Here is a 55,211-nt window from a genome sequence, read left to right as displayed (position 1 = left end):
GCGCCGTGCTGCACGACGCCGAGTTGCTCACCGGTGCCTGGCTCTCGCTGAAAATCGCCTTGCTGACGGCATTTTCTTCGGTCGTGATCGGCACCTGGGCGGGCTATGTGCTGGCGCGCCTGGGCCGCTTCAGAGGCTTCACGTTCTTCACGGCGATGATCAACGCGCCGCTCGTGATTCCCGAAGTGATCATGGGCATCTCCATGCTGCTGCTGTTCGTGGCCATGGAGCAGGTGTTCGGCTGGCCGGCCGGACGCGGGTTCGTAACGATCTGGATCGGCCACGTGATGCTGTGCGTCTCGTACGTGGCGATCATCGTGCAGTCGCGGGTGAAGGAGCTGAACAAGTCGCTCGAGGAAGCCGCGCTCGATCTCGGCGCCACGCCGCTCAAGGTGTTCTTCGTGATCGTGCTGCCGTTGATCTCACAGGCACTGGTTTCGGGCTGGCTGCTTTCGTTCACGGTATCGATCGACGACCTGATTCTTTCGGCGTTCCTGTCCGGCCCCGGTTCGACCACGCTGCCGCTCGTCGTCTATTCGCGCGTGCGCCTGGGCCTGAATCCCGAAATGAACGCGCTCGCCACGATCTTCATCTGCCTCGTCACCACCGGGGTGGTCGGCGTGAACCTCTGGATGCAGGTGCGCGAAAAGAAGCGCTTGCTCGACATACACCATGCGTTCACGGCCGAGGTAGAGGAAACGGCCACGACGCCGACCGCAGGGCGCACGACGAAGGCGTTCGGTCCGCTCAAGGCTTAAAGGAAGTCCACTTCACTACGCGCTTCGCAATACGACCAATCAGGAGAACATAGAATGCGGAAAAAGCTTGTCTGTCTCATGGTGGCGGGGGCTCTGCCCGGCCTCGCTTTTGCCGACACCACCAGCGACGAGATCCAGTCTCTGGAGGCGCAGCTCCACGCGCTGCAAAAGGAAGTGAAGCAACTGCGTGCGCAGCAGACGGCCGCCGCGTCAGGCAAGAGCGCCGCTCCCGCTGCCGCGGCGCCGGCCGCGCAGCCGGCGGTCGCGGATGCGTCCTCGCCGGACTACGGCAACGCACCGGCCCATCTGACCAACGACGAAGTGGATCAGATGAAGCAGCAGATTTCCAACCAGCAACTCAAGGTGGACTCGCTTACCGACGCGGCCACCACGGGTCCGATTGCGGGTCTTTCGATCACCGGCTATCTGGACCCCACGTATCTCTACAATCGCGATCTCGGCAGCTCCTCGTTTCTGTTCGCGAACCACGAGAACCTCTACCAGTACTACAACAGCTCGTTCGGCGACCTGTATCTCGACATCAAGAAGACCTTCGGTGTTGGCCCGCTCGCGCCGTCCGCGGAAATCACGCTGATGCCGAACCGCGGCAACGGTATCACGCAGCTGATGACCGAGCATGGCAGCAGCAGTTCCAACATCCTGAACACCGCGGTCATCACCGTGCCGTTCTCGATGACGACCTCCGTGGTCGCCGGCCTCATGCCCAGCTTCGGCGGCTACGAGGTGCAGCAGTCCAGCCAGATGCTCACGCTCACGCACGGTCTGCTGTACGACTTCTCGGATCCGGGCAGTTACGTGGGTGTGGGTCTGAATTACATGGGCGAGGGCAGCAACTGGGCGTGGAAGTTCATGCTCGGCAACGAGCAGTTCCGCACGGCGGGCGCGCAGCTCCAGACCGGCACCAACGCGCTGGGCGATCCGGTCACCACCAGCAACAAGGTGCCGACCTTCACGGCGCGCGTGGATTACACGTGGTCGGGTGCGCTCGACATCGGCGGCTCGTTCAATATCGGGCGCCAGTCGCTCGTGCAGGGCGTCGACGGGAACGGCAGTCCGCTGCCGGGCGTCTACGGTCCGGGTGGCCAGGCATCGAATCCGTTCGGGACGTTCTTCTTCGGCGAAACCGACCTGACCTACCAGACCGCCGACCTCCAGTACAACGCGGAACTCGACTACGGCCAGCAGGGGCACGCGGCGTATAACGGCGGGACCGCGCAGTGGTACGGCCTGTCGCTGCTCGCGAACCGCAAGTTCCACCTGCCGGGCCTTGGCCGCATGGGCGTGACGGCGCGCTACGACGTGCTGGCCAACCAGAAGAACGGCGGCGGCGCGAGCAGCATCGTGCTGAACGGCAATGGCATGGATCCGTACAACGGCTGGGGTATCGGCGCGAGCTGCCTGGAAGCGTCGAAGGCGAACGGCGGTTACGGCTTCGAGTGCAAGGGCGCGGTGCGCCAGGACGTGGCGCTCGATCTGCTGTTCTATCCGACGCAGCAGCTCACCATCAAGATGGAATACCGTCACGACTGGTCGACGCAGGATACGTTCCTGCGCAGCGACGGCTCGTACAGCAAGTCCAACGATATCCTGGGTACGCAGCTCATCTATTCGTTCTGAGCGAAGGTGTGACGTTGGCGGGCCGGTCTGTACGACGGTCCGCCTTTTTTTGCGTTGGTCTTCTCTTTCAACACGCCCATCAGTCATCTGCCGGGCGCCGCACAAAAAAACATGCCCGGCGGCCCTCGTCAGGTCCGCCGGGCAAAACCGGCGGCTGAGCCGCCGGAGAGGAGATCCTCAGTCCGTCTTCAGCTTCGCCCAGAGACGGTTCTGCAGACGCATGAGCTCGGCCGGCATCGGCTTGCTCACGAACATCTTGCGGTAGACCTCGGGTGGCGGGAACACCGCCGGATCGGTCAGCACGTTAGCCTGCACGAGCGCCTTCGCCGACGGCACCGCGGAAGGATACGACGTGTAGTTCGTCAGATTGGCCGCTTCCTGTGCGGAGATGACGAAGTTGATGAACTTCATGGCATTCTCGGGATGCGGTGCGTCCTTCGGAATCGCCATCATGTCGAACCACAGCGCCGTGCCCTCGTCCGGAATCACGTACTTGATGTGGTAGGACTTGTTTGCCTTCTCTGCCGCGATGCGTGCCGAATTCACGTCGCCGGACCAACCGAGCGCAAGGCAGATGTCGCCGCCCGCGAGGTCGTTGATGTAGCTCCAGCTGTTGAACTGCGTGATGTACGGGCGGATGCCCTTGAGCAGTTCATAGGCGTCCTGATAGTCCTTGGGATTGGTCGTATTGGGATCTTTCTTCAGATAGAAGAGGGCCATGCCGAACGCGTCGAGCGGGGAGTCGAGCACGGAGATGCCGCAGCCCTTCAGTTTCTGCGCGTATTTCGGGTCGAACAGCAGCGCCCAGCTATTCAGCGGCGCGTCGTTGCCGAGCGCCGCCTTGACCTTCTCGACGTTGATGCCGAGGCCGTCGCTGCCCCACGACCACGGAATGCCGTACTGGTTGCCAGGGTCGTCCTGCCGGAGGATTTTCATGATCTCGGGATCGAGCAGGCCGTAGTTCGGAATCTTCGACTTGTCGATCTTCTGGAAGATGCCGGCCTGCATCTGGCGGGCCCAGTACATGTCGGAGGGCACCACGACGTCGTAGCCCGAGTTGCCGGACAGGAGTTTGGCCTGCAGCGTGTCGTTCGAATCGAACTCCTGATAAACCACCTTGATGCCCGTGGCCTTCTCGAAGTTGGCAATGGTGTCCTTGCCGATCGAGTTGCCCCAGTTGTAGACGTTGACGATCTGCTCGTCTGCCCGGGCTGCGGGCATGGTTTGCCAGGCAACGCCGGCGAGCGCCAGCGCAACGCAGATCGCCTTCATTCTCCCCTTGATGCTCCTCTTCACTTGCTGTTCCTCCGTAGTTTCATGGGCCATCCAGTCAGGACAGCCTGGTTTGGGTTACGAAAAATGTAGCTGGAGCAAAAAGGCCGGTCTGCCCCCCCGGTGGCAGGGCAGAGGTCATCGCGTTGCATCCTTGCGATTAGCCTGCGAGATAATGAACGATGGCTTCGAAGCAGGGCCCGGCGAACGAGGAGGAGCGGGAGGCGGGGAGAGGGGTGTGCTAAAAAGACATGCCCGGCAGCCCCGGGCAGCCTCCCCCCAGGTCTGCCGGGCATCAGTGGTTTCAGGCAGGCGCCAGCGCCGCCGGAGAAGCGTGCGTCAGTCGGTCTTCAGCTTCGCCCACAGACGGTTCTGCAGGCGCGTGATTTCCGTCGTCATCGGCTTGCTCACGAACATCTTGCGGTAGACCTCGGGCGGCGGGAACACCGCCGTATCGGCCATCACCTCAGGGCGCACCAGCGGCTTCGAGGTGGGCACTGCCGTGGGATACGACGTGTAGTTCGTCAGATTCGCGGCTTCCTGTGCGGAAATCACGAAGTTGATGAACTTCATGGCATTCTCGGGATGCGGCGCGTCCTTCGGAACGGCCATCATGTCGAACCACAGTGCCGTGCCTTCGTTCGGGATCACGTACTTGATGTGGTAGGGCCGCTTCGCCGCCTCTGCGGCCAGGCGTGCCGAGTTCACGTCCCCCGACCAGCCGAGTGCGATACAGATGTCGCCGCCCGCGAGGTCGTTGATGTAGCTGGCGCTGTTGAACTGCGTGATGTACGGGCGGATGTTCTTGAGCAGTTCATAAGCTGCCTGGTAGTCCGCAGGATTATTCGTGTTGGGGTCTTTCTTCAGGTAGAAGAGCGCCATGCCGAACGCGTCGACAGGCGAGTCGAGCATCGAAACGCCGCAGCTCTTGAGCTTCTGGGCGTACTTCGGATCGAACAGCAGGGACCAGCTGTCGAGCGGCACGTTGTTGCCGAGCGCGGCCTTGACCTTCTCGACGTTGATGCCGAGGCCGTCGCTGCCCCACGACCACGGAATGCCGTACTGATTACCCGGATCTTCCTGCGAGATGATCTTCATGATGGTCGGGTCGAGCAGCCCATAGTTCGGGATCTTCGACTTGTCGATCTTCTGGAAGATACCGGCCTGCATCTGGCGGGCCCAGTACATGTCGGAGGGCACTACGACGTCGTAGCCCGAGTTGCCGGACAAAAGCTTGGCCTGCAGCGTGTCGTTCGAATCGAACTCCTGATAAACCACCTTGATGCCCGTCGCTTTCTCGAAGTTGGCGATGGTGTCCTTGCCGATCGAGTTGCCCCAGTTGTAGACGTTGACCACCTGGTCTTCCGCCCGGGCCGCAGGCATGGTCTGCCATGCGACGCCCGCCAGCGCGAGCGCGGCGCAGACGGCCTTCATCCTGCTTGCGATATTCCTGTTCACTTGCCTTTCTCCATGGTTTTATGGGGCCGTCCTGTGCGGACGACATGATTCGTGTTGCGAAAATATAGCTTGAGAAAACGGTCGCGTTGCGTTCAATCTGCGAGATGCCGCACGATGGCCCGGTAGGCGGCGAGCGCCGCGGCGTCCGCTGCGTCGTCCACGGGCAGCGGCTGCGACGAGAGCCTGACGATGACGACGCCGGAGGCCGGATCGATGTAGATCCACTGCCCATGGATGCCGATGGCCATATACGGGCTGCCCGCCTCGCCGGTGACGTACCACTTGCTGCGATAGTGCGCGCCGGGCAGGAAATCGGCCCACGTCGAGCGTTTCCATGCGTCGCGGCTGCCGTTGCCGAGCACGTCGTCGATCCACCAGCCGGGCACCACCTGGCGGCCGTTCGCCACGCCGCGGCAGCGCATCATTTCCGCGAAGCGCGCAAGGTCGCCCAGCGTCGCGCACAGGCCTGCGGCGGCGCGCGGCGCGCCGAGGCGGTCGAGTGCCATCCATGCCTCGTGGTGCGCGCCGAGCGGCGCCCAGATGTATTGCGAGAGCAGTGCGTCGATCGGCTGCGATGCGGCGCGCTCCAGCACCCAGCCCAGGGCGTCGGTGGTCGGCGAGTTGTAGTGGAAGACCTCGCCGTGCGCGCGCTCGCCGCGCTGCAACTCCATGAGGAAACGCCTCAGGTCGATCGGGTCGCTTTCGATGGCCGGGTTCCAGCCCATTGCGCGGCGATAGCGCAGGAAATTGCCGCGCGTGTCGAGATAGTCCTCGGCGAAGTCGATGCTGACCGTCATGTCGAGCAGATGGCGCATGGTCGCACCGTCGAACGCGCTGCGGCGCAGTTCGGGCAGATAGTCCGTGACGGGCGCATCGACGTCCAGCATGCCCCGATCGGCGAGCACGCCCGCCAGCAGACCGACGACCGATTTCGTGACCGAGAAGATCAGATGCGGGCTATCCGGCGTGAGGCCGTGGTCGTAGCGTTCGGCGACAATCGTGCCGTGCTGCATGACGAGAAAGCCGTCCGTGCTCGTCTCCCGCAGCATTCGGTCGATGGACCAGGTCTCGCCGGCCGGCGTTTCGAACGGGAGCGTGCCGAGATCGATCATGCATCCTGGACGGGCCTGAACCGCGCGATCCGGGTAGGACGCACCCGGGATGGCCGCGGTGGGCAGCAGGCGGCGGACGTTGCGGAATGCCCACTGGCTGTGCGGGGCGGTGCGCCAGTTGGCGAGGGTGACCTGGTGTTCTGCGGGCACGGGCGCGCCGCACATGATGCGTGACATCGGCAATCTTCCTGTGGTTCGAAATGCGGCTCACTATAGAGACGCCCCAGGGGAACGGTCTGCCCCCCCGCGCAGGGGGCAAGGCTGCTTTGGCTCCCACGCGGCAAGGGGGTGCCGGTACCATGCGCACGGGTCGCTGAATACGGTGCGGCAACGCGTCGGGGCGGCCTTTTTGCCCGTAACTCGACGACATGGTGCCTTCGACGATGAATCCCGCCGCCATTGCGCTGAGCCGTGCCGGCGACCTGATCGCCGCGCTCGGCAGCGCGCAGTTTCCCGGCCGTCTGTGGTGTTGGCTATGTGACGCGCTCGAACCGCACTCGTGCCACACGGTGGCGACGCGCTACCGGCGCCGCGCGCCGTCGCGATGCGTGGACGGCGTCGATCTGCTGTTTTTCGCGGGCGAGATCGATCCCGACGACACGCGCCACGCGCTCGATCTGTATCTGGGCGGCGACTGGCGCGCCGATACGATCCTGCCTTACGTGGAGCGTCTTACCGACCCTCAGATCGTATTTTCGAGCAACCATCACGTGAGCGAGGCCACCGCATACGGGCGTTATTTCACACAAGGCGAGCTCGGCGAGGAATGCACGCTGCTCGGCAGCGACTACGGCGAATACGTGTATGCGCTTTCCCTGTTCAGGCGCCGTGGCGAGCCTTCATTCACGCTAGACGAATTGAGCCGGATGCGCCAGTTGGGCGACTTCCTGTTGCCGCTCCTCGTGCAACATGCGCGGCTTGCGAGCGTCGCGCACCATTCGGCGCAGGCAACGCTCGCGCAACGTTTCGAGCAGCGGCTCGCCGGCGATGGCGTGGCGCTGTCGCAGCGCGAGCGGCTGGTGTGCTGCGCGCTGCTGGAAGGACGCCAGGTGGCACAGATCGCGCAGACGCTCGAGGTCGAACCCTGCAGCGTGCGGACCTATCTTGGCCGTGCGCTCGCCAAGCTCGGGGTGGCGAACCGGGCCGGCCTGTTCGCGTGGACCGCGGGCGGCGCAATCGTTGCCGGCACCACCGGCCCCGCGTAGAGCGAAGCTTGATCTGCCGCTTTTGGGTTTGTCCTCAAAACGAGGGCAGACCAAACGATTAGTGATCCATAGCATTGAGTCAATCCGCTCGATACGCCGGAATTGGCGGGCGAGCAGCCGGTGCGCCGCACCCGAACCCATGATTCCCACGATTGGAGGAGAAAAATGCAACACGCCGATGTCGTGTACCTGAACGGCACACTCTATACCGCCGACGTCAGCCGACGCTTTGCGCAAGCGCTGGCCGTTCACAACGGCAAGATCCTGGCCGTTGGCCGGAACGAGGAAGTCGCCGCACTGGCCGGACCGCGTACGCAGCGCGTCGATCTGCGCGGCGCGATGATGCTGCCGGGGCTCATCGACGGCCACGCGCATCCGCTCGAGGGCCACCTGATCCTTGGCGATTTCGACCTGTCGGGTATCAACGACCCGCAGGCCATTATCGCGCGCATCCGTGCCTGCGCAGAAGCCACGCCGAACGAACCGTGGGTCTATCTGGGCGGCGCGAATCTACCCGCGTTCGGTGCCTATCCGACGCGCCAGTTGCTCGACGAGATCGTGCCGGACCGTCCGCTGCTGGTCGTGAATTTCGACGTCCACAGCGGCTGCCTCAATTCGAAGGCGCTGGAGGTGCTGGGAATCACGAAGGACACGCCGGAGATGCAAGGCGGCGTTCACGAGCGCGATGCCGATGGCGCGCCTACGGGTGTCGTGCACGAAGCCGCGTTCTATCGCATCTGTTCGCGCATTCCGCAACTGAGCCCCGCGGGTTATCCGAAGGCGCTCGGCAAGGCGCACCGCATGGCTCATGGCTACGGCATCACAGGCTGGTTCGACGCGCGCGTCGAAAGGCCGGAACTGGATGCCTATGCAACGGCCCAGCGCGAGGGTACGCTCAAGGCCTATATGAGCGCGGGCCTGATGGCTAGTCCGCGCGGCAACGCGCGCGAGCAGATCGAACGCTTCGCTGCGTGGCGCAAGGAATTCGAGTGCGACACGCTGCGCCTGCACACGGTCAAGATATTCATCGATGGCGTTCCCGAGTCGAAGACCGCTGCGCTGCTCGAACCGTACGCGGGCACCGACGATTGCGGTCTCGCGCTGTGGACCCAGGAGGCGCTGAACGAAATCTCGCAACTGGCCGACGCGGCCGGTTTCGACCTGCACTTCCACACGCTGGCCGATCGCGCAGTGCGCATGGCGCTCGACGCGCTCGAATACGCGCAGCAGTGCAACGGATCGCGCGACCGCCGCGCGCAGTTTGCCCACTTGCAACTGGTCGATCCGGCCGACATGGGGCGCTTCCATCAACTGGGTGCGATCGCTAGCGTGCAGGCGCTCTGGGGCGCCGCGCGGCCCGAGCAGCAGCAGCTCTATGTCGATCTGTTTGGCCCGGAGCGCGCCGCGTGCAACTACCCGTTCCGCAGCCTGCGCAATGCGGGTGCGCTGCTCGCGGCCGGTTCGGACTGGTCGGTGACGACGATGGACCCGCTGCAGATCATCCAGACCGGCGTGACGCGCGTGCTCGTCGACGAACCCGGCGGTGCGCCGTGGAATCCGGACGAACGTCTCGATCTGCTCACGATGCTCGAGGCCTATACGATCAACGCGGCGTATGCCCTGCGCTTCGACGATTGCACCGGGTCGCTCGAAGCAGGCAAGGATGCGAGCTTCACGATTCTCGACCGCAATCCGCTGCTGCATCCGGTGGAGCAGCTCACGCAGACCCGGATCGTTCAAACGTGCTTCCGGGGCGAAGTCGTTCATGCGGAGCCTGGCTGGGCTAACTGAAAAGACGCCGGGATAATCAATCGACGCGGATATTAAAGCCGGCGCGCAACATCATACTGGAACGCGCCTTTGGGCAAGGCCACGTGAGTAGTGGCCAACGTTCCGCCAACCCAACCAGGTCCATCCATGAAGATCGAAATCGTACAGTTGGCCGGCCGCGACGGCGACACGGCCTTTAACCTGAACCGCGCGAAGCAGGCCATTTCGGCATGCGCTGCCGATACCGACATTGTCCTGTTTCCCGAAGCGCATCTCACCGGCTTTCTCGAAGTCGGGCAGCTTGCATCGCATGCCGAGCCGATCGACGGCCCCAGCGTGAGCGCGATTCGTGCCGCGGCGCGCGAGCGCAATGTTGCCGTGGTCACGGGTCTCATCGAAAACGACGGGAGCAAGTTCTACAACACGACGGTGTTCGTCACGCCGGACGGCGTGGCGCTCAGCTATCGCAAGACGCATCTGTGGGTGGCGGAGCACGGTGTCGTGCTGCCCGGCGACCGGTTCGCCACGGTCGAATGGCGCGGTGTGCGCCTCGGCCTCCTGATCTGCTACGACATCGAATTTGCCGAGAGCGCCCGGGCAACGGTCGAGCTGGGCGCGCAATTGCTGCTGGTGACGAACGGCAACATGGAGCCGTTCGGCCAGGTGCATCGCACGGCGATCATGGCGCGTGCACAGGAGAACCAGGTTTTCGCGGTGATGGCGAACCGGGTGCGCGAAGGTGCCGGCGACCTGACATTCGCAGGCGGCAGCGCGGCAGTGGACCCGTTCGGGCGGCTGATTTTCGAAGCAGGGCGCGAAGAAAGCCACCACACCATCGAGCTGGATTTCGGCCAGATTCCAGCAGCGCGCACGCTCTACGACTATGGCCGCGATCAGCGTCTGTCGCTTTCGGGCCAACGCATCGAGCATGCGGATGGGCGCCGCGAGCTGCTGATTCCCTGAGCAGTTGTTCAGGTGGCCCGGCGCGGGCAGCCTGCCGCGCCGGACATCGCTCGGGTCGGCCGGTCTTGAGCTTGGCCCGGAGACGGTTTTCCAGACGCATCAGTTCCGCCGATGCCGGTTTGCTGACCAGGGCGATACGGGTGACACGGTTGCGTCGGGGTACGGCGGGTGATCGACTTAGCCGGCCAATATCACCGCCGATTGGGGCGTGCCGCTCACGACTGGAAGACAGCGATGAACCAATTCGCCATCCTCTACTCGGACCGATTCACTCGGCCATCCGTGTAAATCTCAACCCCGCCTTGAACACGGAAATTCCGACACCCCCTGAAAAACCATCAAAGCCTTATGGGGCAACGGTTCAAGTCCGGTCGCCACTTTGCGGCTTGGCTTGGGAGATCCGGGTTGTTCATGGGCGACTATTTGCTCGACCTGCTGGAAGGGCTGCCGTTGTCGAAAAACCGTCCATTCCCGATACCTGTGCGCTGGAATCCAGCCGGAAGAACGACACTGCCTGGTTCAACTGCCGCCCCTGGTTTTCGAGTGATTTCGACGCAGCGGCCGCTTCCTCCACCAGCGCGGCATTCTGCTGCGTGACTTCGTCCATCTGTGTGATCGCCTGATTGACCTGCTCGATACCCCGGCTCTGTTCGGTCGATGCGGAAGCGATTTCACCCATGATGTCAGTGACGCGAGCCACCGCCTGTGTGACCTCCGCCATCGTTTTTCCGGCCTCATTCGCAAGCGACGAACCTTCCTGGATTTTTTGCACGGAGGCGTCGATCAGATCCTTGATTTCCTTCGCAGCACTGGACGAACGCTGGGCGAGACTGCGCACCTCGCTTGCGACCACGGCAAATCCGCGCCCCTGCTCTCCAGCGCGGGCCGCTTCCACGGCAGCATTCAGCGCCAGGATATTCGTCTGGAAAGCAATACCTTCAATGATCCCGGTGATCTCGGCAATCTTGCTGGAACTTGCATTGATATCGCCCATCGTATCGACCACGCGACTGACGACCTGATTGCCCCTTCCTGCTACTTCGGACGCATTCGCGGAGAGTGAGCTTGCCTGCTGCGCGTTCTCGGCGTTCTGCCTTACCGTCGAGGTCAGTTCTTCCATGCTCGCGGCAGTTTCCTGCAGAGACGCAGCCTGCTGCTCCGTGCGCGAGGAAAGATCCACGTTGCCTGAAGCAATCTGGCTCGAACCAGTGGCGATGCCATCCGCGGAAGTGCGAACCTGACCAATCAGGCTAACGAGGCTCGCCTGCATTTCACTCATCGATGCGAGCACGCTGCCGGCAGGTGCGCTTTTGGCGCCCCGCACCGGGCTCAGATCTCCGCTCGCCACACGTTGGGTCACTTCTCCCAATTCGGCCGGCTCGGCGCCGAGTGCCCGCAACAGGCCTCGCGTAATGACGATGCCGGCCAGCACCGCGATCGCAACCGCGACAAGGCAGAAGGCAATCAACAGGTTCCGTTGAGCGGTAAACTGGTCGCGCGACTCCTGCACCATCTGCGCCGCATACTGACGGCTGAAATCCTGATAGTCGTTGGATGCCTTGATCAGCGTCGACAGTAGCGGCCTGCATTTCGTGTCAATTTCAGCAATCGCCGCATCGCGCTGATTGCTCAGGGCCAGCCGATCGATGTCCAGGGCCACTGGGCGGTAGAGTGCTTCGATTCGCGGAAGCTCAGCCGCCAGACTACGCCCCCTGTCGCTCATGTCGGACGCGCTGGCCACCATTGCATTGAACTTCTCGAGGTTGGACTCGACGCGTCGTTCCGCATCAGTGACCGCAGCCTTCTCCTGTTCGACATCGGCGGGTGTGCTGACGAGTACAAGGTTACGCACCGCCATCGCACGATCGTCGACCGCCGTACGCACTGCTTCAGCCATATCGGCACGTGCATTGATGCCACTGATATAGCCGGCAAATCGGTTGTGCGCTTCATTCAGTTCTATGAGCGACAGTCCGGAAACGACCAGCACGATAACCGCCAGTATTCCAAACGCTCCCGTGAGCTTTGCTTTCACCGGCAGTTGGCTCAGATTCATATTTTCTACTCCAGGGGATAATAAAGCCGGACAATAGGGAAAAATCCTCTTGACGTCCAGTAACCAAAAGACAATTGCGGCGATACAGACAGACTCGCCAGAACGTGCCTGGCGCGACACGTATACCCGACCGATGCGCGTTTCCGCCGCAGGGAACGGGCGCGTATCTCCGGTGACTGAGGGGTATGTCGCCGGGAACCGGGAGCTGCCGGGCTCAGGGACATGGAGCGTGGTTTGCCGCTACGGTATCGGCTCGGCTTACTGGACAGGCAGACCGCGCATTTTCTTGTAAAGCGTGGTACGGGAGATGCCAAGTTCGCGTGCGGTGGCGGAGATGTTTCCGTTGTTGGCATGCAGTGCCTTTGCGACTGCCTGTAATGTTTGTTCGCGCAATGCCGGGTGTTTGGGGGCAGGCCAGCAAAGCGGCCGTGTACCCTGTGCGACGCGGAGGAGATCCACGAATGCGGTTGTGCCGTCGCGCAACGGAACATATTGACCAGTTCCCGGCTTCAATAGCCGTCGGCGTTGAACCACGCGGGCCTCGGCAAACATCTCGTCAATGTGCAGGCCAGGCTCGATGCCCGAAGCTGGCAGTCCCAACATCCTCCTTGCAATGCGATTGGCCGCGCGTAGCTGACCTTCGGCGTTGATTGCCAGCAATCCCTGCATCGGTGATTCAGCCCAGCGCGGATCGTGGCGCAGGCGAAGCAGATGGCAATGTTGCAAGCCGGATATCAGTCTGTTTTCTGCGGCCAGCGCGGCCTGCCGGAAATGTGCCAGCAGGAGTCCAGGGTTCCGCTCTCCGACACCGGTAATATCCAATGCCCCGATCAGTTCGCCCTCCAGTCCATGCAGCGGGACAGACAGACAGAACACGGTGTCGAATTCGCTCAGGTAATGCTGACTACCATGCACCACGATCGGTCGCCCCTCGGCCAGCGCGCAACTCGGGGCTGTAGTGCCAATATCTGATTCCTGAATGCGACGGCCGACCTGAATCGGTTGCAGCAAGCCGCAGCGGCCGTCCTGGTTCCTGTACTGATGTACGATTACACGGTCGGGATTGACGCAGAATACGGTCCATTGCGGGCCACCGAAGGCCGTCCAGAGCTGTTCCATTTCGGCCCGAACGCATTGCACGAGCTGACGGTCATTCGGGTGTGCACGGGGATTGCCCGGTGGCTGCAAGGCCTCATAGTTCGGCGAACTCCACGGTTTGAGTCCCGCCGTGCGAGAGCGCTCCCAGGAGCGCGCCAGGCTACCCGGCAGAAGATGCTCTGGAAGCGTGTCACCTTCCGCAAAGCGCATGCGGGCATCGTCTAGTTGCTGCAGCTGCAGCTGCAGCTGCGGACGCGGCGCTTCCGTTGACATGCGAAATCCCTCTCGACGACGCTGCCGGGTGTGCTCGAAGCTGGGGTCAGCCAGCGATCCTGAGGATCGGTTTGAGCGTGATACCCTGGGCGCTATCCTCGGCGGCTTGGTTGATCTGTTCCAGCGTGTAAAATTTCACCAGCCTGTCGAACGGGAACCGGCCCTGCTGGTAGAGCTGTACCAGTTGTGGGATGAACACCTGTGGCACGCTGTCGCCTTCGACGATACCACGGATGCTGCGCCCGCCTAACAGCAGGTTGTTGACGTCGAATTCGGCCCTGGTGCCCAGTTTTGGGGCGCCAACCACGCCAATCGTGCCCAATCCGCCGAGGGCTTCAATCGCTGCCGACAGGACCTGCGGGAGGCCGGTCGATTCGAGCGCGAAGTCGGCACCGCCGCCCGTGACAGAGCGCACGGCCTCGGTCACATCCCCGTCGCGGCTGTTAATCGTGTGGGTCGCACCCAGTTCCCTGGCCAGTTCGAGCCGTGAGGGCACCACGTCGATGGCGACGATAGTCGTCGCTCCGGCCACACGGGCAGCCATGACCGCACTCAACCCGACAGCGCCTGCACCCCAGGCCACGAAGCTGCTGCCGGGGCGTACTTTCAGCGAGTTGATGACGGCGCCCGCACCTGTCTGGATACCGCAGCCCAGTGGCCCGAGCAGTTCCAGCGGGGCGTCGGCCGGAACCTTGATTGCATTGTTTTCCCGCGCAATCGCATAGGTCGCGAACGACGATTGGCAAAAAAAATGATCGTGCAGCGGCTTGCCCTCCGGGGTTTGCAGTGCGGTGTGGCCGTCTGTACCAACGCCGCCAAAGTTGAGTGGGTAAAAATGCTGGCAGTAGGCTTCGTGGCCACTGGCGCATGGGTTGCAGTGGCCACAGGCGCCGTAGGTCAGCACTACATGGTCACCCACCTTGAGGTTCTTCACGTCGGGACCGAGCGATTCGACCACGCCGGCACCCTCGTGACCGAGGACGGCGGGGAGCGGCACCGGGTAATACTGGTCGCGCACGATCAGGTCTGTGTGACACAGGCCGGTGGCAACGACGCGCACCAGCACCTCGTTCCCGCGCGGCCCGCGAATGCGTGCCGGTTCGATACGGAAGGGTTGCCCGGGGGCTTGCGCAACAGCCACAGTGACGTCACGCAATTCGGCGGTTGGGTTCATGTGTGTCTCCTGATTTGTCTAGATGGGATAGGCGGGTGCTTCTCCCTTGACGGTGAGCCATTGCCACTGGGTGAATTCTTCCCAGTTGGCAGGCCCTCCGATGCTGGAGCCATTGCCGGAGGCGCCGACGCCGCCGAACGGGTTGATCACTTCATCGTTGACGGTCTGATCGTTGATATGAAGCAGGCCGGTACGCAGACGTTCACCCAGCCGTAGCGCGCGGCCGACATTGCTGGAAATGATTGCCATCGACAGGCCGTACTCGGTGTCGTTGGCGAGACGGATTGCATCCTCGTCTGTATCGAATGGCACAACGACGGCGACAGGGCCGAATATCTCTTCGTGGAAGGCCGGGTTGTCCGGGCCGACGTGGCTGAGTACGGTCGGCTCGAAGAACAGGTCGCGGTAGCCGCCACCGGTTTCCACCGTTGCGCCGGCTGCTCTGGCCTGATCGACCACTCTGGCTGCGTGGTCACGCTGGGCTGCGTTGATCAGGGGCCCGATTGCGACGTTTTCGTTCGCAGGATTCCCAACTTCGAGGCTGCGGGCCTTGGCTGTAAGCTTTGCCAGGAACTGTTCATAGATGCCGCGCTGTACGAGCACCCGCCCGGATGACATGCAGATTTGACCCTGGTGCAGGTAGACGCCCCAGGCGGTGTTGGCGATCGCCAGGTCGAGATCGGCGTCGTCGAGCACGATGAGCGAGTTTTTACCGCCGAGTTCGAGGGAAACCTTCTTCAGATGCCGGCTCGCGGCTTCGCCGACCTTGCGTCCAGCACCAGTGGATCCCGTGAACTGGATCATTGCCACGTTCGGATCGGTGGTGAGCGCCGCGCCTGCTGCGCCATCGCCCGGTAATACCTGCAACACTCCGGCGGGTAGGCCAGCCAGCTCGAACAGGCGTGCAATCACGAAACCGCCGCAGACAGCCGTACGTGGGTCCGGCTTGAGTATTACGGCGTTACCGAGCGCCAAGGCCGGAGCGACCGCCCGCATTGCAAGGTACAGGGGGAAGTTGAACGGCGAAATCACGCCGACTACACCGAGCGGACGGCGTCGTGCGAGGCTCAGCCGGCCGGGGGATGATGGCAATACCTCGCCCTGGCTTCGGGATGGTAGCGTGGCGGCTTCGTGTAACGCCTTGGTGTTGACCGATGCCTCGAAGCCAGCTTTCAGCCGGGTCGAACCACTCTCGCGTATCAGCCAGTAGATGATCTCGTCGGCGTACTGCTCAGCGAGCCGTGCAGCTTCGCGTAGAACCTGGGCACGCTGTCCGTAAGGGGCTGCTGCCCACTCGCGTTGTGACTGGGCCGCGGCGGCCGCTGCGGCGCCAATCTGCTCGGGGCTGGCCATTCCCACGCAGCCGAGCGTCTGGCCAGTGGCGGGTTCAATCACGTCGGCGGTACGATCGGCAGGTGTCCAGCGACCGGTGAACAGCGCACCGTGCCAGAAATTGCCTTGCAGGAATGTGTTGTCACTCATCGTATTTCTCATTTCCCTCGAGTTGTGTTGTGGTGCCGTGGATGCTGACGACCTGTTCAGGCGAGGTGGTCACACAGGAACGCCCCTGCGTGCTCAATAGCTTGCGCCGCAGCAGGCAGGACGCCAGCCATCTCGATGAAGCCGTGGACCATACCTGGGACCTCGACATATTCGACAGGTACCCCCGCGGCCCGAAGCGCGTCGCGATAGAAACGGCTGTCATCGCGCAGTACGTCGCATTCGCCGGCGAAAATCAGGGCCGGTGGTAGTCCGTGCAAGTCGGATGCGCGCAATGGCGATAGTCTTGGGTCTGCGGCGTCGAAGCTGGCTACGAATGGATCAGCAAGCGCATGCATCAGTTCTAGTGTCAGAGGAGGGACCGCGCCGTTCTCGCGTCTCGAAGGAAAGTCCTGCGAGGCTGGCGAAAGGTCGGTGGATGGGTAGAACAGCACCTGCGCCCGCAACGTGACTTCGCTGCCACGCAACTGCTGACATGCCACCGCAGACAGGCTGCCTCCGGCGCTGTCGCCGGCCACGGCGATCCGCTCAGGGGCAAGGCGCAATTCCACAGCATGCGCGACTAGCCAGCGGATCGCGGCCAGCACGTCTTCCGGGCCGGCGGGCGCGGGATGTTCCGGTGCCAGCCGATATCCAACGCCGATTACCGCACAGCCCGCCGCGCGTGCCAGGCGGCGGCAGATCTTGTCGTGGGTGTCGAGGTCGCCCATCGACCAGCCGCCTCCATGAAGGTAGACGGTTGCGGCATGGGGGGCGACGCCGCTCTGACTGGGCACATACAGACGCAACGGAATCAACCCGTCAGGTCCGTCAGCCTGAAGTTCACGCACTTCGCTTACCGGGATCGTTTCCCCGCCAAATTGCGCGCCGATCTGTCCGTAGGCCTTGCGCATCTGCGGGAGCGGCAGTGACTCCAATGGTGGACTCCCGCTAGCGGACATGGCCGCAAGTAGCTCGCGCACATCGGGCGCGAGACGGGAGGGATCAAGAGGGGCTGTCCGCACAGGTTGTCTCCACTGGCAAATTGGATCGCTTCTTATTAGTCTAGGGCTAGCATGAGTGTTTGTGCCATCGGTCATGAGTAGTCATGCAGCAGTTTATTGTTTTCAAATGATTTATTTTTATAGCCATTGTTCAGTTACTGAACAGGTGGCGGATTATTTCGAATAGTGAGATGGTGTATATAAGGAATGCAGATGATTTAGCCGTTATGGCTGGCTTTACTTTCCGAAATTAGTGCGTCAAGATGAGCCTCTCGTTTCAAACCGGATGCCAGGTGTGCGGCCCTCTGAGGCACGTTGAATGCCGGTTGTTCTCGATACCGTATGGCAGCCGGGCGGACCATCGTCGGAAGTGAGCAACGGGGTCAATCTGTGCACCATGGTGTAGTGGGACACCGTTTCGGTCTAAGGGGACAAGGCTTGATCGTACGGATGCCTGCGGCGACGTAATATGCAAGATTTATCCATTTTTTCGAAAATCAAAAATCAATAATCAGGATTACTATGCAAGATAAATTCGACGTGATTGTGTTGGGCGGTGGAGCTGCGGGGTGCGTGGTTGCGAGTTACGTTGCAGAGCACACCAGCGCATCCATCGTATTGATAGAAGCCGGAGATATCGACAGCGACCCGTTCATCCATATTCCCGCCGGCTTTGCAAATATCCTTCAGCATGACCGGCATGTATGGAAAGATGACACGGTTCCCCAGCACGGCACGGTGCGCGCGTACCGCTCGGCAAAGGTCCTGGGCGGAGGCTCGTCGATCAATGCGATGTGCTACGTGCGCGGCCAGCCGCGCGATTATGCGCGGTGGCAGGAAGCAGTGGGGGACACCGGGCAGTGGTCCTTCGTGGATCTGCTTCCGCACTTCATCGCACAGGAGCACAACGATACTTTCCATAACGAATATCATGGTGTGGGTGGTGGCTTGTCGGTTCAGTTGCCGAAGGGTATTAACGAACTGAATCAATATTGCCTGAAGGCTTTCCAGGAATACGGACTCTCGTATAACCCTGACTACAACGGAAAGTATCAGCTTGGCGTCTCCCCGGTTCAGTCCACGGTCGGTAATCAGAGACGTTGCAGTGCTGCGGACGCGTATTTGCGCCCGCATCTGGAGTCAGGCCGCATTACCTTGATGGTGAACACGACTGCAACCCGGGTACTCATCGAGAACGGGAAGGCGGTTGGCGTTGAATATCTGAGTGGCAACTCCACCGGGCGTGTGCTTGCGGATCAGGTCATTGTCTCGGCCGGCGCGACGCATTCGCCGAAAATTCTGATGCACTCTGGTGTCGGTCCGGCGGCGCAGCTCGGCCAGCATGGGATCGATGTGAAGGTGGATTCGCCCGAGGTAGGCGAAAATCTGCAAGACCACCCGATCATCCCCGTTCGGGCCTTCGTGAAGGGCACGCTCGGCTATCAGGCCAGTGCACACGGTCTTGGCACAATCAAGGCCGGGGTCCGGTATTTCGTCACCAAGGACGGCCCGGCATCCGGGAACGGAATTGAGACCGTTTCGTACTGGGATCCGACTGATCTCACGGCCGAGCCAACCATCCAGTGCTACCACGTGCCGATAATATCCGAAGACGGCCTGAGTCCCACGGGTACCCGATCGGGTGTCACATTCGAGCTGGTCGTCCTGCAGCCGAGAAGCCGCGGCTGGGTGAGGCTCTCCGACGGCAATCCCACATCAATGCCGCAGATCCACCCGAATTTTGTCGGCGATCCTTGGGATCTTGAGACTGCCATTGGTTCGGTGAAGGCCATCCGTGAAGTAATGGCCCAGGAGTCACTGAGTCATGTCATCGAGGAAGAGGTTGAGCCGGGGTCCAGCAACAGCACCGACGAACAGTTGGCGGAATGGGTCAAGCGTGTGGCCACAACCATGTGGCACCCGGTTGGCACGTGCCGGATGGGCAGGGACGACAGGGCTGTTGTCGATGCCCGCCTGCGGGTCAATGGGGTTGATAACCTGAGGGTCATCGACGCCTCGATCATGCCGAATATCGTCAGCGGTAATACCAACGCCCCGACACAGGCACTCGCGCGCCACGGCGCTGCCATGTTTGTGGACGATCTCAAATAAGCCGAAGGTCAGCCGTCCGGTAGTTCGCTATCAAGCTGCGTACCAGAAGACAGCGATTGTTCAGCGGCGCAGTAGATTTCATGTTTCGCTGATCTTTCTCTGGACTACCGGATGCCACGGTATCTTGCAGCGCAGGCGGTTTCATCCGCACAGAAGGTGTCCGGGCAAGACGGCATCGTCACGCTGCTGTTGCAGCGCATCGCTTTGCGGGATTATGCCAGTCATTGCTCGCCAGAAGCGGTGATGCCTTGTCTCGCACGCAAGTTTTTGTGCCGATGTAAAAAACGGGCGGGCTGGCTTTTCATGGTCTGGCAACCCGGAGCAACGGGGAGGTGCAGAGACCGTCGACTCGCTGAAACAACACTTCGCCGCGACGCCGGGGCACGGTCCCTGGAGAGGGCGCGCGGCATGCTGATCAGGCAACGCAACATCACGAGGAGAGAATGGGAGAAGACCAGACATGTGTGAGCCATGGAAACCAGGTGGTGTGGCAGCACAGACGGCTCGAATCAGGAAGCCGGAGCAAACCACTGGTCGAAATTCGCGCGGGCCTCGCGGGAGCATTGTTCGTGGCGGTTCTCTGTATGTCCCCACGCCTTGCACACGCGATCAATGTGGATGCTGGCGACTATAATCCGTTGCCGCCGGGCGCTGACGTAGGGCTGCTCTATTATGAGCACTCTCGAGCGGACCAGATAAATTCGAGCGGAGAACGGGTCTCGGGAGGTGACATTGTCTCCGACGTGGGCATCGCGCGTTTCATTCATTTTATGGACGTCGACGGATTCACGGTAGACCCCCAGATTCTGCTTCCCTTTGGACGGGCGCAGGGGCGGTCCTCGTTGTCCTCGCTCGGGCAAACCACTGCGGTCGGGGATGCGATCTTTGCAGCCACCGTTTGGTTGATAAACCGGCCGGCTTCGCAGACGTACTTTGGGTTGACACCGTTTATTTACGCACCGACTGGAAACTATCACCCTGGCCGGGAGCTCGACTTTGGGGAGCACCGCTGGAAATTCGCATTGCAAGCAGGTTTTACTACGGCCCTGACACCCCACATTCTGGTTGATCTGACCGCCGACGCGACGGTGTTTACACCGAACAACGACTACGGAGTGTCAGGCGGGAGTCTGCGGGAGTCACCACTCTTTCAGACGCAGGCATGGTTGCGTTATCAACTGATCAGCACACTGGATATTCGCGCGGGCTTTTCATACGTATTGGGTGGCACGACAACGGTCAACGGCGTATCACAGTCAAACCGGCAATCTACGCCGTCGTGGCTGGTTGGTGCTGCATGGTTTCCGGCAAAGAACTGGCAACTGATGGCACTTTACGGGCGTCAGACATCCACTGAAAATGGGCCGCTCACCACTCAGCAAATTAATTTTCGGCTATTGAAAGTTTTTTAATCACGAATACGCGCCAAGAAGCAGCACCGTTCGCAATGTTCTGAAGCGCGCGTAGCCACGCGCTTGGGAGCCTTGCGAACAACGATTGATTGGGGAGCGCAGCAATGGAAGAGTCTGAAACCGACAAAGTGTGGGCCTATACCGTCGACTTGCTGCTGCAGATTTCATTTTGGGACCTTTGCCTTGATAAACCGGCCCGATCACTTCGCAAATCGGTCGGGGCCCGGTTGATTTCCGATCTTAAGGTGTCGCCACTTCCCGAGCAGGCCGCAAATCTTGAGATCGTTGAACGCTATTCCAGTTCTGCGATTGCGATTAGTTGGCGCGATGCGACTTCTGGCTCCTATGGCGAGCAGAAGTGGAAACTCACTATCGCACGTGGTCGCGCCATCTGCGCGTTAAGTGGCGCGCAGATCCGTCGGGGCGACCTGGTCTTCCGACCATCAGTGCGAGGCCGCAAGCCAGCAAATGCCGGCTGGGTGATCCTTGCTTCAACGATTGATCAAGCAAGCCAGAAGTGAACCTTCGTCCAGCCCCACAAGCTCACGAGATGGCGGCACGTCATGTTGTTGATGATCGGGTATAGCCCGCTTGACGGATTCATGTGCGCTCACACCCCGCACTGGACCTGTTCGAGTAATGCAGTGTTCGAGAATTGGGGTTGATAGTCCCGTTCCACCATGCCCCTTTCGCTGACGAAAGGTCGGAACAGCGCCTACGTTGCCAAGTAATGTTTCATAACGTGATCAGCGAACGAAAAGTCGCCAGGCCGCCAGCTTTTGATCTGGATCAACGCTGCTATTTTTCAGAAGATGCTTAATTGAAGAAACGATTTTTACTCTTTCAGAGGATTGAGCGATGGAATTCCCACTTGGCGGTATCAAGGTTATCGATTTCACAGGCGTACAGGCGGGGCCGGCCTGTACTCAAATGCTCGCGTGGTTCGGGGCCGATGTCCTGAAAATCGAACTCCCCGGAAAGGGCGATGTGACCCGTCAGCAACTGCGCGACATCCCGGATAAGGACGGCCTGTACTTCACGATGCTCAATTCGAACAAGCGTTCGCTGGAGCTCAATACCAAGACGCCTGAGGGCAAAGAGATCCTGACCAAACTGCTAAAGCAGGCGGACATCCTCGTTGAAAACTTCGCACCGGGCGCGCTTGAGCGCATGGGTTTTGGTTGGGAGCACGTGCACCAGTTGAACCCGCGGTTGATCTATGGGACCGTGAAGGGCTTTCCTGAAAACTCCCCCTACGGTGATCTGAAGACCTACGAAGATATTGCACAGGCAGCAGGAGGTGCGGCCTCAACGACCGGGCTGGTCGAAGGCTCGCCGCTCATGTCGGGCGCCGCACTGGGGGATTCCAATACGGGTATGCACCTGCTTATCGGTCTTCTTGCTGCGTTGCTACATCGCGAGAAGACGGGTGAAGGCCAGAAAGTCTACATGTCGATGCAGGACGCCGTACTGAACCTGTGCCGTGTGAAGATTCGCGACCAACAGCGGCTGGAGCGTAACGGCGAACTGACTGAATACCCGCAATATCCGCACAAGCCGTTCGGCGATACGGTCCCCCGGGGAGAAAACGCGTCGGGTTCGGGCGTTCCCGGCTGGATGCTCAAGTGCAAGAACTGGAAGACCGATCCTAACGACTACGTTTATGTGATTTTTCAGCCTTGGGGCTGGGAGAATGTATGTAACGTGATTGGAAAGCCGGAATGGATCACAGATCCAAAGTTCGCGACACCTGAGGCCCGCATTCCACATCTGTTTGATGTCTATGCGGCCGTTGAGGCCTGGACGATCGACAAGGACAAGCATGAGGTCGTCGAAATCATGCGCAAGTACGAGATCCCTTGCGGGCCTGTGTTGACGACCAAAGAGTTGCTGCATGACGAATCGCTGCGCGCCAACGGCTCCATAGTTGCCGTCGAGCATAAGGAGCGTGGAACCTATTACACCGTCGGGTGCCCGCCAAAGTTCTCGGCTTTCACGCCGACCATCACGGCATCACCGCTCCTGGGCGAGCACAACGAGGCAGTTCTGACTGAGCTGGGGTATTCGAAAGATCAGATCGCGGGTTTCAGGGAAAAAAAGGTGATCTGATCTTTCGCGGCATTGTCACTTAATCAGCAGAACGGGGATTCAATATGGCAGACAGTCCTGCACAGGCCGAACTGACCGATGGCTTTCATCTGGTCGTCGAGGCGCTGAAACTCAACCGCATCGACACCATCTATGGCGTCGCCGGTATTCCGGTCACGGACCTCGCACGCCTTGCCCAGGCCGAGGGAATCCGGTACCTCGGTTTCCGTCACGAACAGTCGGCGGGAAATGCTGCCGCGATTTCGGGTTATCTCAGTCAATGGCCAGGTGTGTGCCTGACCGTCTCGGCACCCGGTTTCCTCAACGGGTTGGTTGCACTTGCGAACGCGACAACGAACGGCTTTCCGATGATCCAGATCAGCGGATCCAGCGACCGTGCGATCATCGATTTGCAGCAGGGCGACTACGAAGAGCTTGACCAGATGAACGCCGCGAAGCCATTCGCCAAGGCGGCGTTCCGGATCAACCGGCCGGAAGACATCGGCATCGGTGTCGCCCGAGCGATCCGGGCGGCGGTGTCGGGCCGTCCGGGAGGCGTGTACCTGGATCTCACCGCTGCGGCTTTGGCGGCCACTACCGACGCGGTATCCGGGCGCGCATCGCTCATTAAGGTCGTCGACCCGGCTCCTGCGCGCACCCCGTCGCAGGAGTCGGTGTCACGCGCCCTTTCGCTTCTCGCAAGTGCGCAGCGTCCGCTGGTTATCCTTGGCAAGGGTGCCGCCTATGCGCAGGCCGATGAGGCGATCCGCGCGTTTCTTGAGGAGACCGGCATCCCTTATCTGCCCATGTCGATGGCTAAAGGTTTGCTGCCTGACGACCATATCCAGTCTGCCGCAGCGGCGCGTTCCTTCGTATTGGGTCAGGCCGACGTTGTCATGCTCGTTGGTGCGCGCCTGAACTGGTTGCTCGGACATGGCAAGGCGCCGCAATGGTCCGCGGACGCCAAGCTGATCCAGGTCGACATCGAGCCCACGGAGTTCGACAGTAACCGCGCGATTTCCGCGCCGGTGGCCGGCGACATCGCTTCGGCGATGGCCGCGTTCCGGCAGGCTCTGTCAAAGACGCCCGTGCGCACGCCGGACGCGTGGACGGAAGCGATCAGCCAGCGCCGCAAGCACAATGAAGAGAAGATGGCGGCGAATCTGCAGGCCAATCCGGACCCGATGACGTTCCAGAGCGGGCTGCGTGCAGTGCGGGATGTTCTGGCGAACAATCCCGACGTCTATCTTGTCAACGAAGGCGCGAACACGCTGGACTTCGCGCGCAACATCATCGACATGAAGCTCCCGCGCAAGCGGCTTGATGCGGGAACGTGGGGCGTCATGGGCATAGGCATGGGGTATTCGATCGGAGCCGCAGTAACCGGTGGACAACCGGTTGTGGCGATCGAGGGAGACAGCGCATTCGGCTTTAGCGGCATGGAGATCGAAACCATTTGCCGTTACCGCCTGCCGGTTGTCATTGTGGTGTTCAACAATGGCGGGATTTATCACGGTGATGATATCAACCGGAGTGGCGGGACCGACCCGGGGCCGACGGTTCTGATGGGTTCTGCGCGTTACGACAGGTTGATCGAAGCTTTTGGCGGCAAGGGCTATCACGTTACCCGACCGGAAGAACTGATCGCAGCGCTGACGACGGCCCTTGCAGCCAAGGCGCCAACATTGATCAACTGCGTGATTGACCCCCATGCGGGCACGGAAAGCGGACATCTGAAGAACCTCAATCCGAAAAGCGGGTTGGCGGCGACGAAATAGGCAGGCGTCGGGTCACGCCGCGCGTCATCTGGGTGAGCGGCATCGCTTGTGGTCGAAACTCAGCCACGTCAAATCATGACGGGAAGAATAATGGACTCTTCAATGGACTCTTCATCAGTAGCAAGGGCGCGCCCGGACGGCCCGTTTTCGGACGTGCTCGTCATCGACCTGACGCACGTGCTTAACGGCCCGTTCGGGACGAATATCCTGACCGATCTTGGAGCAAGGGTGATCAAGGTCGAGCAACCGGGTCATGGCGACGATACGCGGCTGCTTGGCCCTTTCGTGGGCGACCAGTCGCTTTATTTCAGCTTTGTGAACCGGGGCAAGGAAAGCATCGTCCTGGATCTGAAGTCGGACGGCGACCGCGATATCTTCCTGAACATGGTGCGCGAGGCCGACGTGCTGGCGGAGAACTATCGCCCTGGCACAATGCAGCGCCTCGGGTTCTCCTACGAGGAGCTTGCGCGCATCAATCCGCGACTGATATATGCGTCCTCATCGGGTTTTGGCCAGACCGGACCGATGGCCGCGTACCCCGCCTACGATACGATCGTCCAGGCGATGAGCGGCATCATCGACGCGACCGGTTTCCCGGACGGCCCGCCAACCCGGGTCGGTACATCGCTCTCCGATCTGTGCGGCGGCATCTTCATGTTCAGCGGCATCGCGAGCGCGCTTTACGATCGGACCAGGACAGGCAAGGGTGCGCATATCGACGTCGCCATGTTCGATGCGACACTCGCCTTCCTCGAGCACGGGTTCATGTCCTACGTGGCAACCGGGAAGGCGCCGGGTCGCATCGGCAATCGCCATCCCTACATGGCGCCTTTCGACATCTACGAAGCACGCGACCGGCAGTTCGTGATCTGTGCCGGTAACGATTCGCTGTTTCTTAAACTGTGCAATGCGATTGGGCGGTCAGAACTCGTGGCCGACGGGCGCTTCTCGGACAACCATCATCGCATGGAGCATGCCGCTGCCCTCAAGGAAGCGCTTGAAGTGACGTTGCGTGAGCAGGACGCGGCGCACTGGCTGAAGGTCATTCACGAGGCCGGCGTTCCCGTGGGGCCGTTACTCGATATTGCGGAGGCCGCGGCATTGCCGCAGACAGCCGCACGCAACATGGTGATCGAGGCCGGCGGAGTGAAAATGCCGGGCAATCCGATCAAGCTCAGCAGCTATGCCGACCCGGCGATACGACCCGGTGCGCCGTCGCTGGACCAGCACGGCGCCGCCCTGCGGGCCGAGTTCCGTACTGACCGCAGCAGTTCCTGAGCGCGGGGAGAATCGGAATGGACATGTCAGTTGCACCCGCGGCCGCGCTCCCGCTGCGCGTCAACGTACGCCGCGTCGTCGCGCTCACGACCGTTTGTGGTTTCGTGGAGGTGATCGGGTACAAGGACGCGGGCGGGATTTATCCGGCCATCATGACCGGCAATACGGTGCAGTTGGGCTGGAGTCTGGCGCAGGCCGCATGGTCCCGTTTTGCGCTGCTTGCGTTTGCCATCGGTGCGTTCTTTATCGGCTGCATGATCGCGAGCGTGATCCGGCGTCACCTGAAGCGGCCGCCGCTCGAACTGTGCATCATGGCCGTGCTGCTCGTCATCGCCGGTGTCGTGCGCGGATATCCCGCGTTGCGGGTGCCGGCCGAACTCCCGATTCTGGCACTGGCGCTCGGGATGCAGGGGGAGACCATCAGTCGCTTCGGCGCCGTCTCCCTGCAGACGCTGGTCGTGACCAATAACATGGTGAAGTTTTCCGACACGTTCATTGGCCGATATTTTGGCGGCAGGCGTGCGACGGAAAAGCGCCCGTCTCTCGCCGACGTGCTCCTGCCTGGCCTTGCGTGGCTCACCTACAGCCTTTCGGCAGCCGTCGGTGCCATCATGGCAGGCCTGACGTCGGAACCGCTCATCATCCCTGTGCTGATCCTTGTCTTTGTCACGTTCGATCTGATCCGCCTTCCGGATCGTTGAACCCTATTCACGATGAGGCCATCAGATTCTGGCGGCCCCCGATCCGAGGACTTAATCATGGCAGACACTATGCCTCTGGACGCACTGATCGTCGGGCAGGCCCCCGATGCGCTGATCTGCTCGGACCGGAACGGCGTGATCATCCCTGGCCTGCCGGGTCGTGATCAATGCCAGTTCCAGCACGGAGATGCTTGATGGGTCGCTTACCTCGTAACAGAACTCCGATTCCGCCACTTCCTTTCTTCTGGCCGATGATGGCCGCAACGGCGATGTTCGAGGCCGGTACGGCATTGACCACGAGAAACCTCGCATTTCTGGCCGAAGAAGAAAAGCTGCATTCGGGTCTCCAACTCCAACCTTCGCTCGCAACGGTCAACCAGCCTGTCCTTGACCTTCGAACGATGGTGCTGCGGGATTACTCGAGCCCGGATGCCCGGGGTCTGCCGACCATAGTGGACGCGCCTTATGCCGGTCACCACTCGATGATTGCCGATTACCAGCCCGGTCAGAGCCTGATGGAGACGTTGCGTGATAACGGCGTTTCGCGGCTCTATCTGACCGACTGGAAGTCGGCGACCGAAGATATGAAGGACCTTGAGGTTGACCAGTATCTCGCGGAACTCAATGTTTGCGTTGACGAGCTGGGCGGTCGGGTCAATCTCGTCGGTCTTTGCCAGGGCGGCTGGATGTCGGCCATGTATGCCGCCCGGTTCCCGGAAAAGGTAGCCAGTCTCGTCCTGGCCGGCTCGCCGATAGATACCGATGCGGGAGACGGTCCGATCAAACGGATGGCACACGCCTGGCCTGAATCGTTTTACGAGGAGCTCGTCCGGTTGGGGGGCGGCCTGATGCGAGGGAAGTTCATGCTTCGGGGATGGAAGAACATGCACCCGGACCAGCACTACGTCTCGGAACACATCGATCTGTATGAGCACATTGATGATCCGGCTTACCTGAAAAAGGAAGAGGCTTTCGAGAGCTGGTACGAAAACCCGCTCGACCTCCCGGGGCGATGGTATCTGCAGGTCATCCGGCAAATTTTCCGGGAAAACCGGTTGGCGAAGGGAACGTTCGTTGCCCTCGGCCGCGTGCTGAACCTCAAGTCGATTACGTGTCCAGCCTACCTCCTTGCAGGGGAGTCGGACGACATTACAACGCCGGAACAGGTGTTCGACGCGACGAAGTATCTAGGTACGTCAGCCGGGAACGTCGTGAAGAAACTTGTGCCGGGCGGCCATATCGGTCTTTTCATGGGCTCGCGTACGTTGAAAAACACCTGGCCCGGAATCGCTGCGTGGATTGCAGCGAGCACTTAAACGCAGGAGAGGTAGCCAGCAGCGTACTTCCCGGGTTGTTGAACGTAGTCGTTAAGACAGGAAGGTTCCGATGGCAAGCGTAACGCCCAGTTCTTCGTCGACCCTGACGGCTCGTGAGCCGATGCATATCGGCTTTGTGATCGCCTGGCTCTTCTGCATCATCTTCTACTTCGGGCAGTACGCGTTGCGATCGGCGCCAGGGGTGATGGTCCCGGAGCTGTCCGCAGCATTCGGCCGCGATGCGGTGGGTGTCAGTGCGCTTGTCGGCCTGTACTACTACACCTATTCACTGTTTTCGATTGTCGCGGGTGCGGCCCTCGACCGGCTTGGTGGGAAGAGCGTGATTCCGGTGGGGATCGTGCTCGTCGCCGTCGGGGCGGTCCTGTTCGGTCTGGGGAGCGTCCAGTCAGCAGGGATTGGCCGGCTTCTCCAGGGCGCCGGATCCGCCTGCGCGTTCACCGGGGCGGTCTATCTCGCGACGCATGGTTTTCCGCCACGCTACCTCGCAACTGCAGTCGGATTTACGCAGTGCTTCGGGATGCTCGGCGGCTCGGCAGGACAGTTTGCAGTAGGCCCCCTTATCCATGGCCTCGTCACCTGGCAACAGTTCTGGTGGCTGTCAGGAGCAGGCCTTCTCGTGATCGCTTTGCTGGTGTTTCTCGCCACACCGTCCGGCCACGACGCGGGACCGGCAAGCCGGGGTTCATGGGCAAAGATGTTCGCGCCGTACAGGACAGTGTTGACCAATCCGCAATCGTATCTGTGCGGTTTTTGCGCCGGTCTGCTCTTCCTTCCGACCACCATCGGCGACATGATCTGGGGCGTGCCGTTTCTGCGTAACGGGCTGGAAGTCGGTTACGCCGAGGCGGTAAACCGGGCGAGCATGGTCCCGCTTGGCTGGGTCATCGGTTGTCCGCTGCTGGGTTACCTGTCCGATCACATCGGCCGGCGCAAACCAGTGCTGTTCGCCGGGGCACTGCTGATGCTCGCGTCCGGCGCGGGCATCCTCTATCTGCCTGCCGGCGTGGCACCGCACTATGTGCTCGGCCTGCTGCTGGGTGTCGGTTCGGGCGCGGCGATGTTGCCGTATTCGGTGATCAAGGAAGTTAATCCGGATAACGTCAAGGGCAGTGCGACCGGGGCAATCAACTTCCTGGTGTTTACGTTCAGTGCATGGCTCACGCCTCTGTTCGGCCGGTTGCTGGCGCGTTACGCCGGCGGTGGCCCAATCAACCTGCCGGTATTCCGGGAAGCTGGAGGCTGGTTGCTTGGCGGCATTGTCGTCGCAATGTTGCTTGCGCTGTTTCTGAAGGAAACCGGGCCACAGGCAAGGACCACGAGATAGGTGCTCTTGTCCCTGGGACGGGTCGCGACATCCGGCATACAGAAACCGGAGCGCGAATCCACGGATACCCCACATACGAATGGAGGTTCGAATGAACATCCGCCTGCAAAACATGAGTCCTGCCGTGGACCTGACCCGTCGGCAGGCGACGGGGCCGGTGCGCACGCAGCATCCGGTCTGGCACGATCTGCTGCCACCCTGCAACGACGCGTGCCCCGCCGGCGAGGACATCCAGGGCTGGCTCGCGCTGGCGCAGGCCGGAAAGTACGAAGCCGCGTGGCGACGCCTGGTCACGGATAATCCATTTCCCGCCATCCACGGTCGGGTTTGCTATCACCCATGCGAGACGGCATGCAATCGGGGCTCGCTCGACAGCGCGGTTTCCGTGCACGCGGTAGAGCGCTTTCTCGGCGATCAGGCGCTTGAGCACGGCTGGCAGGTCACGCCAGCACCGCCCTCTGGCAGGCGCGTGCTGATCGTGGGCGCCGGGCCATGCGGTCTTTCCGCCGCATGGCATCTTGCCCTGCGCGGTCATTCGGTCGAGATCCATGAGGCGGGCCCGGTAGCCGGCGGCATGCTGCACTTCGGGATTCCGGCATACCGGTTGCCGCGCGATGTCCTGGACCATGAGATCGGTCGCCTCGAGTCGCTTGGCATCCGTATTGTGCTGAACCGGAAGGTGGAGGACGTGCTCTCGGAGAAGTCGACGGGCCGCTTTGATGCGGTGCTGCTTGCCATAGGTGCCCAGGTGGCCCGGCACATCGACATTCCGGCTCGCGATGCGGCGCGGGTGCTCGACGCGGTTACGTTGCTGCGCGCGGCCGGCACGGGGGAGCGGCCGCAACTGGGGCGGCGCGTGATGGTGTACGGCGGCGGGAATACCGCGATGGATGCGGCGCGCACCGCGCGTCGGCTGGGCGCGGAAGAAGCGGTGATCGTCTATTACCGTGACCGCGAGCACATGGGCGCGCTGCCGTTCGAAGCTGCAGAGGCGCTGGAAGAGGGCGTGCGCATCCAGTGGCTGTCGAGTATCCGGGACGTTGACGGGACGTCCGTCCGGGTGGAAAAGATGCGTCTGGATGGCAATGGCCGCGCGCAGCCGACCGGCGAGTACGAGACGCTGGAAGCCGATTCGCTGATTCTCGCACTCGGCCAGCAAACCGACACGGGATTCCTGCGCACTGTCCAGGGCATTGGCTTCGCAGCGGATGGCACAGTGATTGTCGGCGAGGATTTTCAGACGGGCTGCGCCGGCATTTTCGCGGGCGGCGACATGACGCCGGCAAACCGCACGGTGACCACGGCGACGGGCCACGGCAAACGCGCGGCCCGTCACATCGACGCGTGGCTTGGCGGCGCCTCGCTCATCAGGTCTGAGCGCCATGCAGTCGTCGGATTCGATGCGCTGCACCTGCCACTGTACAGCGATGCGATACCGTCCACCCAGCCCGCACTGCCTGTCGGCGAGCGCGGTGGTTTCGAGGAGGTGCTTGGCAGCCTTGACGAAGGCCAGGCGCTTCACGAGGCGCGTCGTTGCCTCTCCTGCGGCAACTGCTACGAGTGCGACAACTGCTACGCCGCGTGTCCGACCCAGGCCATCGAGCGGCTCGGGCCAACCAGGGGCTATCAGGTGAGACTCGAGCGTTGTACCGGTTGCGCGGTCTGTTTTGAACAGTGCCCTTGCCATGCGATCGACATGGTGCCGGAGACGGACGCGATTGCTGTCCCTGCCATGGAGGTCCCGCGATGACCCGGAGCACGATGGATGGCAATACGGCGGTTGCGACCGTTGCCTATAAACTGAACGAAGTGTGTGCGATCTTCCCGATCACGCCGTCCTCGCCGATGGCGGAGCTGGCGGATCAATGGACGGCAGAAGGCATTCAGAACCTGTGGGGCAATCTGCCGGTCGTGCAGGAGATGCAGGCAGAAGGAGGTGCCGCGGGCGCAGTGCACGGCGCGTTGCAATCGGGTGCGTTGACGACGACGTTCACCGCATCCCAGGGGCTGATGCTGATGCTGCCCAACATGTACAAGATCGCAGGCGAGCTGACTTCGACGGTCTTTCATGTGGCGGCCCGCTCACTCGCGACGTCAGCACTGTCAATCTTCGGCGATCACTCCGACGTGATGGCCGCGCGGATGACGGGCTTTGCACTGCTCAGCGCCGCTTCGGTGCAGGAGGCGCACGACAGCGCACTCATTGCACAGGCTGCAACCCTCGAATCGCGCGTGCCGTTCCTTCATTTCTTCGATGGATTTCGTACGTCTCACGAACTGAACACGCTCGAACTGCTCGACGATGACGTGCTGCGCGCGATGATTGACGACGAACTGATCCGTGCGCATCGTGGCCGCGCCCTCAGTCCCGAGCGGCCGTTCGTGCGCGGCACGGCACATAATCCCGACACTTATTTCCAGGCCCGCGAGGCGGTCAACCGCTATTACGATGCGGTCCCGGGTATTGTCGAAAAGCTCATGAACAGCTTTGGTGACCTGACCGGGCGCCGTTACCGGCTGTTCGAATATGCCGGCGCGCCGGACCCGGAACACGTCATCGTGCTGATGGGCTCGGGCGCGCAAACCGTGCAGGAAACCGTCAAGACGCTTACCGCGCAGGGTCGCAGGGTAGGCGTGCTGCAGGTGCGGCTTTACCGGCCGTTTTCAGCCGCCCATTTCCTGGCGGAGTTGCCTGCGTCGGTCACGCGTATCGCCGTTCTGGAACAGACCAAGGAGCCGGGTGCTTCGGGGGAGCCACTTTACCAGGACGTGGTCGCGACGCTGGCAAACGCGTTCAGTCGCGGCGAGCGTGCATCGTTGCCGCTGGTGACCGGTGGCCGCTATGGGATCTCAAGCAAGGACTTCACCCCGGCGATGGCGAAGGCCGTGTTCGATGAACTGGAACAATCGCAGCCGCGTCATAGCTTCAGCGTGGGGATAGAAGACGACGTCACGCATCTGAGTCTCGATTACGATCCGGCATTCGACATCGAGCCGGACGATGTGACGCGGGCCGTTTTTTACGGACTGGGTGCGGACGGCACGGTCGGCGCGAACAAGAACAGCGTGAAAATCATCGGCGAGGACACCGGCAACTATGCGCAGGGCTACTTCGTGTACGACTCGCACAAGTCCGGCGCGCAGACGGTATCGCATCTGCGTTTCGGCCCACGCCCGATTCACGCGCCGTACCTGATCAGCCGGGCTGGCTTCGTGGCATGCCATCGTTTCGACTTCCTTGAGCGCGTGGACGTGTTGCAATACGCCGCGCCGGGCGCGACCTTCCTGCTCAACGCGCCCTATTCCGCTGACGCAGTATGGGAGTACCTGCCGCGCCCGGTGCAGCAGACGATCATCGACCGCAAGCTGAACGTCTATGTGATCGATGCGTCGGCCGCCGCGCGCGAACTGGGTCTCGGCTTTCGCGTGAATACGCTGCTGCAGACCTGTTTCTTTGCACTGTCCGGCGTATTGCCACGCGATGAGGCGATCGCGGCGATCAAGAGGGCAATCCGCAAAACATACGGACGACAGGGCGAGCGGGTCGTACAGATGAACGACGCCGCGGTCGATGGCGCGCTGGCCCGAATGCAACAGGTGAAGGTGCCGGAGACGGCGGACGGCGGCGAGCCCCCGCCAGTCGTGCCGATCGATGCACCCGGTTTCGTGCGCGACGTTACTGCGATGATGTTCGCCGGCAAGGGTGATGCCATTCCCGTCAGCCTCATGCCTGCGGACGGCACGTTCCCGTCGGGCACGAGCGCTTACGAGAAACGCAACGTGTCCGACACGGTGCCGCAGTGGCGCAGCGACCTGTGCATCCAGTGCGGGCAGTGCGGTTTCGTGTGTCCCCATGGCGTGATCCGCGCCCGCTATTTTCACGAGGATCGCCTCGCCGGCGCCCCGGAATCGTTTCCGTCCGCCCCTGTCAATGCTCGCGGCTATCCGGAAGCCCGTTTTTCGCTGCAGATCTATGTCGAGGACTGCACCGGATGCGGGCTGTGTGTCGAAGCCTGTCCTGCATACAGCGCCGTGGAGCCGGAAACGAAGGCCCTGAATATCGTCGACAAGCTGCCTGTCCTGGAGCTGGAGCGCGGCAACATCCGCTTCTTCGAATCGCTGCCGGTCAATGACCGGGCCCGCGTCGATTTTGCAAACGTGCGGGGCGTTCAGTTCCTCCAGCCGTTGTTCGAGTTCCCGGGGGCATGCGCGGGGTGTGGGGAAACGCCGTATCTGCGCCTGCTAAGCCAGCTTTTCGGCGACCGGCTGCAGATCGCGAATGCGACGGGGTGCTCCTCGATCTACGGCGGCAATCTGCCCGTTACGCCGTGGTCGAAGGATAAGGAAGGCCGGGGGCCAGCATGGTCGAACTCGCTGTTCGAGGATAACGCGGAGTTCGGGCTGGGCTTCCGGCTCGCAGCCGATCAGCAACTGGCGCTCGCGCACCGCCGGCTCAAGGAGCTGGCGCCGCAGGTTGGCGCAGATCTCGCAGCGGCCATCCTGGAGGGACCCCAGACGCAGGAGTCCGACATTCGTGCACAGCGTGAGCGTGTGGCACTGCTGAAGACCCGTCTGCTGGGGCTCCCCGATGATGTACGGGCAAGTGACCTGCTGTCAGTGGTCGACCACCTCGTTCGGCGCAGTATCTGGCTTGTCGGCGGAGATGGCTGGGCCTATGACATCGGTTATGGCGGCCTCGATCATGTGCTCGCACAGGGCCGTGACGTGAATGTGCTCGTGCTCGACACCGAGGTGTATTCGAACACCGGCGGGCAATCGTCGAAGGCAACACCGCTCGCGGCGGTCGCCAAGTTCGCGGCGGCTGGCAAACGCGTGCCCCGAAAGGATCTGGCATTGCAGGCGATCGCCTATGGCAACATCTATGTCGCCCAGGTCGCGATGGGTGCGAACCCGCAGCAGACCCTGCAGGCGTTTCGTGAGGCGGAGGCTTACGACGGTCCGTCGCTGATTCTCGCGTATAGCCATTGCATTGCGCACGGTATCGACATGCGTCAGGGCATGCACCAGCAGGCGCTCGCGACGGTCAGTGGTTACTGGCCCCTGTTCCGCTATAACCCGGCCATGCGACAGGTCGGTGCGAATCCTTTCCAGCTCGACTCGTTGCGGCCTTCCATTCCGCTGAAAGACTATGCGTACAACGAGATCCGCTACAGTTCGCTGGCTGAGAGCGACGGTGATACGGCGGCCCGTCTGCTGGACGCGGCACAACGATGGGTCGACGAAAAGTTTCGCCAGTACGAGGATCTTGCGGCCCGCGACGGCAGCCGGTTCTGGAACAATGCGCCGTCCGTCAACGGTGCCAGCAGGGTCGACGCATGACGGCCGCATATCGCGCCCGCATGTGTATTACGAGGAGAACGCGCAATGGATCTGACGACATCCTGGCTCGGGTTGACGCTGGGTAATCCGCTCGTCGCATCGGCATCGCCCGCGAATGGGCAACTCGATCATCTGATGCGTCTGGAGGATGCCGGCGCGGCCGCTGTCGTGCTGCCGTCGCTCTTCGAAGAGCAGATCGACGCCGTGGGCAGCCGGCGCGAGGCGATCCTCTCGATGGGCGTCGATCATAGCGCCGAAGCGCCCCAGCACTATCTTCCTCCGGTACACATTGCGTCCGGCCCATACGGGCTTCTTCCCGAGCGCTACCTGGATCTGGTGCGTCGCGCGCGCGATCGTCTGTCTATTCCCGTGATTGCGAGCATGAACGGGACGACGCCCGGGGGCTGGCTGGACCATGGGCGGCAGCTTCAGCAGGCGGGTGCGCACGCGCTCGAGTTGAACCTGTTTGCGGTACCGACCGATCTTTCGGAAAGCGGTTCAGCGATCGAGATGCGCTACGTCAGGACCGTGCAGGAACTCCACGGAGCCCTCACGATCCCGTTATCCGTAAAGATGGGGCCATACTTCACCAACGTGGGAAACATGGCAAGCCGTTTTGTGGAGGCAGGCGCTGCCGGACTCGTGATATTCAACCGGTTTGTGCAGCCGGACATCGATCTGTATCGGCTTACCCTTTCGAGCGAGCCGGTCCTGAGTCAGCCGGTTGACATACGCCTGCCGCTGCAGTGGATCGGGCTGCTGGCAGGACGGGTGCAGGCGTCGCTCGCCGCGTCGACCGGGGTGGAGAATGCCGAACAGGCGATCAAATACCTCTATGCGGGCGCGGACGTGGTCATGGTGACGTCAGCGGTATTGCGCGACGGTCCAGGCTGTTTCAGCACGATACTGCGCGGGCTGGACGAGTGGCTCGAGACTCGGGGCGTTGCTTCGCTTGATGGTATCCGCGGTGCGATGAGCTTTGCGCGCCTGAAAGACCCGAGGGCATACACCCGCGGGCAATATCTCGCCCAGCTTCAGGCGTGGAGTGGGCGCCATCTGGATGCATAGCGGAGAGACGGATGCGGATTACCGTTTTTAGCAGTCAACCGTACGACCGGCGCTTTCTCGAAGAGAGCCTGCAACGCCATGGGGCCGGGCTGGATGTCGAGTTCGTGTATCAGGAAGCGTCGCTTTCGAACCAGACCGTCTCTCTGGCTCAGGGGGCAGACGCCGTTTGCGTTTTCGTGAATGACAGGCTCGACGCGGCGGTACTCGAAGCGCTGGCCGGGCAAGGCGTGCGTGCCATCTTTTTGCGTTGCGCAGGCTTCAACAATGTCGACATCCAGGCATCGGAAAGGCTGGGGTTTTTCGTGGCCCGCGTGCCGGCGTATTCTCCCGAAGCGGTCGCAGAACATGCGCTCGCACTGGTGATGACGCTCAACCGGCATACCAACCGCGCGTGGTTGCGCGTGCGCGAAGGCAATTTTTCGCTGGATGGACTGCTCGGTATGACGCTGTCGGGCAAGACGGTCGGCATCGTCGGGACGGGCCGGATCGGTATGGCCACCGCGCGTATCTTCAAGGGCATCGGATGCCGGGTCCTGGGCTTCGATGTATCGGTCTCGTCGGCGTTCGCGGAACTCGGAACCCAGGTGTCGCTCGACGTTCTTCTTGCACAGTCCGACATCGTGTCGCTGCACTGTCCACTAACCGACGCTAACCGGCATATGATCGACGGCGATACGCTGGGACAGATGAAACGCGGCGCCATGCTGGTCAACACGTCGCGGGGCGGCCTGATCGACACGCGTGCCGTTATTGATGCCCTGAGAAGCAGGCATCTTGGCTCTCTCGCAATCGACGTGTACGAGCAGGAAGAGATTCTTTTCTTTCGTGACCGCTCGTCGAACATTCTGGATGACGACGTGTTCCAGTTGCTGCTGACCTTTCCCAACGTTCTCGTGACGGGACACCAAGGTTTTTTTACGGTCGAGGCAATGCGTGAGATAGCCGAAGTCACGCTGTATAACATCCGCTGTTTTGTTTCGGCAGTGGCATGCCCGAATGCGATCGTGTGACCAGCTCGCGGTGGGATGCCACCAACCTGGCAGGCGCCCGACGCCCCATATTCCCCCTGGGAGCCATGATGACTGATTCTCCGAGCCAGAAACCGTTGCCGGATCATGTGGTGCGCAACATGGACCGCTACTGGCTGGCCTGCAACTATCTTTCCGCGGGCATGATCTACCTGCGCGATAACCCCTTGCTGCGCGAACCTTTGAAACCGGAACATATCAAGAACCGGCTGCTAGGCCATTGGGGTTCCGATCCGGGACAGAGCTTCGTGCTCGTGCACCTGGATCGCGTCATCCGCGAGCGGAACCTCGACGTGATTTTCATCTCCGGCCCCGGGCACGGCGCGCCGGCGACGCTTTCACACGCCTATCTCGAAGGGCACTATTCGGAGATCTACCCGGACTGCACGGAGGATGAGCCTGGCATGCGACGGTTTTTTCGTCAGTTCTCCTTTCCGGGGGGCATCGGCTCGCATTGCACACCGGAAACGCCGGGGTCCATTCACGAGGGCGGTGAGCTTGGCTACAGTCTCTCGCACGCCTACGGCGCGGCATTCGATAACCCGGATCTGGTTGTGACAGTGGCGGTCGGTGATGGCGAGGCCGAAACCGGGCCGCTTGCGACGTCGTGGCACTCGAACAAGTTTCTCAATCCGGTTCGCGACGGGGCGGTGTTGCCGGTGCTCCATCTGAATGGCTACAAGATTGCGAACCCCACCATCCTCGCGCGGATTCCGCACGAAGAGCTCGAGGCGCTGTTCATCGGGTATGGCCACAAGCCCTACTTCGTCGAGGGTGACGATCCGGTGACGATGCACCAGAAAATGGCCGCCACGCTCGATACGTGTCTGGATGAAATTCGTGCGATCCAGCGGCATGCGCGCGAAACCGGCGACACGACGCGGCCGCGCTGGCCCATGATCGTGTTACGCACGCCGAAGGGATGGACGGGGCCGAAGGAAGTTGGCGGCCACAGTGTCGAAGGATCGTGGCGCGCCCATCAGGTGCCTGTCCTGGATCCTGCCACGAACCCTGAAAGCCTGAAGCTGGTAGAGGACTGGCTGCGCAGCTATGCGCCGCAGGACCTGTTCGACGAGCGGGGCCGGCTGGTTCCTGAACTGCGCGAACTGTCCCCGCGGGGCGACCGTCGGATCAGCGCCAATCCGCACGCGAACGGCGGACTGCTTTCGCGCGCGCTCGACATGCCGGAGTTTCGTGACTACGCGATCGAGGTGAGGGGGCCGGGCAGCAGGTATGTTCCGACGACCGAGGTGCTCGGCCGTTTCCTGCGCGACGTCATGCGACGGAACATGACCTCCTTCCGCATGTTCGGACCGGACGAGACGGCCAGCAACCGCCTGACGGCGGTCTACGAGGCGTCGCCCAAGACCTGGCTGGCGCAGACCGAACCATCCGATGCCGACGGCGGGGATCTTTCGCCGGATGGCCGGGTCATGGAGATGCTGAGTGAACACACGCTCGAAGGGTGGCTTGAAGGGTATCTGCTCACAGGCCGTCACGGTTTTTTTGCGACCTACGAAGCATTCGTGCACGTGATCGACTCGATGTTCAACCAGCACGCCAAGTGGCTCGAGAAATCAAAGCGCGACCTGGACTGGCGCAAGCCGGTGCCGTCGCTGAACCTGCTCATTACTTCGCTCGTATGGCGGCAGGACCACAACGGCTTTACCCACCAGGACCCGGGCTTCCTTGATGTCGTCACAAATAAAAGTCCGGATGTTGTCCGCATTTACCTCCCGCCTGACGCGAACTGTCTGCTGAGCGTGACCGATCACTGCCTGCGCTCCCGCGACTACGTGAATGTCATTGTCGCCGACAAGCAGCCCCATCTGCAGTATCTGGATGCCAATGCCGCTGCCGTTCACTGCACGAAGGGCATTGGCATCTGGGACTGGGCGTCGACCGACCAGGGCGCGGACCCGGACGTTGTGATGGCCTGCGCCGGTGACATCGCAACCATGGAGGCACTGGCCGCGGTGGAAATCCTCAGATCGCATTTCCCTGATCTGAAGATCCGCTTCGTCAACGTGGTGGATCTGTTCCGCCTGATGCCGGACACCGACCATCCGCACGGGCTGTCCGACCGGGACTTCGATTCGCTGTTCACGACGGACAGGCCGGTGATCTTCAATTTCCATTCCTATGCGTCGCTCGTGCACAAGCTGACCTACAACCGGGCCAACCATCGCAACATGCACGTCCACGGTTACCGCGAGAAAGGCAACATCAACACGCCACTCGAACTGGCGATCATCAACCAGGTGGACCGTTTCTCGCTGGCCATCGACGTCATCGACCGCGTGCCGGCGCTGCGCACGGTCGGCGCGCATACGAAGGAGTGGCTGCGCGGCCAGATCATCGAACATCTCGCCTACGCGCATGCGGAAGGGATCGATCCGGACGCGATCCGGAACTGGACCTGGCCAGGGGCTGCAAGCTGATGCGCGGCACCGACCTCCCGCCGGAGCCGGCAAGCGTCGCGGGCGACCCGGTGGTCGGCCCCAGCAAGCCGCGCCTTCTTGGCGTACTGGGGCCGGGACTGATCACGGGGGCATCCGACGACGATCCCAGTGGGATCGCAACGTACAGCCAGGTCGGTGCAGCCTTCGGATATGGCCTGTCATGGACGCTGCTCTTCAGCTACCCGCTCATGGTCGCGATCCAGATGATCAGCGCGCGCATCGGGCGCACGACCGGCCATGGCATCGCGGGCGTGCTGCGGCGCCACTATCCGAACTGGCTGCTGCAGTGGGTCGTGGTACTGCTGCTGGTGGCCAATGTCATTAATCTGGGCGCGGACCTGGGGGCGATGGCCGACGCAATGGCACTTCTCGTCGCCGGGCCGAAATGGCTGTACGTGCTGTTCTTTGCCGTAATCTGCGTGAGCATGCAACTGCTGCTGCAGTACACACGCTACGTGTCGGTGCTGAAGTGGTTCACCCTCTCGCTGTTCGCTTACTTTGCGGTGGTGGCCGTGGTCCATATTGACTGGGCTAGTCTGGCCCGTCATTTCTTCGTGCCGCACATCGGCTGGACATCGGACTATCTCACCGCCGTCGTTGCCGTATTTGGAACGACCATCAGCCCGTATCTGTTCTTCTGGCAATCGGAGGAAGAGGTCGAGGACATGCGCGCCCATCCGCGGCGGCTGAGCCTGTTGCAAGCACCGGAGCAGGGCGGCAAGGCGCTACACCGCATCGAAATCGACACGCTGCTGGGCATGGGGTTGTCGAACCTGGTGGCCCTTGCGATTCTTGCTACCACGGCGGCGACGTTGAATGTCACAGGCATCGTCGACATCCAGACGTCCGCGCAGGCAGCACAGGCGCTGCGTCCCGTTGCAGGCAGATTCGCCGCGCTCTTTTTTACGACCGGTATCGTGGGAACCGGCCTGCTTTCCGTCCCCGTTCTGGCGGGCTCGGCGGCCTGTGCGATCGGCGAGGCTCGTGACTGGCCGGTGGGTTTCACGCGCAAGGTGCAGGAAGCAAAAGCGTTCTATGCCACGATCGCTATCGCGACGCTCATCGGCATGATCGTGAACTTCACTGCTATCAATCCTATCGCGGCGCTGTACTGGAGTGCCGTGATCAACGGAGTCGTCGCTGTTCCGTTGATGGTTGTCATGATGATGCTCGTGTCGCGGGTCGACATCATGGGTCGGTTTACCGCGCGCGGGTGGCTCAGGTTCCTCGGCTGGGCCGCTACCGCCGCCATGCTCTTGATCGCGCTGGCAATGCTTGTGACGCTGTTCTGACGCAGACCGCGGAAATTTAGAGCTGGTTGTCGGGGGGTAAGGGCAATGGACCTGCCCTTAGGGACGTCCAGGAAGACGCGAGGATTAGCACTCCACCAGGGCATTTTCGGGTTCGGACAGAGCGCGTACATCTGCCGATTGATTAGTTATACGAATAATATGGTGGAGCGCTCAAGCCGCTGGGCGAAGATGCGTCCGATCAGCTCGATACGTGGTGAGCAACCGGTGAAGTCATCTTGATTGCGTAAGGCTCGAAGGCGAGGATCGTGTCCATCTAAATTTGAACTGCACCCAAAGAGTTGGACCTCCTTTTGAGGTGCTTTTATGCGATACAGCGAGAAGAAGAAGTTGGCTGCAACGGAAGATGATTGCTCGGGCCACGACGGTCTCATACGGGTATGCCGGCGCGTGCCGCGACCGTCGCCTGGCCCAGATTCTTATGTATTCGTAGTGTTTTCAGGCTCTGCCCAATTTCGACCTCTACCTCTTCGGGCGTGAACGAGCACTGTGCGATGTTCGTGGGTTTCATCTGTGAGCCCGGTAGAGGTCTGCGTACAACAGTCGTTTCCATTTATCTGAAGCGGCCGTTCTCGGGCAGCGTTTCCCGATGGAGCCCCGCGCGGAGTTCAGTCCGGCTAATCCCTGTTACGGGGCAGACGTTACGTCCACGCGGCAGCCAGCAGCAATGCCGGAGAGGGGCGTGCCAGTCGCTCTGCTGCATTCGAATTTACGCCAAAACCGAAAAGTCGAGTGATGCGCATCCGCGCATCCGCCGCCGCGTTTGGCCGCGACGCCGTTTTCCGCTCGTGTCGACCCGCGCAGATGAAACTCCCACACAATCGCGTCGACTCCCCCCAGTCGATTCCATCCAGTTATCACGATGAAAATTTACTACTTCTTTCAAAAATAAAGCCGGGCTGAATATCGGTCGGGCCGGTGCAGCCCCATGCCGGCGTTGTCTTGCCGAAAGCTTTCTGTACGATGGGCCGCAAGCCGCGCAGGCGCGCAGCGGCCCGCTTCGTTCACACCGTTCTGCAGAGATCCGCCATGAATGACGTCACGCTCACGGCCGCCGACGAAGCCGGCTCATCGCACTTTGCCGGTGCGGCGCCACAGGCGGCTTCGTGCACGAGCCAGTTCCGGCTCATCGCGGCCTGCTCGATCGGCAACGCGCTCGAAATGTACGACTTTACGGTCTACAGCTTCTTCGCCCTGCTGATCGGCCGGCTCTTCTTTCCCTCGGACAGTCCCTACGGCTCGCTGCTGCTGGCGGTGGCGACCTTCGGCATCGGCTTCGTGATGCGGCCGCTCGGGGCCTTCGTGATAGGCAGCTATGCGGACCGGCGCGGCCGCAAGGCCGCGATGACGCTCACCATCGCGCTGATGGTCGCGGGCACGCTCTGTCTCGCCTTTGCGCCCACCTATGCACAGGCGGGCGTGCTGGGCTCGCTCGTGATCCTCGCGGGGCGGCTTCTGCAAGGCTTTTCGCTGGGCGGCGAGATTGGCGCGGCCACGGCCATGCTGATGGAGTCGGGCGCCGTGGGGCAGCGCGGCTTTCGCGTGAGCTGGCAACTGGGCAGCCAGGGCATTTCCGCGCTGCTCGGCGCCTTGACGGGCGCGTTGCTCTACACCTTCCTCACGCCGGCCGCGCTCGAAAGCTGGGGCTGGCGCCTGCCGTTCCTCGGCGGTCTCGCGATTGCGCCGGTGGGCCTCTATATCCGCTCGAAGCTCGACGAGACCCACGAGGCCGCGCCCGATGCCAGAAGTCCGCTCGGTACGCTGCTGCGCGAGCACGGCAAGCAGGTAGTGCAGGGCATTCTCGCGGTGACGGCGGGGACCGTCGGCATGTATCTCGTGGTGTTCTTCATGCCCACCTACATGATTCGCGTGCTCAAGATGCCGCCTTCGCTGTCGCTGCTCTCCGGCTGCGCCACCGGCCTGACGATGCTGGTGGCATCGCTCGTTGCGGGGCGGCTGGCAGACCGTCTCGCACGGCGCAAGCCGCTGGTGCTGGCGTCGCTCCTCTTCAACATTGTCGCGGTGGTGCCCGCGTTCTGGCTGATGACGCGTTATCCGAGCGTGCCGCTCGTGCTGCTACTCTCGGTTGTCATGACCGCGGCCACGAATCTCGGTTCGACGCCCATGCTGCTCATCATGATGGAACTGCTGCCCAAGCACGTGCGTGCAAGCGGGCTGTCGGTCATCTACAGCATCGGCGTGACCGTGTTTGGCGGCAGTTCGCAGTTCGTCGTGACCTGGCTGCTCGCGAAAACGGGCAATCCGCTCACGCCCGCGCTCTATCTCGTCGCCTGCGCCTTCGTGACTCTGTTCGCTGTACTGAGCATTCGCGAGAACCGCGTTGCGTGACCTTTTCGTTAAACATCGAATCTGGAGGACGACCTCGCCATGAAGCGCGAATCCCATCTCACGCCGTTCCAGTTGCTGCCCACGCTGCTGCCCGAAATCGAAATCGACGCCGAGACCTTCATCGGCATTCGCCGCCAGATTCACGCGCAGCCGGAACTGGGCTTCGAAGTGGGCGCGACGGCAAAGCTCGTCGCCATGCTGCTCGCGAAGTGGGGCTACGAAGTGCATACGGGCATGGGCCGCAGCGGCGTGGTGGGCCAGCTCAAGGTGGGCGACGGCAAGCGCCGCCTGGGGATTCGCGCCGACATGGACGCGCTGCCCATCGTCGAGAACACGGGACTGCCCTATGCGAGCCAGACGCCCGGCAAGATGCACGCCTGCGGGCACGACGGCCACACGGCGATCCTGCTCGCGGCGGCGAAGGCACTGGCCGACCGGCGCGACTTCAACGGCACGTTGAACCTGATCTTCCAGCCCGACGAAGAAAACCTGTGCGGCGCGAAAGCGATGATCGACGATGGTCTGTTCGAGCGCTTTCCCTGCGATGCCGTGTATGCGCTGCACAATATGCCGGGCGTAGAGGCGGGAACGTTTCGCGTGCTGCCGGGGCCGGTGAGCCTTTCGTCTGACGTGGCTGACGTGACGCTCAAGGGCGTGGGCGGACATGGCGCGATGCCGCACCGCGTGAAGGATCCCGTGGTGGCGGCGGGCGCCCTCATCACGGCGCTGCAGACCGTGGTGGCGCGCAACGTGCCGCCCGATGAAACGGCGGTGGTTTCGATCGGCTATATCCGCGGCGGCGCCACGCACAATGTGATTCCGGAATCGGTGCAACTGGGCCTGAACGTGCGTGCCGCCCGGCCCGAAACGCGTGAACTCGTGGAGGCGCGCGTGCGCGAGATCGTCGCGCTGACCGCGCAGGCACACGGCGTAGAGGCGCAGATCGACTACCGCCAACTCACGCCGCCGATGGTCAATACGCCTGAAGAAACGGCTCTCGCGCAGCAGGTGTGCGTCGATCTCGTGGGCGAAGGCAAGGTGGTCACGCAGGCGCCCAAGGGGCTCAACGGCAGCGAGGACTTCGCCTGGATGCTCAACGCCGTGCCGGGCTGCTACCTGATTCTGGGCAATGGCGAAGGCGAGTTCGGTGGTTGCATGGTCCACAATCCCGGCTACGACTTCAACGACCGGGTCTTGCCGCTGGGCGCCGCCTGCTGGGTGCGCCTCGCAGAGCGCTTCCTCGCGGCCTGAGCCGCAGGCGGCGGGAAGGTCGGGGCGGGCGTGCCGCGCGGGCGCCCGCTGTTGCGTCTGCTGTTGCGTCCACACCGTTAAGCCCCAAATTTTTTTCCGGGCAATGGCACAATAGGAGCCCATGTCCTTCGAGTCCGGCGCAGCGTGAATATGCAAGAAGCAACGCAATGAGTGCAGTACAGAAGGCCAACGCCGGCAAGGGCAAACGTTTCGTCGAACGCGTCTATCGTCTGAGGATCGCGGGGCTCGGCCTCGGGTTCTTTTGCGTGGCGTCCGTGTTCGCGCAGCAGGAGCGCGGTTTCGTCCTGTGGGGCCTGCTGGTCTTTCACGGCTTTCTCTGGCCTCACGTCGCGCGCCGGGCCGCGCTGGCCTGCCACGTGCCGTACCGCGGCGAACATGTCAATCTCGTGATCGACGCCGCATGCGGCGGCTTCTGGGTAGTCGCGATGCGGTTCAACGTGCTGCCGTGCGTGCTGATCCTCGTGATGCTCAGCATGGACAACATCGCCGCCGGCGGTCTGCGCCTCTTCGCGCGCGGCGTCCTCGCTCACCTGGCGGGCCTCGCCATCGGCCTGCTCACGCTGGGCTTCGTCTTCCAGCCGCTTTCGAGCCTCTCCACGATACTCGCCTGCCTGCCTTTCCTCGTGGTCTACCCGCTCGCGCTGGGCTGGGCGACCTATCGCATTTCGCAGCAACTCGCCGAGCAGACCCGCACGCTCGAACGGCTGAGCCGCACGGACGGCCTCACGGGCCTGCTCAACCGGCGCAGTTGGGAAACCGTGCTGGCGGCCGAGTTCGCGCTGTGCCGCGAGCGGCGCTATGCGTCGTCGCTGCTGCTCGTGGATCTCGATCACTTCAAGCGCGTGAACGACACCCACGGCCACCCGGCCGGCGACGCGGTGCTGCAGGCGTTCGCCGTCATGCTGCGCGATCATTTCCGCGAGACGGACCCGATCGGCCGCTACGGCGGCGAAGAGTTCGGCGTGGTGCTGCCGGGCGCGACGCTTACCGAGGCGCGCGCGGCTGCCGAGCAACTGGTCGCCACCGTGCGTATCCAGGCGGCGCTGGACGGCGCGGCGTGCCCGTGCACGATCAGCGTGGGCGTGGCGCAGTGCGGGCCTGACATGCGCGATCACATCGCCTGGTTGCAAAAGGCCGACGCGAGCCTCTACGGCGCGAAGCTGGGCGGGCGCGACCGCGTGGTGGTGGGCGAGGCGATCGAGCCGGCGTGAGCGGCGCGTGTTGCCGGGTTTTACCGCGTCTTACTTCGCATGAGCTGCGAGGGGCGCGGCAGCAGGCGGACGGTCGAGGCACCCGATGCCGGCCAGCGTGGCCCCGACGGCCACATCCAGCGGCGTATGCGGCTCCCGGCCGAGCGTGGCGACGAGGCGCGCATTGTCGAGCCGCACCGGCACCCGCCACAAATAACGCATCTCCAGCAGTTCGCGCAGCGTCGTCATGAACGGTGCCGCCGCGAACACGAGCGCCCACGAAAAGCGCCGCTGGCGCGGCTTCGCGCCATGCAGGCGCGCTATGCGGCAGATGGCTTCGGCCATCTTCGTGCCGTCCGGGTCCCAGTGGCCGCCGAGGTGGAAAGCCGCGAAGGGCGGCAGGGTCTCCCGGCGCTCGATCAGTTCGATCATGGTCCGCGCCACGTCGGGCACATAGGCCCATTGGTGCCCCACGCCGGGACGGCCGGGCAACTGGACCGTGCGCACGGGCTGGCCCGCCTTGACGAGGCCTTGAGAGAACCAGCTATTGGCCGTGAGGCGAGGGCCGAAGAAGTCGCCGGCCCGCACGACGATCGTGCGTACGCCTTGTGCCGTGGCCGCCTGGAGTTGGCGCTCGAGCTCCACGCGGATGGCGCCCTTTCTGGTGCGCGGTTGCTGGGGCTGGTCTTCGCGCAGGGTCGGAAACGCGTCCGGCCCGTAGTTATAGACGGTCCCCGGCAGCACGATGGTCGCGCCGGCGGCCTGCGCCGCCGCGATGGTGTTGCCGATCATCGGCAGCACGAGCTGCGACCAGTTGCGGTATCCCGGCGGGTTCACGGCGTGGACGATCACCTGGCAGCCGCTCGCCGCACGCATCACGGCTTCGCGGTCCATGGCGTCGCCTTGTTGCCACTCGATGCCGTCTGCCGCCGCTCCCGCGGCCGGGCTGCCGCGCCGGTGCAGCGCGCGCACCTGCCAGCCGGCCTCGTGCAACTGCCGCGCCACTTCGCCGCCTATGGCGCCGGTCGCGCCCAGCACGAGGGCCTGCTTGTCCTGTTGCCCGGAAAATGAGGTTGCCATGTCCGCTCTCCACTTCGATCCGTGGTTTCGATGGAGGCATTCTGCGCCGTATCTCGCACATAATAAATTGGCGAACGTAGGCTATCTGCTATACATTTATGTATGGTCTCGAATCTGAGCTGGGAACTGTATCGAACCTTTCTCGCCGTGCTGACCGAAGGCTCGCTTTCGGGGGCCGCGCGCGCACTGGGCATCACGCAGCCCACGGCGGGACGGCATATCGAGGCGCTGGAGGCGGCGTTCGGCCAGCCGCTCTTCACCCGTTCGCAAACGGGCCTCTTGCCCACCGAGGCGGCTGCGGCGCTGCGTGGTTATGCCGAGGCGATGCGCAGCACCGCGGCCGCGCTGGAGCGGGCGGCGGCGAGCCGCGGCGAGGCCATGAAAGGCGTCGTGCGGATCTCGGCGAGCGAGGTGGTGTCCGTGGAGGTGCTGCCGCCGGTGATCGCCCAGTTGCGGCGTGCGCAGCCCGGCCTCGTGGTCGAACTGGTGGTCAGCAACCGCGTGCAGGATCTGCTGCAGCGCGAGGTTGACATTGCAGTGCGCATGACGCGGCCGGTGCAGGAGATGCTGGTGGCGCGGCGCATCGGCGCGATCGAGGTGGGGCTGCACGCGCGCGACGATTACCTTGCCGCCCACGGCACGCCGGTCAGGCTCGACGATCTCGCCGGTCATGCCCTCGTGGGCTTCGACGAAGTGACGCCGTTCATCCGCAACGCCGCGAAGATGTTTCCCACCTGGCACCGCGAGGCATTTTCGATCCGCAGCAGCAGCGACCTTGCGCAACTGGCGATGATCCGCGCGGGCTGCGGCATCGGCTTTTGCCAGGCCGGCGTGGCGCGGCGCGACCCGCGGCTCGTGCGGGTACTCGGGCAGAGCGCCACGTTCTCGCTCGATACGTGGGTCACGATGCACGAGGACCTGCGCGGCAATCCGCGCTGCAAGGCGGTATTCGATGCGCTCGCAACCGGTTTGAGCGCGTACATTGAAGAGACTGGACAAGGAGCGCGATGAAGCCTGCCCCGATGGTATTGCACGATCCGACCGCCTGCGACGTGGTGCAGGCGTTTTGGCGCCTGATGAGCACCAACGACTTCCACGCGGTGGAGGCGGTTCTGGCCCGGGACTTCGTGCTTGAGTGGCCGCAGTCGAACGAGCGTATTCGGGGCGCCACGAATTTCGCGCGGCTCAATACCGCTTATCCCGCACAAGGGCCATGGGTCTTTACGATCAATCGCCTTGTTGCCAATGAGAACGAGGTTGTTTCGGATGTGGGCGTGACGGACGGTTTCCTGATCGCCAGAGCTATTTCGTTCTTTACGATCGAACAAGGCAAAATCACGCGGATGGTCGAATTCTGGCCGGAGCCCTATGAGGCGCCTTTTGATCGAACGGCGTTTGTCGAGCCGATTCATCCGGCGATTTGATTCCCCGATGGTCTTGATGGGAGACGGCAATCGTGAAACACGCGGGTCCGGATGCGCTGAAGCAGCTTGAGAGTTTGCTTGACCGGCTACGTGAATTGCCCGGATTGAGCGAACGCTCGACGGGCATTTTCTATCGCAAATCGAAGCCATTTCTGCATTTTCACGAAGATCCCACCGGACTTTATGCCGACGTGAGAATCGAAGTGGAGTTCGAACGCTTTCCAGTCAACTCCGAAGGCGAGAAGAGCGCGCTGCTCAAAGCGATTGCGAGGGTGATTGCGCCTGCGTGAGCTTTCAGGCTCACACGGTGTCATGCCGTACGCGGCGATCATGCGCGATAGATAATCTATCGGCGCTTTCTCGAAGCTGTCATCGTTACGAAAAGCATTTACGGAAAAATCGGCGGGTTAGTCGTCGCCCGAGCGCCATTCGGCGCGAAGCAGTCAACCTGTCCAATTCCACCGTAGAGGCTCCGTATGTCCGAAGACCCGACTTTCGCGAACGCGTGCTGTGCGACCCACAACGATCAACCCGGCGATCCCCGGACCGGCGTTTCGCGCCGGGGCTTCCTGAAGCTGGCGGGCGTTTCGGGCCTCGCCGCCGGGACCGGCGCGCTGGCCATGAGCACAAGCGCGGTCGCGGCCACGCCGGACGGCACTCCCGAGCAGATTCACCTGACCTGGGGGCGCGACCCGGCCAGCGAGGTGGTCATCTCGTGGGCTTCGCTGGCCGCGGCGGTGAATCCCCGCGTGAGCATCGGCGTGACGGGCGAGCGCGCGCAGGTTCGGCATGCGGTGGAGCGTACCTACACGGATGGCATCAACGGCGAAACGGTCTACACGTACCACGTTGCGCTGCACGACCTGCAGCCGTGCACGCCCTACCAGTACCAGGTGACGGCGGACAACGACAGCAACATGGGCACGCCGTTCACCGCCGACTTCCAGACGGCGCCGCGCGGCCGCACGCGCTTTCGCTGGACGAGCTACGGCGATCTTGCCACGCCCAATACGAAGTGGGTTCTCTCGTACCCGCAGAGCCGCTTCGCCGTGGCGGCCGTGGAGCAGTTCAAGCCGCTCTTCCATCTGCTCAACGGCGACCTCTGCTACGGCAACCTGAACCCGACTTCGCAACCCTCTGTGTGGCGCGATTTCGGCAACAACGTGCAGACCTCGGCGGCCAACCGTCCGTGGATGCCGTGTCCCGGCAATCACGAACTCGAATTCAACAACGGCAACCAGGGCCTCGCTTCTTACCTGACGCGCTATACGCTGCCGGAGAACGGCACGCATTTTCGCGGCCACTGGTACAGCTTCCAGGTGGGATCGGTGCTGTTCGTGTCGCTCGATGCGGACGACGTGGTCTATCAGGACGCCGCCGCCTTCGTAGCCGGGCCGGCCCCGCTGGTGCCGGCGAGCAGTACCGGCAATCCGCCTGTCGCGCCCGGCACGTCGCTGTATGTGCGCGGGTACAGCAACGGCGAGCAGACACGCTGGCTCGAAAGAACGCTGCACCGCGCTTCGAACGATCCGGGCATCGACTGGATCGTCGTGCAGATGCATCAGGACGCGCTCTCGTCGTCGTCAACCGGCAACGGCTCGGATAAGGGCATCCGGGAGGCCTGGCTGCCGCTGTTCGACCGCTACGGCGTGGATCTCGTGCTGTGCGGCCACGATCATGACTATGAGCGCAGCTACCCGGTGCGCGGATACAACGCCAACGCGGGCGTCGATGCGACGACGGGCGCGGCGGTGGAGACGTTGCAGCCGAAACCGGTTGTCGCCTCCGATCCGGACAACGCCACGTTCGACACCAGCAAGGGCACGATACATCTGATCCTGGGCGGCGGCGGAACCAGCGCGCCGCTGGACGTGTATGGCAAGGATGCCGCCACGGGCCAGGTTCAGGCCAAGGTCTTCACGAAGCCCAACCGCCCGATACCGGGCAAGACGGTGGGCACGTTCGTGCGTGCGCCGGCCGACGCGCTGGAAGATGCGATCTGGTCGGCGCGGCGCGATACCGGCACCGGCTATGGCCTCGCGGTGTTCGACTACGATCCGGGCACGGCGGGCGGCAAGACGACCATCACCATGAACTATTATCACGCGCCAGGCGCGGACCAGACGCCCACGGCCGACTATCAGTTGTTCGAAACGATCGTGCTGGAGAAAACGCGACGGGCATAAGCAAGCGGGGCGACAGGGGCGTGCGGAATGCCCGCCCCTGTCGCCCCCGTATTCATGCAGGCGGCGATTGCGCGATCAATTGAGCGGCGTAGCGCCGGTAGATCCACGCGGAACCGGCTGAAAATACAGTCAGCGCGGGAACCACGAGCACGGCGTACGTGAGCGCCATGATGGGGGCGAGGTTGTGGTCGTGGGCGGCGATTGCGATGAGCCCGACTGGCCGCCAACCAGGACCGCCAGGCCGATTGCCGGGGCGATGATGGCGAGCCAGGTGCCGAAAATGCTGAGGGCATGCCCGCGGGTATTGCGCCAGGCGGCGCGCCAGCCCACCGGCTTGCCGATCGCAACGTGGCCAGGCAGAAGAGAGATGCGCAGGTGCACCCATAGTGCGATCATCAGGGCGATGCAGTCCATCGTGGCGAACAGGGCGTTGAATAGGTTGTGAATAAAGGACAACTCGCAACCCGATTGGAAAAAAATGAACATCACATTCTTGCCCACGACACACGACGATGCCGAGACATTGGTCCAAATGCGCATTAGCGCCATGCGGGAGAGCCTGGAACGCATTGGCCGGTTCGATCTCCAGCGCGCGAGAGATCGCTTTCTCGCCTCGTTCGATCCGGCATGGTGCAGGTTCATTGCGGTCGATGGCGAGCCGGTGGGTTTCGTGGTCGCCAAACCGGATGACGATCAGCTTGCGCTCGAACATCTGTACATCGTCCCGGAACATCAGGGAAAGGGTATCGGCTCGATCGTCCTTGATGCTCTTTTTGCCGACGCCGATACCCAGGCTATTGCGGTGAAAGTCGGTGCGTTGCGCGGCAGCGATTCAAATCGCTTCTATCAACGCCACGGCTTCACGCAAACTGGCGAAGCAGAATGGGATATCTACTACATCCGCGCCCCGCGCAAGACGCCATAGCGGCCGCCGCCTAAGCGGCACCGTCCAGAATGCTGCGGAGATGATTGATGTAGCCCTCGAATGCGCGCCGCCCTTCCTTCGTCATGGCAATAGACGTTCGCGGTTTCTTCCCGACAAAGTCCTTTTCCATCTGGACGTATCCGCATTTTTCCAGTGTCGCGAGATGGGCGCCGAGGTTGCCTTCGGTTGCTCCCACGATCGCGCGCAATCTGACGAACTCAATCGACTCGCGAGCGGGGAGCGCCTTGAGTGCAGCCATGATTTTCAGGCGCACGGGTTGATGAATGACTTCGTCCAGCGAATCCATTCACGCTCTCCGAAGCCACAGGCCGGCCAGCATGAGCGCACCGCCGCCCACTACGGCCATCCATAGATAAAAATGCGCGGCCAGCATGAAATAGCCGAACACGGTGAGCACTGCCAGCACGATGCCGGCAACCACGAATCGTGCGCCGAGCCAGAGACCGGCAAGCACATAAAAAAGCGCGACGATCAGGGCAATCAATGTAGCGGATTGGGGGCCTGTGACCGGCTGAAAAATATTCAGCACGAGAATGTAGAAGGCAAACATGCTGACAATGGATACCAGCCAGCGCTGGCTCGTAGCGGACGCGTGGTCCTTCCCGCGCTGCCCGAGATAGATGCAGCCCAGCGTGCCGGCGATATCGAGCGGGACCCAGAGTTAGCCCGTGGATTCAGGTTGTGTCGTCGGCCCGGTCGGCCTCATCGTTGCGAGCGCAATCATCAAACCTGCTGCCAATATCGCCGCCGCGATCAGTACCGCGCTATGCAGGCCCTCGACCATCCTGCCTTCTGCACCCGCAACGAGTGCGCCGAAAACCCCCACACCGAGCGCACCGCCTACCTGCCGCGCGGTATTCAGAACGCCGGAAGCAATGCCGGTGGAACCCGAATCGACATGAGCGAGGACGGCGGTGTTGATCGACGGCACGGCCAGCGCGACGCCAACACCGATGGTCAACAACGGCACCGTAATCATCAGATAGCTGCTGTGGCGCTCGATCAGACCAAGGGCGAGAAAGCCGGCCGCCGCCAGGGCCTGCCCCAGCACCATTGGAAACCGGTAGCCAAACCGTGTTGTCAACGCACCCGAAACCAGATTGGCCGCGGTGACCACCGCGGTTAGCGGCAGGAAAGCGAAGCCGGTCTGGAGCGGTGAATAGTGCCACACGTTCTGGAAGAAAAGGCTCATCGCGAACATCAGTCCGTAATAGCCGAAGTTGAGCGCCAGCCCGATCACCGAACTCGCGTTGACCGCCGGTATCTGGAACAGCGAGAGCGGCAGCATGGGATGCCGTTGCTGCTTTTCCACCACCACGAACAGCAGGCCGAAGAGAACGAAGCCGGCCACGCCCCACGTTACGGCCGGGCTTTTCCAGCCGTGGTCGCCGCTTTCCACCACGGCGAAGGTGAGTGCGACGAGCGAAGCCGCCGCCAGCACTTGTCCGGCAAGGTCGAGTTTGCGTGCGGCATTGCGCGGGGTATCGGGTGCATGGGCCAGCGTCAGCCAGATGCCGAGGATGCCGAAGGGCACGTTGATGAGAAAGATGCTCGGCCAGCCCAGGCTGCCAACCAGCACGCCGCCCACGATCGGTCCCGCTCCCAATGCCATGGCCGCCGTTCCCGCCCAGATGCTGACCGCCCTCGCTCTTGCCTTCGAATCGGGAAAGGTGGCGCTGAGCAGCGAAAGCGATGATGGCACGCACAAGGCCGCACCCACGCCCTGCACCGTGCGCGCGGCCACGAGCGCCAACGCGTTCGGAGCGAATCCGCAGGCGACCGAGGCCAGCGTGAATACGAAAAAGCCGCCCACGAAGACGCGGCGCGCGCCCAGCCGGTCGCCCAGTGCGCCCGCACTGAGCAGCAGGCTCGCGAACGCGAGCGTATAAGCGTTGAGCACCCATTCGAGTTGCGCGGAATCGACCGCGAGGGTTTCCTGAATGCGTTTGAGCGCCACGTTCACGACGGTAACGTCGAGGCAGATGATCGCGAAGCCGAGGCTGGTCGCGAGAAGTGCGAGGCGCGGGGATCGAGCGGGGTGTGCGTACATGGGCGAGTAAAGAGAAACTGGCGGGGTTGGCAGGATCGTTGAAGCACGAGAACACTCTAATTCCCCCGTCGAATTGGATAAAGGCAGCGCAATTTGGCGCAGAACCTATTAAAATTGCGGAATGGACCTGCTCAAAGCGATGACCGTGTTCGTACGCGTGGTCGAAACCGGTAGTCTCACGGCGGCCGCGGATGCCTGCGGCCTCTCGCCCACCATGGTGGGCAATCACCTGCAGGCGCTGGAGGCGCGGCTCGGCACGCGGCTCATTCACCGCACTACGCGCAAGCAGCAGATCAGCGTGTTTGGGCGCACCTATTACGAGCGATGCGTCGAAATTCTCGGCCTGATCGACGATGCCGAACGATTGGCGCTCGACCATCTGGGGACGCCCCGCGGTCTGCTGCGCGTCACGGCACCGCTGATCTTCAGCAGCGAATGCCTGATCCCGTCGCTGGCGGATTATTGCCGCCGTTATCCCGAGGTCCAGCTGGACGTGGTGGCGACCGACGCCGTATCGGATCTCGTCGAGGACGGTTTCGAAGCCGCGATTCGCCTCGGTACGCCTGGCAGTCCTGATCTTGTTGCACGCCCCTTGCAGCCGTATCGGCTCGTGCTGTGCGCGTCGCCCGCTTACCTCGAAGCGCATGGCGTACCCGCCTCGCCGGAAGCATTGCGCGCGCATCAATGCCTGACTTATGCCTACCCGCCGCGCTCCGAAATGCGTGCGGTACAGCCCGAATGGGTCTTGTCGGGCGCACGCGGCCCGGTGAGCGTTCCTGTGGGCGGCCGGCTGAGAATCGATAGTGCCGACGCGCTGCGCCGCGCCATTCTGGCGGGCATGGGCATTGCCATGCTGCCTTCCATTCTGGTCGATGACGATATCGAGGCCGGGCGCCTCGTGCGGGTCTTGCCCGACGAAGTGCCGCCCGCGCGGCCGATCAATCTGCTTTACTTGCGCGATCGCCAGATGTCGCCGAAGCTGCGCAGCTTCGTCGATTTCGTGCTCGAGCGCTTCGGCGCGGCGCCCGATCAAAAAGGTTGAGCTTCTCCTCACGCAGAGAGAACAACGGGGGTCATACCCGCATGGGTGAAACTGCTCGCGTAGCGTGCTGTTTTTCCGCCCGGCGTGCTATTTTTAAGTCCTTCGTTTTTAAGGCCCTGTTTTTAAGGCCCTGCTTTTATGGCCTGATCGGCGGGCTGGATGGTGTCGCACAGTCGCCCTTCGCTTTCCCCAAAACCTGACAGGAGACATGCCATGACGATTCAAAAGATCACGCCTTTCCTTTGGTATGCCAGGCAAGCGGAAGAGGCCGCGGCTTTCTATGCCGGCATCTTTCCCGATTCGCGCGTGATTCGGGTCACGCCGGTGCCGAGCGCGGGCTCCACGAGAGTCGTTGAGTTCGTACTCTTCGGGCAGTCTTTCATCGCCATGAGTCACGAAGCCGCCGAGCCTTTCAATCACGCGATTTCGCTCATGGTGAACTGTGCCGATCAGGCGGAGCTGGATCGCTACTGGAGTGCGTTTCTCGAAGGCGGTGCGGTGCCCAATGGCTGTGGCTGGCTGAAAGACCGCTTCGGGGTGTCATGGCAGATCGTGCCGGACGACCTCATTCCGATGATGGCCGATCCCGATCCGGTCAAGGCGAAGCGCGTGGCCGACGCCATGCTGCAAATGACGAAGTTCGACGCCGCAGCGCTCAGGGCCGCGTATGAGGGGAGCGGCGGCTAGCAGGAAGCATTGGCCTGCGGATCAGGCCGCGGCACGCCGGTAGGTGAGGAATGCATAGCGTATCGGTGCTTCGACTTCGACTCTTTCCACGCATTCGAAGTCGGAGGGCAGATCGGGAAACGTCGTATCGCCCGCCGGCATCAGATCGATTTCGGTGAGATAGATCGTGTCCGCATAGGGCAGAAAGAGGCGGTAGATGGCCTCGCCACCGGCGATGAAGATTTCGTCGCGCGCGTCGTTCGCGATGCGCACGATGGCTTCTTCCAGCGAGCGGCAGGTGGCAACAGGTTCGCCATCGGGAACCCGTGTGCCCATCACTAATACGTCCCGGTCGGGAAGCGGGCGGCCAATCGATTCGTAGGTGCGCCGCCCCATGACGACAAGATGACCCACCGTAAGTTGCCGGAAGCGGCGCTGTTCGCCCGGCACCTTCCACGGGATATCGTTGGCCGCACCTATTACGCGATTCCTGGCCATGGCGGCCACG

Annotated in this window: 45 protein-coding genes; 31 read left to right on the top strand and 14 right to left on the bottom strand. The window is 62.3% G+C overall.

Annotation, left to right across the window (positions count from 1 at the left end):
• Both BFE01S_RS40135 and BFE01S_RS25355 read left to right on the top strand, forming a co-directional pair.
• Positions 1 to 758 (top strand): ABC transporter permease subunit (locus BFE01S_RS40135; RefSeq protein WP_042338529.1); only part of this gene is annotated, 758 nt, incomplete at its 5' end.
• 54 nt (positions 759 to 812) lie between these two features.
• On the top strand, positions 813 to 2,396 hold the full coding sequence (locus tag BFE01S_RS25355; RefSeq protein WP_028227917.1) for a DUF3138 family protein: 1,584 nt from the start codon (positions 813 to 815) through the stop codon (positions 2,394 to 2,396).
• 177 nt (positions 2,397 to 2,573) lie between these two features.
• Here the strand turns inward: BFE01S_RS25355 and BFE01S_RS25350 are convergent, their stop codons facing one another.
• The 3 genes from BFE01S_RS25350 to BFE01S_RS25340 form a co-directional block, all read right to left on the bottom strand.
• On the bottom strand, positions 2,574 to 3,668 hold the full coding sequence (locus BFE01S_RS25350) for a polyamine ABC transporter substrate-binding protein (RefSeq protein ID WP_084170145.1): 1,095 nt from the start codon (positions 3,666 to 3,668) through the stop codon (positions 2,574 to 2,576).
• A 339-nt stretch (positions 3,669 to 4,007) separates the two neighbouring features.
• Complete coding sequence (locus BFE01S_RS25345) at positions 4,008 to 5,102, bottom strand: polyamine ABC transporter substrate-binding protein (protein WP_028227915.1); 1,095 nt, start codon at positions 5,100 to 5,102, stop codon at positions 4,008 to 4,010.
• Positions 5,103 to 5,218: 116 nt separating this feature from the next.
• Positions 5,219 to 6,415, bottom strand: a complete 1,197-nt coding sequence (locus tag BFE01S_RS25340) for a serine hydrolase domain-containing protein (protein ID WP_042338521.1) — start codon at positions 6,413 to 6,415, stop codon at positions 5,219 to 5,221.
• A 206-nt stretch (positions 6,416 to 6,621) separates the two neighbouring features.
• Between BFE01S_RS25340 and BFE01S_RS40130 the strand changes: the two genes are divergently transcribed.
• The 3 genes from BFE01S_RS40130 (at position 6,622) to BFE01S_RS25325 (ending at position 10,176) form a co-directional block, all read left to right on the top strand.
• Positions 6,622 to 7,443: a helix-turn-helix transcriptional regulator gene (locus BFE01S_RS40130; RefSeq protein WP_052420982.1), complete on the top strand. Its 822-nt coding sequence runs from the start codon at positions 6,622 to 6,624 to the stop codon at positions 7,441 to 7,443.
• 165 nt (positions 7,444 to 7,608) lie between these two features.
• The gene (locus BFE01S_RS25330; RefSeq protein WP_028227913.1) at positions 7,609 to 9,234 is read left to right on the top strand and encodes an amidohydrolase; all 1,626 of its coding nucleotides are present in this window, start codon (positions 7,609 to 7,611) and stop codon (positions 9,232 to 9,234) included.
• A gap of 126 nt (positions 9,235 to 9,360) precedes the next feature.
• Positions 9,361 to 10,176 carry a carbon-nitrogen hydrolase family protein gene (locus BFE01S_RS25325; protein WP_028227912.1) on the top strand — a complete coding sequence of 272 codons (816 nt, stop codon included), beginning with the start codon at positions 9,361 to 9,363 and terminating at the stop codon, positions 10,174 to 10,176.
• Positions 10,177 to 10,585: 409 nt separating this feature from the next.
• Here BFE01S_RS25325 and BFE01S_RS40125 read toward each other — a convergent pair whose 3' ends face one another.
• From BFE01S_RS40125 to BFE01S_RS25295, 5 genes are all read right to left on the bottom strand, one after another.
• Entirely contained in the window at positions 10,586 to 12,232 is a 1,647-nt protein-coding gene (locus tag BFE01S_RS40125; protein WP_042338517.1) for a methyl-accepting chemotaxis protein, read from the bottom strand.
• Positions 12,233 to 12,490: 258 nt separating this feature from the next.
• Complete coding sequence (locus tag BFE01S_RS43355; RefSeq protein ID WP_084170144.1) at positions 12,491 to 13,603, bottom strand: helix-turn-helix domain-containing protein; 1,113 nt, start codon at positions 13,601 to 13,603, stop codon at positions 12,491 to 12,493.
• A 46-nt stretch (positions 13,604 to 13,649) separates the two neighbouring features.
• The gene (locus BFE01S_RS25305; protein ID WP_028227909.1) at positions 13,650 to 14,777 is read right to left on the bottom strand and encodes an NAD(P)-dependent alcohol dehydrogenase; all 1,128 of its coding nucleotides are present in this window, start codon (positions 14,775 to 14,777) and stop codon (positions 13,650 to 13,652) included.
• Positions 14,778 to 14,795: 18 nt separating this feature from the next.
• Positions 14,796 to 16,259: a benzaldehyde dehydrogenase gene (locus BFE01S_RS25300; RefSeq protein ID WP_028227908.1), complete on the bottom strand. Its 1,464-nt coding sequence runs from the start codon at positions 16,257 to 16,259 to the stop codon at positions 14,796 to 14,798.
• Positions 16,260 to 16,315: 56 nt separating this feature from the next.
• Positions 16,316 to 17,194, bottom strand: coding sequence for an alpha/beta hydrolase (locus BFE01S_RS25295; RefSeq protein ID WP_245621193.1), 879 nt, complete (start codon positions 17,192 to 17,194; stop codon positions 16,316 to 16,318).
• Positions 17,195 to 17,782: 588 nt separating this feature from the next.
• Here BFE01S_RS25295 and BFE01S_RS25290 point away from each other — a divergent pair.
• The 19 genes from BFE01S_RS25290 (at position 17,783) to BFE01S_RS25205 (ending at position 45,330) form a co-directional block, all read left to right on the top strand.
• The gene (locus BFE01S_RS25290) at positions 17,783 to 19,372 is read left to right on the top strand and encodes a GMC family oxidoreductase (RefSeq protein WP_042338515.1); all 1,590 of its coding nucleotides are present in this window, start codon (positions 17,783 to 17,785) and stop codon (positions 19,370 to 19,372) included.
• A gap of 443 nt (positions 19,373 to 19,815) precedes the next feature.
• On the top strand, positions 19,816 to 20,784 hold the full coding sequence (locus BFE01S_RS25285; RefSeq protein WP_084170143.1) for a transporter: 969 nt from the start codon (positions 19,816 to 19,818) through the stop codon (positions 20,782 to 20,784).
• Between the two features lie 104 nt (positions 20,785 to 20,888).
• The gene (locus BFE01S_RS43350) at positions 20,889 to 21,305 is read left to right on the top strand and encodes a DUF3331 domain-containing protein (RefSeq protein WP_084170142.1); all 417 of its coding nucleotides are present in this window, start codon (positions 20,889 to 20,891) and stop codon (positions 21,303 to 21,305) included.
• Between the two features lie 337 nt (positions 21,306 to 21,642).
• Positions 21,643 to 22,893, top strand: a complete 1,251-nt coding sequence (gene frc, locus BFE01S_RS25280) for a formyl-CoA transferase (protein WP_028227904.1) — start codon at positions 21,643 to 21,645, stop codon at positions 22,891 to 22,893.
• A 44-nt stretch (positions 22,894 to 22,937) separates the two neighbouring features.
• Positions 22,938 to 24,650 carry an oxalyl-CoA decarboxylase gene (oxc, locus tag BFE01S_RS25275; RefSeq protein WP_028227903.1) on the top strand — a complete coding sequence of 571 codons (1,713 nt, stop codon included), beginning with the start codon at positions 22,938 to 22,940 and terminating at the stop codon, positions 24,648 to 24,650.
• Between the two features lie 102 nt (positions 24,651 to 24,752).
• Positions 24,753 to 25,928, top strand: a complete 1,176-nt coding sequence (yfdE, locus tag BFE01S_RS25270) for a CoA:oxalate CoA-transferase (protein WP_028227902.1) — start codon at positions 24,753 to 24,755, stop codon at positions 25,926 to 25,928.
• 17 nt (positions 25,929 to 25,945) lie between these two features.
• Positions 25,946 to 26,629: a YoaK family protein gene (locus BFE01S_RS25265; protein ID WP_042338514.1), complete on the top strand. Its 684-nt coding sequence runs from the start codon at positions 25,946 to 25,948 to the stop codon at positions 26,627 to 26,629.
• A 57-nt stretch (positions 26,630 to 26,686) separates the two neighbouring features.
• Positions 26,687 to 26,824, top strand: coding sequence for a hypothetical protein (locus tag BFE01S_RS44550; protein ID WP_156967146.1), 138 nt, complete (start codon positions 26,687 to 26,689; stop codon positions 26,822 to 26,824).
• Entirely contained in the window at positions 26,824 to 27,945 is a 1,122-nt protein-coding gene (locus tag BFE01S_RS25255) for an alpha/beta fold hydrolase (RefSeq protein WP_028227900.1), read from the top strand. The genes BFE01S_RS44550 and BFE01S_RS25255 overlap by 1 nt, the downstream gene beginning before the upstream one ends.
• 70 nt (positions 27,946 to 28,015) lie before the next feature.
• Positions 28,016 to 29,290: an MFS transporter gene (locus BFE01S_RS25250; RefSeq protein ID WP_052420979.1), complete on the top strand. Its 1,275-nt coding sequence runs from the start codon at positions 28,016 to 28,018 to the stop codon at positions 29,288 to 29,290.
• Between the two features lie 91 nt (positions 29,291 to 29,381).
• Complete coding sequence (locus BFE01S_RS25245; protein WP_028227898.1) at positions 29,382 to 31,040, top strand: NAD(P)-binding protein; 1,659 nt, start codon at positions 29,382 to 29,384, stop codon at positions 31,038 to 31,040.
• Between the two features lie 11 nt (positions 31,041 to 31,051).
• Positions 31,052 to 34,630 carry a pyruvate:ferredoxin (flavodoxin) oxidoreductase gene (gene nifJ, locus BFE01S_RS40120; RefSeq protein WP_084170140.1) on the top strand — a complete coding sequence of 1,193 codons (3,579 nt, stop codon included), beginning with the start codon at positions 31,052 to 31,054 and terminating at the stop codon, positions 34,628 to 34,630.
• 45 nt (positions 34,631 to 34,675) lie between these two features.
• A complete protein-coding gene (locus BFE01S_RS25235) occupies positions 34,676 to 35,698 on the top strand; it encodes a dihydroorotate dehydrogenase-like protein (protein WP_028227897.1) in 1,023 nt (340 codons plus the stop codon).
• Between the two features lie 11 nt (positions 35,699 to 35,709).
• Positions 35,710 to 36,708 (top strand): 2-hydroxyacid dehydrogenase, encoded by a 999-nt coding sequence (locus tag BFE01S_RS25230; RefSeq protein ID WP_028227896.1) that lies wholly within the window; start codon positions 35,710 to 35,712, stop codon positions 36,706 to 36,708.
• Positions 36,709 to 36,776: 68 nt separating this feature from the next.
• Positions 36,777 to 39,167, top strand: coding sequence for a phosphoketolase family protein (locus tag BFE01S_RS25225; RefSeq protein WP_028227895.1), 2,391 nt, complete (start codon positions 36,777 to 36,779; stop codon positions 39,165 to 39,167).
• Complete coding sequence (locus tag BFE01S_RS25220) at positions 39,167 to 40,480, top strand: NRAMP family divalent metal transporter (RefSeq protein ID WP_028227894.1); 1,314 nt, start codon at positions 39,167 to 39,169, stop codon at positions 40,478 to 40,480. The genes BFE01S_RS25225 and BFE01S_RS25220 overlap by 1 nt, the downstream gene beginning before the upstream one ends.
• A 1,047-nt stretch (positions 40,481 to 41,527) precedes the next feature.
• Positions 41,528 to 42,847 carry an MFS transporter gene (locus tag BFE01S_RS25215; RefSeq protein WP_028227893.1) on the top strand — a complete coding sequence of 440 codons (1,320 nt, stop codon included), beginning with the start codon at positions 41,528 to 41,530 and terminating at the stop codon, positions 42,845 to 42,847.
• Positions 42,848 to 42,886: 39 nt separating this feature from the next.
• Complete coding sequence (locus tag BFE01S_RS25210) at positions 42,887 to 44,098, top strand: M20 aminoacylase family protein (protein WP_028227892.1); 1,212 nt, start codon at positions 42,887 to 42,889, stop codon at positions 44,096 to 44,098.
• 167 nt (positions 44,099 to 44,265) lie between these two features.
• The gene (locus BFE01S_RS25205; protein ID WP_028227891.1) at positions 44,266 to 45,330 is read left to right on the top strand and encodes a diguanylate cyclase; all 1,065 of its coding nucleotides are present in this window, start codon (positions 44,266 to 44,268) and stop codon (positions 45,328 to 45,330) included.
• A gap of 30 nt (positions 45,331 to 45,360) precedes the next feature.
• Here BFE01S_RS25205 and BFE01S_RS40115 read toward each other — a convergent pair whose 3' ends face one another.
• Positions 45,361 to 46,389 carry an NAD-dependent epimerase/dehydratase family protein gene (locus tag BFE01S_RS40115; RefSeq protein ID WP_042338510.1) on the bottom strand — a complete coding sequence of 343 codons (1,029 nt, stop codon included), beginning with the start codon at positions 46,387 to 46,389 and terminating at the stop codon, positions 45,361 to 45,363.
• 102 nt (positions 46,390 to 46,491) lie between these two features.
• Here BFE01S_RS40115 and BFE01S_RS25195 point away from each other — a divergent pair, with 102 nt between their 5' ends.
• The 4 genes from BFE01S_RS25195 to BFE01S_RS40110 all read left to right on the top strand — a co-directional run bounded on the left by BFE01S_RS25195 (position 46,492) and on the right by BFE01S_RS40110 (position 49,999).
• Positions 46,492 to 47,400, top strand: coding sequence for a LysR family transcriptional regulator (locus tag BFE01S_RS25195; RefSeq protein WP_028227890.1), 909 nt, complete (start codon positions 46,492 to 46,494; stop codon positions 47,398 to 47,400).
• Positions 47,397 to 47,813 carry a nuclear transport factor 2 family protein gene (locus BFE01S_RS25190; RefSeq protein ID WP_245621192.1) on the top strand — a complete coding sequence of 139 codons (417 nt, stop codon included), beginning with the start codon at positions 47,397 to 47,399 and terminating at the stop codon, positions 47,811 to 47,813. The genes BFE01S_RS25195 and BFE01S_RS25190 overlap by 4 nt, the downstream gene beginning before the upstream one ends.
• Before the next feature lie 32 nt (positions 47,814 to 47,845).
• Positions 47,846 to 48,103, top strand: coding sequence for a hypothetical protein (locus BFE01S_RS25185; RefSeq protein ID WP_028227888.1), 258 nt, complete (start codon positions 47,846 to 47,848; stop codon positions 48,101 to 48,103).
• 186 nt (positions 48,104 to 48,289) lie between these two features.
• On the top strand, positions 48,290 to 49,999 hold the full coding sequence (locus tag BFE01S_RS40110) for a purple acid phosphatase family protein (RefSeq protein WP_042338507.1): 1,710 nt from the start codon (positions 48,290 to 48,292) through the stop codon (positions 49,997 to 49,999).
• A gap of 129 nt (positions 50,000 to 50,128) precedes the next feature.
• Here the strand turns inward: BFE01S_RS40110 and BFE01S_RS25175 are convergent, their stop codons facing one another.
• Positions 50,129 to 50,485 carry a hypothetical protein gene (locus BFE01S_RS25175; RefSeq protein ID WP_042338503.1) on the bottom strand — a complete coding sequence of 119 codons (357 nt, stop codon included), beginning with the start codon at positions 50,483 to 50,485 and terminating at the stop codon, positions 50,129 to 50,131.
• On the opposite strand from BFE01S_RS25175, the gene BFE01S_RS25170 reads away from it, so the two are divergent.
• Positions 50,478 to 50,924, top strand: a complete 447-nt coding sequence (locus BFE01S_RS25170; RefSeq protein ID WP_028227886.1) for a GNAT family N-acetyltransferase — start codon at positions 50,478 to 50,480, stop codon at positions 50,922 to 50,924. The genes BFE01S_RS25175 and BFE01S_RS25170 overlap by 8 nt on opposite strands.
• Before the next feature lie 10 nt (positions 50,925 to 50,934).
• Here BFE01S_RS25170 and BFE01S_RS25165 read toward each other — a convergent pair whose 3' ends face one another.
• The 3 genes from BFE01S_RS25165 to BFE01S_RS40100 form a co-directional block, all read right to left on the bottom strand.
• The gene (locus BFE01S_RS25165) at positions 50,935 to 51,231 is read right to left on the bottom strand and encodes a winged helix-turn-helix domain-containing protein (protein WP_028227885.1); all 297 of its coding nucleotides are present in this window, start codon (positions 51,229 to 51,231) and stop codon (positions 50,935 to 50,937) included.
• Positions 51,232 to 51,495 carry a hypothetical protein gene (locus BFE01S_RS40105; protein WP_042338501.1) on the bottom strand — a complete coding sequence of 88 codons (264 nt, stop codon included), beginning with the start codon at positions 51,493 to 51,495 and terminating at the stop codon, positions 51,232 to 51,234.
• 111 nt (positions 51,496 to 51,606) lie between these two features.
• The gene (locus tag BFE01S_RS40100) at positions 51,607 to 52,995 is read right to left on the bottom strand and encodes an MFS transporter (protein ID WP_042338500.1); all 1,389 of its coding nucleotides are present in this window, start codon (positions 52,993 to 52,995) and stop codon (positions 51,607 to 51,609) included.
• 121 nt (positions 52,996 to 53,116) lie between these two features.
• On the opposite strand from BFE01S_RS40100, the gene BFE01S_RS25150 reads away from it, so the two are divergent.
• The gene (locus BFE01S_RS25150) at positions 53,117 to 54,037 is read left to right on the top strand and encodes a LysR family transcriptional regulator (RefSeq protein WP_028227884.1); all 921 of its coding nucleotides are present in this window, start codon (positions 53,117 to 53,119) and stop codon (positions 54,035 to 54,037) included.
• Positions 54,038 to 54,250: 213 nt separating this feature from the next.
• Complete coding sequence (locus tag BFE01S_RS25145) at positions 54,251 to 54,724, top strand: VOC family protein (protein ID WP_028227883.1); 474 nt, start codon at positions 54,251 to 54,253, stop codon at positions 54,722 to 54,724.
• 21 nt (positions 54,725 to 54,745) lie between these two features.
• Here the strand turns inward: BFE01S_RS25145 and BFE01S_RS25140 are convergent, their stop codons facing one another.
• Complete coding sequence (locus BFE01S_RS25140; RefSeq protein ID WP_028227882.1) at positions 54,746 to 55,210, bottom strand: dihydrofolate reductase; 465 nt, start codon at positions 55,208 to 55,210, stop codon at positions 54,746 to 54,748.
• Position 55,211 lies beyond the last annotated feature (1 nt).

This window comes from Paraburkholderia ferrariae NBRC 106233 (assembly GCF_000685035.1).
Classification (GTDB): domain Bacteria; phylum Pseudomonadota; class Gammaproteobacteria; order Burkholderiales; family Burkholderiaceae; genus Paraburkholderia; species Paraburkholderia ferrariae.
The sequence above is the reverse complement of the archived record's forward strand: the minus strand, read 5'-3'. Positions and strand labels throughout refer to the sequence as shown.

Excerpts from the sequence above, each read along its gene's own strand:
- BFE01S_RS25305 (WP_028227909.1), bottom strand. The coding sequence starts at position 14,777 with ATGAACCCAACCGCCGAATTGCGTGACGTCACTGTGGCTGTTGCGCAA.
- BFE01S_RS25205 (WP_028227891.1), top strand. The coding sequence starts at position 44,266 with ATGAGTGCAGTACAGAAGGCCAACGCCGGCAAGGGCAAACGTTTCGTC.
- BFE01S_RS40100 (WP_042338500.1), bottom strand. The coding sequence starts at position 52,995 with ATGTACGCACACCCCGCTCGATCCCCGCGCCTCGCACTTCTCGCGACC.
- BFE01S_RS44550 (WP_156967146.1), top strand. The coding sequence starts at position 26,687 with ATGGCAGACACTATGCCTCTGGACGCACTGATCGTCGGGCAGGCCCCC.
- BFE01S_RS40110 (WP_042338507.1), top strand. The coding sequence starts at position 48,290 with ATGTCCGAAGACCCGACTTTCGCGAACGCGTGCTGTGCGACCCACAAC.
- BFE01S_RS25220 (WP_028227894.1), top strand. The coding sequence starts at position 39,167 with ATGCGCGGCACCGACCTCCCGCCGGAGCCGGCAAGCGTCGCGGGCGAC.
- BFE01S_RS25225 (WP_028227895.1), top strand. The coding sequence starts at position 36,777 with ATGACTGATTCTCCGAGCCAGAAACCGTTGCCGGATCATGTGGTGCGC.
- BFE01S_RS25170 (WP_028227886.1), top strand. The coding sequence starts at position 50,478 with ATGAACATCACATTCTTGCCCACGACACACGACGATGCCGAGACATTG.
- nifJ (WP_084170140.1), top strand. The coding sequence starts at position 31,052 with ATGGATGGCAATACGGCGGTTGCGACCGTTGCCTATAAACTGAACGAA.
- BFE01S_RS40130 (WP_052420982.1), top strand. The coding sequence starts at position 6,622 with ATGAATCCCGCCGCCATTGCGCTGAGCCGTGCCGGCGACCTGATCGCC.
- BFE01S_RS25210 (WP_028227892.1), top strand. The coding sequence starts at position 42,887 with ATGAAGCGCGAATCCCATCTCACGCCGTTCCAGTTGCTGCCCACGCTG.
- BFE01S_RS25175 (WP_042338503.1), bottom strand. The coding sequence starts at position 50,485 with ATGTTCATTTTTTTCCAATCGGGTTGCGAGTTGTCCTTTATTCACAAC.
- BFE01S_RS40105 (WP_042338501.1), bottom strand. The coding sequence starts at position 51,495 with ATGTTTGCCTTCTACATTCTCGTGCTGAATATTTTTCAGCCGGTCACA.
- BFE01S_RS25255 (WP_028227900.1), top strand. The coding sequence starts at position 26,824 with ATGGGTCGCTTACCTCGTAACAGAACTCCGATTCCGCCACTTCCTTTC.
- BFE01S_RS25230 (WP_028227896.1), top strand. The coding sequence starts at position 35,710 with ATGCGGATTACCGTTTTTAGCAGTCAACCGTACGACCGGCGCTTTCTC.
- BFE01S_RS40115 (WP_042338510.1), bottom strand. The coding sequence starts at position 46,389 with ATGGCAACCTCATTTTCCGGGCAACAGGACAAGCAGGCCCTCGTGCTG.
- BFE01S_RS25145 (WP_028227883.1), top strand. The coding sequence starts at position 54,251 with ATGACGATTCAAAAGATCACGCCTTTCCTTTGGTATGCCAGGCAAGCG.
- BFE01S_RS25265 (WP_042338514.1), top strand. The coding sequence starts at position 25,946 with ATGGACATGTCAGTTGCACCCGCGGCCGCGCTCCCGCTGCGCGTCAAC.
- BFE01S_RS25250 (WP_052420979.1), top strand. The coding sequence starts at position 28,016 with ATGGCAAGCGTAACGCCCAGTTCTTCGTCGACCCTGACGGCTCGTGAG.
- BFE01S_RS25235 (WP_028227897.1), top strand. The coding sequence starts at position 34,676 with ATGGATCTGACGACATCCTGGCTCGGGTTGACGCTGGGTAATCCGCTC.
- BFE01S_RS25355 (WP_028227917.1), top strand. The coding sequence starts at position 813 with ATGCGGAAAAAGCTTGTCTGTCTCATGGTGGCGGGGGCTCTGCCCGGC.
- BFE01S_RS25165 (WP_028227885.1), bottom strand. The coding sequence starts at position 51,231 with ATGGATTCGCTGGACGAAGTCATTCATCAACCCGTGCGCCTGAAAATC.
- BFE01S_RS43355 (WP_084170144.1), bottom strand. The coding sequence starts at position 13,603 with ATGTCAACGGAAGCGCCGCGTCCGCAGCTGCAGCTGCAGCTGCAGCAA.
- BFE01S_RS43350 (WP_084170142.1), top strand. The coding sequence starts at position 20,889 with ATGGAAGAGTCTGAAACCGACAAAGTGTGGGCCTATACCGTCGACTTG.
- BFE01S_RS25340 (WP_042338521.1), bottom strand. The coding sequence starts at position 6,415 with ATGTCACGCATCATGTGCGGCGCGCCCGTGCCCGCAGAACACCAGGTC.
- yfdE (WP_028227902.1), top strand. The coding sequence starts at position 24,753 with ATGGACTCTTCATCAGTAGCAAGGGCGCGCCCGGACGGCCCGTTTTCG.
- frc (WP_028227904.1), top strand. The coding sequence starts at position 21,643 with ATGGAATTCCCACTTGGCGGTATCAAGGTTATCGATTTCACAGGCGTA.
- BFE01S_RS25245 (WP_028227898.1), top strand. The coding sequence starts at position 29,382 with ATGAACATCCGCCTGCAAAACATGAGTCCTGCCGTGGACCTGACCCGT.
- BFE01S_RS25150 (WP_028227884.1), top strand. The coding sequence starts at position 53,117 with ATGGACCTGCTCAAAGCGATGACCGTGTTCGTACGCGTGGTCGAAACC.
- BFE01S_RS25215 (WP_028227893.1), top strand. The coding sequence starts at position 41,528 with ATGAATGACGTCACGCTCACGGCCGCCGACGAAGCCGGCTCATCGCAC.
- BFE01S_RS25330 (WP_028227913.1), top strand. The coding sequence starts at position 7,609 with ATGCAACACGCCGATGTCGTGTACCTGAACGGCACACTCTATACCGCC.
- BFE01S_RS40125 (WP_042338517.1), bottom strand. The coding sequence starts at position 12,232 with ATGAATCTGAGCCAACTGCCGGTGAAAGCAAAGCTCACGGGAGCGTTT.
- BFE01S_RS25345 (WP_028227915.1), bottom strand. The coding sequence starts at position 5,102 with ATGAAGGCCGTCTGCGCCGCGCTCGCGCTGGCGGGCGTCGCATGGCAG.
- BFE01S_RS25190 (WP_245621192.1), top strand. The coding sequence starts at position 47,397 with ATGAAGCCTGCCCCGATGGTATTGCACGATCCGACCGCCTGCGACGTG.
- BFE01S_RS25290 (WP_042338515.1), top strand. The coding sequence starts at position 17,783 with ATGCAAGATAAATTCGACGTGATTGTGTTGGGCGGTGGAGCTGCGGGG.
- BFE01S_RS25285 (WP_084170143.1), top strand. The coding sequence starts at position 19,816 with ATGGGAGAAGACCAGACATGTGTGAGCCATGGAAACCAGGTGGTGTGG.
- BFE01S_RS25350 (WP_084170145.1), bottom strand. The coding sequence starts at position 3,668 with ATGAAGGCGATCTGCGTTGCGCTGGCGCTCGCCGGCGTTGCCTGGCAA.
- oxc (WP_028227903.1), top strand. The coding sequence starts at position 22,938 with ATGGCAGACAGTCCTGCACAGGCCGAACTGACCGATGGCTTTCATCTG.
- BFE01S_RS25300 (WP_028227908.1), bottom strand. The coding sequence starts at position 16,259 with ATGAGTGACAACACATTCCTGCAAGGCAATTTCTGGCACGGTGCGCTG.
- BFE01S_RS25195 (WP_028227890.1), top strand. The coding sequence starts at position 46,492 with ATGGTCTCGAATCTGAGCTGGGAACTGTATCGAACCTTTCTCGCCGTG.
- BFE01S_RS25325 (WP_028227912.1), top strand. The coding sequence starts at position 9,361 with ATGAAGATCGAAATCGTACAGTTGGCCGGCCGCGACGGCGACACGGCC.